Origin of the sequence: Streptomyces sp. KL116D (assembly GCF_030766975.1) — a bacterium.
Taxonomy (GTDB): Bacteria; Actinomycetota; Actinomycetes; order Streptomycetales; family Streptomycetaceae; genus Streptomyces; species Streptomyces longispororuber_A.
Window position 1 is genome coordinate 1 of sequence record NZ_JASERH010000079.1, and the last position, 48,049, is coordinate 48,049.

25 protein-coding genes and 35 pseudogenes are annotated in these 48,049 nt (G+C 71.0%); 27 read left to right on the forward strand and 33 right to left on the reverse strand.

Annotated elements, in window-relative coordinates:
- Nucleotides 1-129: 129 nt before the first annotated feature.
- Nucleotides 130-570: pseudogene (locus RBJ77_RS30555) on the forward strand (YbhB/YbcL family Raf kinase inhibitor-like protein).
- A 157-nt stretch (nt 571-727) separates the two neighbouring features.
- A pseudogene (locus tag RBJ77_RS30560) lies at nt 728-1,200 on the forward strand (HNH endonuclease).
- 149 nt (nt 1,201-1,349) lie between these two features.
- Here RBJ77_RS30560 and RBJ77_RS30565 read toward each other — a convergent pair.
- From RBJ77_RS30565 to RBJ77_RS30580, 4 genes and pseudogenes are all read right to left on the reverse strand, one after another.
- A pseudogene (locus tag RBJ77_RS30565) lies at nt 1,350-2,051 on the reverse strand (SPFH domain-containing protein).
- Nucleotides 2,052-2,097: 46 nt separating this feature from the next.
- A pseudogene (locus RBJ77_RS30570) lies at nt 2,098-2,256 on the reverse strand (SPFH/Band 7/PHB domain protein); the annotation flags it as partial.
- A 64-nt stretch (nt 2,257-2,320) separates the two neighbouring features.
- Nucleotides 2,321-2,659 (reverse strand): NfeD family protein, encoded by a 339-nt coding sequence (locus RBJ77_RS30575; RefSeq protein ID WP_372347959.1) that lies wholly within the window; start codon nt 2,657-2,659, stop codon nt 2,321-2,323.
- A gap of 239 nt (nt 2,660-2,898) precedes the next feature.
- A pseudogene (locus RBJ77_RS30580) lies at nt 2,899-3,668 on the reverse strand (ABC transporter ATP-binding protein); the annotation flags it as partial.
- Nucleotides 3,669-3,840: 172 nt separating this feature from the next.
- Here RBJ77_RS30580 and RBJ77_RS30585 point away from each other — a divergent pair.
- Nucleotides 3,841-4,651, forward strand: a pseudogene (locus tag RBJ77_RS30585) (hypothetical protein); the annotation flags it as partial.
- A 132-nt stretch (nt 4,652-4,783) separates the two neighbouring features.
- Here the strand turns inward: RBJ77_RS30585 and RBJ77_RS30590 are convergent.
- The 5 genes and pseudogenes from RBJ77_RS30590 to RBJ77_RS30610 all read right to left on the reverse strand — a co-directional run.
- Nucleotides 4,784-5,062, reverse strand: a pseudogene (locus tag RBJ77_RS30590) (chaplin family protein); the annotation flags it as partial.
- Between the two features lie 269 nt (nt 5,063-5,331).
- Nucleotides 5,332-5,573 (reverse strand): annotated as a pseudogene (locus RBJ77_RS30595) (chaplin).
- 268 nt (nt 5,574-5,841) lie between these two features.
- Nucleotides 5,842-6,057, reverse strand: coding sequence for a hypothetical protein (locus tag RBJ77_RS30600; protein ID WP_372347983.1), 216 nt, complete (start codon nt 6,055-6,057; stop codon nt 5,842-5,844).
- 62 nt (nt 6,058-6,119) lie between these two features.
- Nucleotides 6,120-6,419, reverse strand: a pseudogene (locus RBJ77_RS30605) (response regulator); the annotation flags it as partial.
- Nucleotides 6,412-7,568, reverse strand: a pseudogene (locus tag RBJ77_RS30610) (GAF domain-containing sensor histidine kinase). The pseudogenes RBJ77_RS30605 and RBJ77_RS30610, both read right to left, overlap by 8 nt.
- Before the next feature lie 181 nt (nt 7,569-7,749).
- Between RBJ77_RS30610 and RBJ77_RS30615 the strand changes: the two are divergent.
- The 3 pseudogenes from RBJ77_RS30615 to RBJ77_RS30625 all read left to right on the forward strand — a co-directional run.
- Nucleotides 7,750-8,449: pseudogene (locus RBJ77_RS30615) on the forward strand (SDR family NAD(P)-dependent oxidoreductase).
- A 7-nt stretch (nt 8,450-8,456) separates the two neighbouring features.
- Nucleotides 8,457-9,516 (forward strand): annotated as a pseudogene (locus RBJ77_RS30620) (S-adenosylmethionine:tRNA ribosyltransferase-isomerase).
- 750 nt (nt 9,517-10,266) lie between these two features.
- A pseudogene (locus RBJ77_RS30625) lies at nt 10,267-10,592 on the forward strand (transglycosylase SLT domain-containing protein); the annotation flags it as partial.
- A gap of 118 nt (nt 10,593-10,710) precedes the next feature.
- On the opposite strand, the pseudogene RBJ77_RS30630 reads toward RBJ77_RS30625, so the two are convergent.
- Nucleotides 10,711-13,248 (reverse strand): annotated as a pseudogene (locus RBJ77_RS30630) (FHA domain-containing protein); the annotation flags it as partial.
- Between the two features lie 2,112 nt (nt 13,249-15,360).
- Here RBJ77_RS30630 and serB point away from each other — a divergent pair.
- Nucleotides 15,361-16,667 (forward strand): annotated as a pseudogene (gene serB / locus RBJ77_RS30635) (phosphoserine phosphatase SerB).
- On the opposite strand, the pseudogene RBJ77_RS30640 reads toward serB, so the two are convergent.
- A pseudogene (locus RBJ77_RS30640) lies at nt 16,647-17,174 on the reverse strand (histidine phosphatase family protein). The pseudogenes serB and RBJ77_RS30640 sit on opposite strands and share 21 nt — an antisense overlap.
- A gap of 2,127 nt (nt 17,175-19,301) precedes the next feature.
- Here RBJ77_RS30640 and RBJ77_RS30645 point away from each other — a divergent pair.
- Nucleotides 19,302-19,925, forward strand: a pseudogene (locus tag RBJ77_RS30645) (FadR/GntR family transcriptional regulator); the annotation flags it as partial.
- Between the two features lie 522 nt (nt 19,926-20,447).
- Here RBJ77_RS30645 and fabI read toward each other — a convergent pair.
- Both fabI and RBJ77_RS30655 read right to left on the reverse strand, forming a co-directional pair.
- Nucleotides 20,448-21,230: pseudogene (fabI, locus tag RBJ77_RS30650) on the reverse strand (enoyl-ACP reductase FabI).
- Nucleotides 21,231-21,369: 139 nt separating this feature from the next.
- A pseudogene (locus tag RBJ77_RS30655) lies at nt 21,370-21,819 on the reverse strand (SDR family NAD(P)-dependent oxidoreductase); the annotation flags it as partial.
- A gap of 349 nt (nt 21,820-22,168) precedes the next feature.
- On the opposite strand from RBJ77_RS30655, the pseudogene RBJ77_RS30660 reads away from it, so the two are divergent.
- From RBJ77_RS30660 to RBJ77_RS30680, 5 genes and pseudogenes are all read left to right on the forward strand, one after another.
- Nucleotides 22,169-23,696, forward strand: a pseudogene (locus RBJ77_RS30660) (TldD/PmbA family protein).
- The gene (locus RBJ77_RS30665; protein WP_372347960.1) at nt 23,693-24,166 is read left to right on the forward strand and encodes a hypothetical protein; all 474 of its coding nucleotides are present in this window, start codon (nt 23,693-23,695) and stop codon (nt 24,164-24,166) included. The pseudogene RBJ77_RS30660 and the gene RBJ77_RS30665 overlap by 4 nt, the downstream one beginning before the upstream one ends.
- Nucleotides 24,167-24,269: 103 nt before the next feature.
- Entirely contained in the window at nt 24,270-24,425 is a 156-nt protein-coding gene (locus RBJ77_RS30670; RefSeq protein ID WP_372347961.1) for a hypothetical protein, read from the forward strand.
- A gap of 8 nt (nt 24,426-24,433) precedes the next feature.
- On the forward strand, nt 24,434-24,883 hold the full coding sequence (locus RBJ77_RS30675) for a metallopeptidase TldD-related protein (RefSeq protein ID WP_372347981.1): 450 nt from the start codon (nt 24,434-24,436) through the stop codon (nt 24,881-24,883).
- An 824-nt stretch (nt 24,884-25,707) separates the two neighbouring features.
- A pseudogene (locus tag RBJ77_RS30680) lies at nt 25,708-26,387 on the forward strand (tyrosine--tRNA ligase); the annotation flags it as partial.
- Between the two features lie 172 nt (nt 26,388-26,559).
- Here the strand turns inward: RBJ77_RS30680 and RBJ77_RS30685 are convergent.
- Nucleotides 26,560-26,804, reverse strand: a pseudogene (locus tag RBJ77_RS30685) (GlsB/YeaQ/YmgE family stress response membrane protein).
- Between the two features lie 230 nt (nt 26,805-27,034).
- Here RBJ77_RS30685 and RBJ77_RS30690 point away from each other — a divergent pair.
- Nucleotides 27,035-27,506: pseudogene (locus tag RBJ77_RS30690) on the forward strand (DUF3099 domain-containing protein).
- A gap of 102 nt (nt 27,507-27,608) precedes the next feature.
- Nucleotides 27,609-27,839: pseudogene (locus tag RBJ77_RS30695) on the forward strand (hypothetical protein); the annotation flags it as partial.
- Nucleotides 27,840-27,860: 21 nt separating this feature from the next.
- On the opposite strand, the pseudogene moaA reads toward RBJ77_RS30695, so the two are convergent.
- The 6 genes and pseudogenes from moaA to RBJ77_RS30725 all read right to left on the reverse strand — a co-directional run bounded on the left by moaA (nt 27,861) and on the right by RBJ77_RS30725 (nt 31,022).
- Nucleotides 27,861-28,856, reverse strand: a pseudogene (gene moaA, locus RBJ77_RS30700) (GTP 3',8-cyclase MoaA).
- Nucleotides 28,857-28,980: 124 nt separating this feature from the next.
- Nucleotides 28,981-29,112: a hypothetical protein gene (locus RBJ77_RS30705; RefSeq protein WP_372347962.1), complete on the reverse strand. Its 132-nt coding sequence runs from the start codon at nt 29,110-29,112 to the stop codon at nt 28,981-28,983.
- Between the two features lie 191 nt (nt 29,113-29,303).
- A pseudogene (locus RBJ77_RS30710) lies at nt 29,304-29,360 on the reverse strand (hypothetical protein); the annotation flags it as partial.
- A 96-nt stretch (nt 29,361-29,456) separates the two neighbouring features.
- Nucleotides 29,457-30,308: pseudogene (locus tag RBJ77_RS30715) on the reverse strand (hypothetical protein).
- A 64-nt stretch (nt 30,309-30,372) separates the two neighbouring features.
- Nucleotides 30,373-30,654 (reverse strand): annotated as a pseudogene (locus RBJ77_RS30720) (hypothetical protein); the annotation flags it as partial.
- Nucleotides 30,651-31,022, reverse strand: a pseudogene (locus tag RBJ77_RS30725) (DUF485 domain-containing protein). The pseudogenes RBJ77_RS30725 and RBJ77_RS30720, both read right to left, overlap by 4 nt.
- A 491-nt stretch (nt 31,023-31,513) precedes the next feature.
- On the opposite strand from RBJ77_RS30725, the gene RBJ77_RS30730 reads away from it, so the two are divergent.
- The 10 genes from RBJ77_RS30730 (at nt 31,514) to RBJ77_RS30775 (ending at nt 38,443) form a co-directional block, all read left to right on the forward strand.
- A complete protein-coding gene (locus tag RBJ77_RS30730; protein WP_372347963.1) occupies nt 31,514-31,861 on the forward strand; it encodes a hypothetical protein in 348 nt (115 codons plus the stop codon).
- Nucleotides 31,858-32,049, forward strand: a complete 192-nt coding sequence (locus RBJ77_RS30735) for a S8 family serine peptidase (protein ID WP_372347964.1) — start codon at nt 31,858-31,860, stop codon at nt 32,047-32,049. The genes RBJ77_RS30730 and RBJ77_RS30735 overlap by 4 nt, the downstream gene beginning before the upstream one ends.
- A gap of 442 nt (nt 32,050-32,491) precedes the next feature.
- Entirely contained in the window at nt 32,492-32,968 is a 477-nt protein-coding gene (locus RBJ77_RS30740; RefSeq protein ID WP_372347965.1) for a S8 family serine peptidase, read from the forward strand.
- A 744-nt stretch (nt 32,969-33,712) separates the two neighbouring features.
- Nucleotides 33,713-34,174, forward strand: coding sequence for a hypothetical protein (locus RBJ77_RS30745; RefSeq protein ID WP_372347966.1), 462 nt, complete (start codon nt 33,713-33,715; stop codon nt 34,172-34,174).
- Between the two features lie 560 nt (nt 34,175-34,734).
- A complete protein-coding gene (locus tag RBJ77_RS30750) occupies nt 34,735-34,923 on the forward strand; it encodes a hypothetical protein (protein WP_372347967.1) in 189 nt (62 codons plus the stop codon).
- A 6-nt stretch (nt 34,924-34,929) separates the two neighbouring features.
- The gene (locus RBJ77_RS30755) at nt 34,930-35,145 is read left to right on the forward strand and encodes a S8 family serine peptidase (RefSeq protein WP_372347968.1); all 216 of its coding nucleotides are present in this window, start codon (nt 34,930-34,932) and stop codon (nt 35,143-35,145) included.
- Nucleotides 35,146-36,049: 904 nt separating this feature from the next.
- Entirely contained in the window at nt 36,050-36,640 is a 591-nt protein-coding gene (locus RBJ77_RS30760) for a hypothetical protein (RefSeq protein WP_372347969.1), read from the forward strand.
- 300 nt (nt 36,641-36,940) lie between these two features.
- Nucleotides 36,941-37,189 carry a hypothetical protein gene (locus RBJ77_RS30765; RefSeq protein WP_372347970.1) on the forward strand — a complete coding sequence of 83 codons (249 nt, stop codon included), beginning with the start codon at nt 36,941-36,943 and terminating at the stop codon, nt 37,187-37,189.
- Nucleotides 37,190-37,643: 454 nt separating this feature from the next.
- Nucleotides 37,644-37,910: a hypothetical protein gene (locus tag RBJ77_RS30770; protein ID WP_372347971.1), complete on the forward strand. Its 267-nt coding sequence runs from the start codon at nt 37,644-37,646 to the stop codon at nt 37,908-37,910.
- Between the two features lie 167 nt (nt 37,911-38,077).
- Complete coding sequence (locus RBJ77_RS30775; RefSeq protein ID WP_372347972.1) at nt 38,078-38,443, forward strand: hypothetical protein; 366 nt, start codon at nt 38,078-38,080, stop codon at nt 38,441-38,443.
- A 37-nt stretch (nt 38,444-38,480) separates the two neighbouring features.
- On the opposite strand, the gene RBJ77_RS30780 is transcribed toward RBJ77_RS30775, so the two are convergent.
- The 13 genes and pseudogenes from RBJ77_RS30780 to RBJ77_RS30840 all read right to left on the reverse strand — a co-directional run bounded on the left by RBJ77_RS30780 (nt 38,481) and on the right by RBJ77_RS30840 (nt 46,140).
- Nucleotides 38,481-38,957: a zinc-binding dehydrogenase gene (locus RBJ77_RS30780; protein ID WP_372347973.1), complete on the reverse strand. Its 477-nt coding sequence runs from the start codon at nt 38,955-38,957 to the stop codon at nt 38,481-38,483.
- Nucleotides 38,958-38,960: 3 nt separating this feature from the next.
- Nucleotides 38,961-39,284 (reverse strand): hypothetical protein, encoded by a 324-nt coding sequence (locus RBJ77_RS30785; protein ID WP_372347974.1) that lies wholly within the window; start codon nt 39,282-39,284, stop codon nt 38,961-38,963.
- A 231-nt stretch (nt 39,285-39,515) separates the two neighbouring features.
- On the reverse strand, nt 39,516-40,178 hold the full coding sequence (locus RBJ77_RS30790) for a lysoplasmalogenase family protein (protein WP_372347975.1): 663 nt from the start codon (nt 40,176-40,178) through the stop codon (nt 39,516-39,518).
- Nucleotides 40,175-41,123 (reverse strand): annotated as a pseudogene (locus RBJ77_RS30795) (sterol desaturase family protein). Before RBJ77_RS30795 ends, RBJ77_RS30790 begins: the two are co-directional and overlap by 4 nt.
- Before the next feature lie 72 nt (nt 41,124-41,195).
- Nucleotides 41,196-41,918, reverse strand: a pseudogene (locus tag RBJ77_RS30800) (VIT family protein).
- A gap of 24 nt (nt 41,919-41,942) precedes the next feature.
- Complete coding sequence (locus tag RBJ77_RS30805; RefSeq protein ID WP_372347982.1) at nt 41,943-42,659, reverse strand: amidohydrolase family protein; 717 nt, start codon at nt 42,657-42,659, stop codon at nt 41,943-41,945.
- A gap of 25 nt (nt 42,660-42,684) precedes the next feature.
- On the reverse strand, nt 42,685-43,194 hold the full coding sequence (locus tag RBJ77_RS30810) for an amidohydrolase family protein (RefSeq protein ID WP_372347976.1): 510 nt from the start codon (nt 43,192-43,194) through the stop codon (nt 42,685-42,687).
- Nucleotides 43,191-43,409, reverse strand: coding sequence for a hypothetical protein (locus tag RBJ77_RS30815; protein WP_372347977.1), 219 nt, complete (start codon nt 43,407-43,409; stop codon nt 43,191-43,193). The genes RBJ77_RS30810 and RBJ77_RS30815 overlap by 4 nt, the downstream gene beginning before the upstream one ends.
- Before the next feature lie 443 nt (nt 43,410-43,852).
- Nucleotides 43,853-44,176 (reverse strand): hypothetical protein, encoded by a 324-nt coding sequence (locus tag RBJ77_RS30820; protein WP_372347978.1) that lies wholly within the window; start codon nt 44,174-44,176, stop codon nt 43,853-43,855.
- Nucleotides 44,177-44,494: 318 nt separating this feature from the next.
- Nucleotides 44,495-45,364: pseudogene (locus RBJ77_RS30825) on the reverse strand (SDR family NAD(P)-dependent oxidoreductase); the annotation flags it as partial.
- A 42-nt stretch (nt 45,365-45,406) separates the two neighbouring features.
- Nucleotides 45,407-45,646, reverse strand: a complete 240-nt coding sequence (locus tag RBJ77_RS30830) for a hypothetical protein (RefSeq protein ID WP_372347979.1) — start codon at nt 45,644-45,646, stop codon at nt 45,407-45,409.
- A gap of 89 nt (nt 45,647-45,735) precedes the next feature.
- Nucleotides 45,736-45,840 (reverse strand): annotated as a pseudogene (locus RBJ77_RS30835) (acetoacetate decarboxylase family protein); the annotation flags it as partial.
- Nucleotides 45,841-45,852: 12 nt separating this feature from the next.
- Nucleotides 45,853-46,140, reverse strand: coding sequence for a hypothetical protein (locus tag RBJ77_RS30840; RefSeq protein WP_372347980.1), 288 nt, complete (start codon nt 46,138-46,140; stop codon nt 45,853-45,855).
- 175 nt (nt 46,141-46,315) lie between these two features.
- On the opposite strand from RBJ77_RS30840, the pseudogene RBJ77_RS30845 reads away from it, so the two are divergent.
- A pseudogene (locus RBJ77_RS30845) lies at nt 46,316-46,910 on the forward strand (TetR/AcrR family transcriptional regulator).
- 67 nt (nt 46,911-46,977) lie between these two features.
- Nucleotides 46,978-48,049: pseudogene (locus RBJ77_RS30850) on the forward strand (DEDDh family exonuclease); the annotation flags it as partial.

The window sequence follows — 48,049 nt, forward strand, 5'->3', positions numbered from 1 at the left end:
GGTGCTTCGTTCGGTTCAAGATTTAGGTGTTTAACCGTTTCCGCATTTATCGTGAGGCTTACTTTCGCGTTCGTGCGCCACTTCACCCAGGAGGTTCCGTTGTGACCGAGCAGCGAGAGCAGGCTCCCGCTGCCGCATGCTTTGCCCCCAGGTGCCGTCGTTCACGGTCGTGAGCGATGACTTCGAAAGCGAATTGGGTGCTCAGGACGACCAGGTCTGCGGCCAGGGAGCCCGTCACCACACCTGCGGTGGGAGGGCTTCCCGCGCGGAGACCAAACTTCCGCCGTGTCGTGCTTCGATCGGACGCGCCGACCGGAGCGGATTCACAGCACTGGTCCGTGATCGACATCAGTCTCGGTGACCAGCCTCAAAGAACGACAGGAGCAAGGACTGGTGGGGCGCGCCGCCGCCGGGGACCACCCACCCGTTACGTCTTCACCGTGTACGCCGTGAACCGAAGGTGGGTCGGATTCAACAGTTCGCCCGCGTTCGTCGAACAATCGCTACACCGGTTCCCACGCGCTGGCGCGCGCAGGTCGTCGCGCCGAGTACGCGGCGCCGCGAAAGTAGCGTTCACCAAAGCGTTCACGGAACGTTACCCGCCTCTAGTCTTGGAAGTGGATCCCGGGAGGCGGGCGGTTTAATACGTTGTCCATCTCGGCGTGCACAGCCAGAGTTGACGCACGGACGCCGAGGGTGATCCGAGTTTGTGCGGGAGGTGGGCGGGATGCAGGACACGCTGGTGCTGAACACCGGGCTTCGGACCACTCTCGACGGTGACGTTAGACCGAGCGAGTCGTGCTGGTGCTGCAGGACAAGGCCGTCGTCGAGCAGGCCCACCCCGAGCTGCGGATGCGCGGTGCCGCCGCTCGGCAGCCTGGTGCCGCGGGTGATCAGGCTGTGCAAGGTACGTACAGGTGCCGTTCCGAACGCGCGCCGTGAATTCAGGCAGGGTGTGCTCGTGCGGGACCAGCACCGGAGTGCGCGTACTGCGGCCGGCGGAGCGACGACCGTGGACCCGTCGTGCCGCGGTCCCAAGGCAGTGCGGACTCCTGGCTGAACACGGTGGCGCGTCCTGCGCCAGGACAATCACCGCAGGCGGACCGGACGCCGGAGCAGGCCAGGATACCGCTGCTGCGGGAAGCCCTTCAGGCGACGCCGGCCGACGCCATGCTGCTGTCGCTGCACGGACGGACGTGAAGGCAGCCCCTGCCGGACTGGCTGGGGCGGGGGCGTCGCAGCGTAGGCGCCGCGTGCACGAAGGGGCCCGCCGACCTGATGGTCGGCAGGCTATCATAATCGTCATCCGTCATGTCCGTCAGTCGATCGGCGCTGTTCCCTGCGCTCCTTCAGGGCCGACAGGGGCCCGACCACCGCCCGCCATCGGGCCGAGAAGTTGCCGATCGCGCCGGACAGGCGCGGAGTGCGTCGCCGATCTCGCTGAGGACGATCCACAGCTTGTTGGCGTCGCCCTCGGCGATCTTCGAGCATCTGGAGGTACTGGTACGAGGCAGCTTCTGGTCCGGGTCGCTCCGCGTGGGATGGACTCGAAGACCGTGCGGATGGCCTGCGCCTCGCCCCTCGCGCGCAGGGCCGCGGCCTTCGCCTCGCCCTCCGCGCGGAGGATCGCCGACTGCTTCTCGCCCTCCGCCGTGGAGGATCTGGGACTGGCGGATGCCTTCGGCGGTGAGGATCGCGGCGCGCTTGTCACGGTCGGCGCGCATCTGCTTCTCCATCGAGTCCTGGATGGAGGTGGGCGGTTCGATCTTGAGCTCGACGCGGTTGACGCGGATGCCCCACTTGCCCGTCGCCTCGTCGAGGACGCCGCGCAGTGCCGCGTTGATCTCCTCGCGGGAGGTCAGGGTCCGCTCCAGGTCCATGCCACCGATGATGTTGCGGAGGGTGGTGACCGGTCAGCTGCTCGATGGCCTGGATGTAACTGGCCACCTCGTGGTCGCGGCGCGGGCGTCGGTCACCTGGTAGTAGATGACGGTGTCGATGTTGACGACCAGGTTGTCCTGGGTGATCACCGGCTGCGGCGGGAACGGCACGATCCCGCTCGCGCAGGTCGATGCGGTTGCGGATGGAGTCGATGAACGGGACGACGATGTTCAGGCCGGCGTTCAGCGTGCGGGTGTAGCGGCCGAAGCGTTCCACGATGGCGGCGCTGGCCTGCGGGATGACCTGGATGGTCTTGATCAGGGCGATGAAGACCAACACCACCAGAATGATCAGGACGATGATGATCGCTGACATCGCGTCTCCTGTGCCCTTCGTACCGTCGTCGTTCCGGCTTCGCCGTATTCGTCGTACCGGAAGATCATGCGATCTTGCTCGTCGAGTTTGTCAGAACCACCCTGGTGGCGTGCGAGTTCGGGTCAGATGACGATGGCGGTGGCCCCCTCGATGTCGACCACGTCGACCTGGCGGTCCCGGTTCGAACGTCGCGTCGGCGTCGAGGGCGCGGGGCGGACCAGATCTCACCGGCCAGTTTGATGCGGCCGCTGCCGCCGTCGACCTCAGCTCGACGACGACGGCCTGCTTGTCCTTCAGGGCGTCCACGCCCGTGGCCAGTTGGGGGCGGTTCCGTGCGCTGCCGCTTGGCGATGGGGCGTACGACGGCGATCAGCGCGCACGACACCGCGGCAGGGAAGACCACGACCCTGAGAACGGCACCCGCCGCCGAGTCCTGCTGTCACGGCGCCGGCGACCGCGCCGACGGACAGCATGCCCAACTCCGGGCATGGCGGTGATGACCAAAAGGGAATACCGAGCGCGGCCGTTCCGATCAGCCACCACACCCATGCGTCGATGTCTGCCATGGTCATGGTAGATCCGCTGGTGGCCGTTGCCGGACAGACGACGACCGGCGCACGGCCGCGCGGGGCCGTCAGCTCGGGGCAGACCCGTGGCGGTCCAGCGCTCGCCCTTCTGCCTCGACGACCAGGGGGAGGCCAGAAGCAACGTGGAGAGGTTGCGGGAGGTGAGTTCCAGCTCCAGCGGGCCGGCGGCCCAGGACCTTGGCCCTGACGGATCCTTGAGGACGTGCGCGTGAAGCCGGGGGCGAGTCTCCTCGGCGTGGTGCGTCCGCCGCGATCATCGACGGGGCGATCGGGGTCGCGGGCTTGAGGCGCGGCCGAGGCGGCGCACACGAGGTCCCGCGGCCCGCCGAGGTCGGGACCCGCGGCGGGCTCGTCGATGAGCAGCAGCTCGGGGTCGATTAAATCGAAAGGTGCCGAACACGGTCAGGTATAAACCATGCCGAGGCGGTCGAGGAAGCGCGGGCGCGCTGCTCGTCGACGTCCTCGGCTACTCCCTCCTGCCAGCCGGCCGTCCGTAGCGTACGCGCGGCCGTGAGCACGGTCTGGAAGCGGTCTGGCGCTTGGGCAGCTTCTCGGCGAGCGCGATGCCGGCGGCCGCCGATGCACGCAGGCTTACGCAGCGCTCAAAGACGTCCGTGCCCGGGCTTGCCGAGGGTCTCGCCGAGGATCGTGGCGGTGCCCTGGCTCGAGACACGTGGCTCGAGGCGACGTTGGAGGGTGGTCTTGCCGGCGCCATTCGGTCGGGGATGAGCTCCCCCTCGGCTTCACCGACCAGGGAGCCTGGTCCACCGAAACCGGGCCCTCACCGGACCACGGATACGTCCTCCAACTCAGTACATCGCTCATGAGCGCGTTGTCTCCATTGCAGTCTCAGCTGTCTCGGCTTTGCGTCCCGTGCACCGTGTTCAGTTTATTCGTAACCGGACACCGCCCCCAGGCAAACCACGCCACTGGCGGTGGTCCATTCCATCGGCCGGAGGCACGACCTCGCCCGGGAGCTTCGCGAGTGCCAGGGCGCATCGCTCTCGGACCACGCTCTGGACGTCTGGCCGCATGGGAAATGCCCTGTTGGGCGGTTTTGTCGCACCTGATGACGCGGTGCTCGCCATTTGTGAGGTGAGGACGCGGTGCACCATGTCGAAGGACTCCCAGAGTCCGCGGTCGGGCTGACGCTGGCGCTCGGGCGGCTGCGGGCGCTCGGGGGCGAGGCAGAGCTGCAGGTGGCGCTGCCCGCGCCAGGGACATCCCGCTGGGACTCAGCGGACCTCCCGAGGTCAACGCGCGGGCCCTGGACGCCGAGGAGGCCGTCGTCTGCCACGAGGGTGGCGCTCAGGCTGGTGCCCGAGAGTGGCGCTGAGGCCGGAGCCGGACGGCGGCGATCCGCGTCGAGGTCGTCTGGCACTGCCTGCCCCGTGCGGGAGGACTCCGCCCGGCGGACGTGCCGGAAATCCCTCGGCGAAGGCGGGCAGAGGCTGGCGGAGGCGCTGCGGGACGCCACGAGCGTGGTGCTGACGAAGCTGGACGTGGCCGGTTCCGGGAGCCCGGTGGCGGAAGGCCGCGATCGGCAGCGCACCGGGCCCGGGCCGACCGGGGCCGTGAGTGCTGGCTCCCGGGTATCCGGCGCGGAGCCGTGCAGGTGCTCGAGCTGGCGCAGCGATGGGAGCTGCTCGTCCTCCGTGGCGTACGAGAGCAGGCACGGCTGGGAGCGGTGAGCTTGGCTTCGGAGGTGAGGCTCGGGCCGTCGCGTTGCGGCCCGTCGAGCTGGACGGCGCGCAGCAGAGCTCAGGTGGCCGCGTACAACTCCCTTCGTGGAGGAGCGGGAGCGGGGGCTGAGGTTCGCGCGCGCTGCGGCACGCCCTCGTCGATGCGGCGAAGGCCCCTCGCGGACCTGGTCCGTGAGGGCCTTCTGCCGCACCTGTGTAGCGAGCGAGCGTCGGAGGTTCGACGCCATGTTGCCGAAAGGCGGGGTTCAGAGACGCCGGTCCACGTTGACCGGGTTGCCCGGGCGCGTTCACCGGGACGTGGACCGGGACCTGGGCCTGGTTGCCCGGAGAGCGGCGCTGCGAGGGACTTCGAGGTGGCCGCGCCCTCCCGCCTCGGAGTCGGCGGGAGGCGGCACCGGCGGACGCGCCGGCAGCGGCGGGCCCGCGACGGCGAGGGTCAGGGCGGCCTTCTTGGCGATGCTCGCCCAGGAAGTGTTCACTCCAGTAGCGCGGTGCGGCCCAGCCACGGGGTCGCACGCTGGCTGACTGCGTGGAGCCGGTCGGACGACTTTCGTGGGCGCGGCTTGCCCTCGATTCGGATCAATCGGCCGACGAACGGGTCAGGCGAGCGTTCCCCCTGCGGGAGTTGAGGTCGAACGGCCGTGAGGACGGCGGTGTCGCCCGGTCGGGGCGGAGACTGGACGGCGGGGAGTTACCCGGGGGCCGGTGGTCCGTGGACCCTGAGATTCGAAGTCAGCCGTGACCCGCGTCGCGATCAGCAGCGAGCCGGTCGTGATCGGCCGTGATCAGCCGTTGAAGCCGCCGTTGCCGAAGGCCGGGTTCAGCACGCCGATGACGTTGGCGGTGTTGCCCACGGCGTTGACCGGGATGTGGATCGGGGCCTGGATGAGGTTGCCCGAGCCCGACGCCCGGCGACTTCGAGCCTTGCCCGTCGGCGTGCGCACGCGAAATCAGTGGCGGAAGCGAGACCGGCACCGGCGGCGACCAGGCCGCCGGCGACGAGTGACAGCCGCGGCCGTCTGTGCAGGTTCTTCCACTTCTAGCTCACTCCTTGCGTTGCCGCGGCCAGCCGCCGCAGCATGCACTGGAGAACGCCGGAGGGCCCGGCGGGAGTGCGCTCGGACGGTGGACATCTACACGACAGTCTCTGAATCTCTGGCGGAGCGGAACCGTCCACGGCGCCGAGTGCAGTAGTGCGCCGGAGCACGGTCGCCCGGACGAGGGCGTGGGGTCAGCCGGTGACCCCGTGCCGGACGGCCACAGGGCGGCCTGGGTGCGGTCCGCCAGGTCGAGCTTCATGAGATGTTCGACACGTGGGTCTTCACCGTCTTCTCGGAGGGACGAGGGCGCGGGCGATCTCCCGGTTCGAGCGGCACGTCCGCGATCAGGCCGAGCACCTGCGCTCCCGCTCGGTGAGCGAACTGCCTCTCCCCCTGCCCGTTGTTCGCCTGCTCCTGGGAGAGCAGGGCGCCAGCCACCTCGGGCTGGAGCAGGATGTGGCCGGCGTGCACGGACCGGATGGCGCCGGGCCAGTGCGTCGGGGTCCACGTCCTTGTAGACGATACCCGGCGGCGCCGGCGCGCAGGGCCGGGACGACGGTGCGCTGCTCCGTGAAGCTGGTGACGATCAGCACCCGCGCCGGATTGTCCCGAGCTCGCGGGCTTGCGCAGTGCCTCGCGCCGTCCATGCCCGGCATCTTGACGTCCATCAGGACGACGTCGGCTTCAACTCCTCGGCGCGGTCGACCCCTTCGGCGCCGTCGGCCGCCTCGCCGACCACCTCGATGTCGTCCTGGATCTCGAGGAACGTGCGCAGATCCCCTGCGGACGACCTGGTGGTCGTCGACCAGCAGCACCTTGATTGCGTCAGCCACCGGGGACCTCCATCTCGATCGTGGTGCCCTTGCCGGGCTCCGATTCACTGCGAGCCGCCCGCCGACGCCGCTCGTCCGGTCGTGCATCGAGACCAGGCCGAGGTGGCGTCCCGCGCGGCGTATCGACTCCCCGGCTCGAAGCCCCTTGCCGTCGTCGCTGACGTGAGCACGGCGCCCGCGCCCCGCTTGTCGAGCGTCACGTCTCGACGCACGCCCCGGAGTGCCGCAGTGCGTTGTGCAGCGCCTCCTGGGCGACGCGGAGCATCGCCTCCTCCTGGGCCGCAGGGGAGGGCGCGGATGCCGTCGCAGCAGAACGTGACCCGTGCGCCGTGGGCCCGGTCGAGCACCTGGATCTGCGCGTACGGAGGGTGGCGACCAGAGCCGTCCTCGTCCAGTGCGGCGGGGCGCAACTCCACGACGGCGGCGCGCAGTTCGTCCGGTGGCCTCCGCGGCGAGCGCGGCCACGTGCTGCAACTCGTCGCTGGCGCGGGCCGGATCGCGGTCCACGAGCTGCGCCGCCGCCTGCGCGGTCAGGCGGAGCGAGAAGAGCTTCTGGCTGACGGCGTCGTCGCGGTTCGTGCGCGAGGCGGAGCGCTCCTCGGCGATGGTGAGCTCGCGGCTGCGCTCGTAGAGCCGGGCGTTCGTCAAGGGCGATCGCGGCGTGCTGGGCGAGGATCTGGAGCAGCTCCTCGTCCTCCTGCGTGAAGCCGCAACCGCCTTGCGGCTTAGGGCGCTTCTTGTTCGCGAGGGAAGAGCGCGCCGATCGTCTCGTCGCCGTCCTTGATGGGCAGGCCCAGAGTCGGACATGTCCGGGTGGGCGGACGGGCCAGCCCTCGAAGCGGGGGTCGCTTGCGGACGTCGGCGAGGCGCTCGGTCTTCGCCTCGCGCGGCATCGCGGCGAGGATGCCGTGCTGGCGCGGCAGCGGGCCGATGGCCTTCCACTGCTCGTCGCTGACGCCGTCGACGACGAGCTGGGCGAAGCCGCCGTGGTCGTCGGGGCACCCCGAGCGCCGCGTACTCGGCGTCGAGCAGCTTCGCGCTGCGGAGGCGACGATCGTCTTGAGGACGTCGCGCACCTCCAGGTGCCTGCTCATGGCCCAGCAGCGCGGCGCTGACCGCCGCAAGACCAGTCCGTGGACCTTGACTCATGAGCTCACCGTACCGGCGGGGTGTGACGGCGCGTATCGGTCAGGTGGCGGCGCCCGCCTAGGGCCCTGGGCTTAGGCCGAAGGGCCCGTGGGCGTCGCGACCCGCATACAGGTGCCCGGGCCCCCACCGTTCCTACGTTGAAGGCACACGCAGAGATGGCGGACCAAAGGGGACGGTTGTCATGACAGTAGCGATCATCACAGGGGCCTCACGGGGATTCGGGCGGGCGCTCGCCACGGCGCTGGCCGAGCGGGGCTGGGATCTGGTGCTCGACGCGCGGTCCCCGGGCCGCTGGAGGAGGTGGCGGCGGGGTTGCGCAGGCACGGCGGGGCGGTCGTGGCGGTGCCGGGTGACGTCTGGACGGCGGGCACCAGGTCAAGCTGATCGCGGCGGCCTGGGAGCTGGGCGGTCTCGATCTGCTGGTGAACAACGCGGGGGTGCTGGGCGCGGAGCCGCTGGTGACGCTCGGCGAGCACGGGCTCGACGCGTTCCGCAGGGCGCTGGAGGTCAATGTGGTGGCGCCGCTCGGACTGCCGCAGGAGGCGCTGCCGCTGCTGCGCGAGGCGCACGACGGGGCGGTGATCAACATGAGTTCGGACGCGGCGGCCGAGGCGTACCGCACGTGGGGCGGTTACGGGGCGACGAAGGCGGGCCCTCGACCAGCTGTCGGCCGTGCTCGGGGTGGAGGAGTCCGGCCTGCGGGTGTGGGCGGTGGATCCGGGCGGGATGCGGACGAAGATGCTGGCGGCGGCCGAGCCGGACGAGGATCTGAGCGGCGTGCCACGGCCCGAGGACGTCGTGCCCGGAGTTCCTGCGGCTGCTCGACGAGCGGCCGGGCCAGCGGGCGGTACGCGGCGCCTTCTCTGCTGGAGGCGCGATGACGCTGCGCTGCGGGTGCCGGAGGAGCTGTCGGCGCGGGTGCCCGCCGAGCAGCGGGGTCCCGGCCGGGACAGATCGTCGGTGCGGCTGCTGGTGTCGCGCGGCACGGAGGTGGCGCACCACCGCTTCCCGAGCTGCCGGAGGTGCTGCGGGCCGGGGACCTGCTCGTGGTGAACACCTCCCCCACGCTGGCGGCCGCCGTGGACAGGACGGACGGGCACGCGCGCGTGGTCGTGCACTTCTCCACGCGGGGGCGACGACGGGCGGTGGGCGGTCGAGACTGCGGGTTCCGGACGGGCGGGGCACCACGCGCCCGCGCGCAGGCGGGCCCGCGGGTTCGGTGGTGTCGCTGCCCCGGCTGTGTGCACCTCGTCTTCGAGGAGCCGGTCGCGGCGGGGAACGAGCGGCTGTGGTGGGGTGCGGGCGACCGGACGTGCCCGCGCTGCTGCGGAGCGCACGGCGGCCGATCCGCTACGCGTACACGGAGCAGGACCAGCCGCTGTCCGCCTATCAGACGGTGTTCGCGCTGCCGTACGCCGACGGGGCGGAGCAGTGCGGAGATGCCGAGAGTGCGGCGCGGCCCTTCACGGAGCGGATCGTGGCGCAGCTGGTGAGCCGGGGTGTGCAGTTCGCGCCGATCACGCTGCACACGGGGGTCGCGTCGGCGGAGTCGCACGAGCCGCCCTATGGGAGACGGTTCGAGGTGCCCGGAGGCGTCGGCGCGGCTGATCCAACGCGGCCAGGGCCGAGGACGGCCGGGTGATCGCCGTGGGCACGACGGCGGTGCGGGCCGTCGAGTCGGCGGCCGGGGACGACGGGGTGGTGCGGGCGGCGCGCGGCTGGACGGAGCTGGTCGTGACGCCGGAGGCGCGGGGGTGCGGGTGGTGGACGGGCTGCTGACGCCGGGCTGCACGAGCCGGAGGCGTCCCATCTCGCTGATGACTGGAGAGCGGTGGCGGGGCGGGCGGCCGTGAGCCGTACGTGCGAAGGAGGCGCTGCGGGGCCTCTGCCTGTGCACGAGTTCGGCGACGTCCATCTCATCCTTCCGGAGCAGGCGCCCTCACGCTAGCGCGCTGCACCGGCAACACTGGTGAGATCGGCGGGTGCCCGCTGTGACGCCGCGCATAGGGCGCACATCACGTACGAAGGTGCCTGAGTGGATAAGTAAGGACCAAAGTCCCGAGGGCGGGGCGGGGGCCAGGAGTCGAGAGCCGACTCCTGGCCCGCTTTTCGCATGCCCCCGGTCCACTACCCGGCTTCGTACGTCACACCTTTGCCACGGAATTTTGCGCCCGCTCAGAATGGCCCTCGTCGCTGAGCGCCGAACGGTTGTACCCGCGGTGCTCGTGCCCCAAACACACTTCAGAGGTCCCCATCTCATGTCCAAGCACGCCCCTTCCGGCCATGAGTCGCCTGACCCGCACCCACAAGTTCTCGATGGCCGGTGTCGCCGCCCTCGGTGCCGCCGCCCTCGCGGTGACGCTGGTGCCGGGTCGCTGACACGCAGGCGTCTGGCCGAGACGGTCTCCGCCGCCCCCGTCGCCTCTCCCGACGGCTGCCGGTACGCAGCAGGTCAAGGACGTGCACGACAGCGTCACCGGCCAGCAGGCCGCGGCGTCCGAGAAGCGCGAGCAGGCCGCCGCCCAAGCTGAAGGCCCAGCAGGACGCCAAGGCGAAGGAAGAGGCGCAGAAGAAGTGCCGACGCCGAGGCCAGGGCGAAGGCCGATGCCGCGGCCAAGGCGAAGCCGAGCGGACGCCAAGGCGAAGCGCGAGCGCGAGGCCAGGGAGGCCGCCTCCGCGCCGCCGCCCGCAAGCCGGTCACGCCAACAACCTGGACGGCTGGATCAAGCAGTCGCTGGACATCATGAAGTCAAAGGGCATCCCGGGTACGTACAACGGGCTCTACATGCAACATCATGCGCGAGTCCACGGGCAACCCGAGCGCGCATGAACGGCTGGGACATCAACGCCCAGAACGGCACCCCGTCGATCGGCCTGCTCCAGGTCATCCAGCCGACGTTCAACGCGCTACCACGCCGACGGCACCTCGACGAACATCTACGACCCGGTCGCCAACATCGCGGCCGCCGCGAACTACGCACGGCCGACAAGTACGGCTCGATCGACAACGTGAACAGCGCGTACTGGGACTCTCTGCCGGGACCTCAGGGTCCTCAGCACGCCGACCACGACGGAGAAGGGCGGCACCCGCGCGGGTGCCGCCGCTTCTCCGTCGTGTGCTCTGTCGTGCGTGACGACTGCTGCGCATGACCTCGGGCTCATGGCGGCGCAGCAGGCGCGCGACCGCGAAGCCGCAGATGATGCCGAGGGCGAGCAGCACCGCGATGTTGATGCCCACTGGCCGACCGAGTGCTCCCACAGCGGGTCGAGGTCGTTCGGCTTCTTCGGGTCCCACGGCGGCATCAGGTGCGCCGGGTCCAGCGTGGCGCCGGCGGCACCGATCGCCCAGCGGGACGGCATCAGCCAGGCGAGACTGCTCCAGGCCGATCGAGACCGTAGATCTGGAAAGAGGACTCCGGTGAAGACGACCTGGACGATCGCGAACATCACCAGCAGCGGCATCGTCTTCTCGGAGGTCTTCACCAGCGAGGAGATGACCAGGCCGAACATCATCGACGTGAAGCCCGAGCGCGATGATCGAGATGCACAGCTCGACGGCCGGCGGCATCAGGAGACCTTCCTTCGGAAGGTCTCGCGGCGTCGAAGGCGATGGCGCAGATGATGACGCCCTGGATGGGCCGTGATGAAGCCGAGGACGATGACCTTGGACATCAGGGTACGCGGAGCGGGACAGGCCGGTGGCCCGTTCGCGCTCGTAGATGACCCGTTCATGATCAGTTCTCGGACCGAGTTGGCCGCGTCCCGAGAAGCACATAGCCGACCGCGACGATCAACATGATCGTGCCCGCGTCGCCGCTGAACGGGACGGCGAGCTGGCGGCGCCAGGCCGAAATCGGCCGGGATGACCGCGAGACGATGCCCGAGCACCCGCGGGCAGGATCACCATCAGGCCCATAAAGGGGAAGCCCTTGTCGGAGGCGATCACCGACACGTAGCGGCGGATCAGCGTGATCAGCTGCGCCCCAGGGCTGCGGCTTGGGCGGCTTGACCGCCGCGGGCGGCGGCACCTGCATCGGACTGCGGGGCGACGGCGTCGATGTCGGCCGCGCGTACGTCTGGTAGTGCTGCAGGCCCTTCCAGCGGCCCGCCCAGTCGTAGTCGCGGTAGTTCTCGAACGCCGAGAAGACGTCGGCCCAGGTCTCGTAGCCGAAGAAGTTGAGCGCTTCCTCCGGCGGGCCGAAGTACGCCACCGAGCCGCCCGGCGCCATCACGAGGAGCTTGTCGCAGATCGCGAGCTCGGCCACCGGGTGGGTGACGACGAGGACCGTGCGGCCGTCGTCGGACAGAGCCGCGCAGGAGCTGCATGACGTCGCGGTCCATGCCGGGTCGAGGCCGGAGGTCGGCTCGTCCAGGAAGATCAGCGACGGCTTGGTGAGCAGCTCAGAGGCCCGCGAGCACGCGCTTGCGCTGGCCACCGGAGAGGGAGGTGACCTTCTTCTCCTTGTGGATGTCCAGCTTGAGCTCGCGCAGCTCCTCGTCGATGCGCTGCTGGCGCTCCTGCTCGCTGGTGTCCGCCGGGAAGCGGAGCTTGGCCGCGTAGCCAGAGCGCCTTCTTGACGGTCAGTTCCTTGTGCAGGACTGTCGTCCTGCGGGACCAGGCCGATGCGCTGGCGCAGCTCGGCGAACTGCTTGTACAGGTTCCGGTTGTCGTAGAGGACGTCGCCCTGGTTGGCCGGCCGGTAGCCGGTCAGTGCCGTCGAGCAGCGTCGACTTGCCGGAGCCGCGACGGGCCGATGACGCGCGATCAGCGACTTCTCCGGGACGCCGAAGGAGACGTCGCTTGAAGGATCTGCTTGCCGCCGTCGACGGTGACGCGTCAGGTGGCGCGCGGAGAAAGGGCGTCACCGGTGTCGACGAACTCCTCGAGCCGGTCGCCGACGAGGCGGAACGTCGAGTGGCCGACGCCGACGATGTCGTTCGGGGCTGACAGCGCCGGTGCCGCCCTTGGCGATCGGCTGGCCGTTGACGTACGTGCCGTTGTGCGAACCCAGGTCGCGGATCTCGAAGCGGCCGTCGGGCGTCGCGTGGAACTCGGCGCGTGCAGGCGCGAGACCTGGAAGGTCGGAGACGACCAGCTCGTTCTCCAGCGCACGGCCGATGCGCATGACGCGGCCGAGGCCCGAGCTGAGGGTGGAAGGTCGTCGGGCTGCGGTCGCCGTAGACCGGCGGCGCCCCCACGCTCCACCGGGTCCCTGACAGTGCGGCATCTGCCTGCACCGGCGTGCTGCGCGCACTGCTGCTGTTGCTGCTGCGGCAGCTGCGCCTGCTGGGGCGCCTGCTGCGGCCAGCCGGGCGCACCGCCCTGCGGCTGCTGCTGCGGCGGTGGCTGCTGGGCGGGCCGGCGGCGCTGCTGCTGCGCCATGGTGCGGCGAGGCGACCACTGCGGCGCAAGCGCACTGCCCTGCACGCTCAAGCGCGGCCCGTCAGTTGAGTTGCCGGGTGGACGGCGCGCGGGCCCGATCTCATCTGGTGGATCCGCTGGCCCTGGACGAAGGTGCCGTTGGTCGAGCCGTGGTCCTCGATGACCCAACTGCGGCCGCCCCAGCTGATCGTGGCGTGACGCCAGGACACCCTGGCGTCGTCGAGCACGACGTCACCCCGGATCACGACCGAGGGTGTACGGCCTGGACGGATCGAGCGTCCAGGTCCTGCCATTCAATTCCAGTACGAGTTCCAGGCCTCCATGCCTGGAGTTGTCGAGTATTGCCCCCGCCGTGAGTCTAGGGATGTCGAACATCGTGAGGGAACTATTTCCAGGAAAGGCCCCATGACCGAAAGTCCGGGCCTTGCGTTCGGGGTTGTGAGAACTCCCCCGGCGGCCCCGGTGTGCGCCCCGTTGACGCGGCAGATTTGGCCCCGGAAGAGTGGTGGTGCCCACAACTCCCTACGGATCATGCGCAAATGGGAAAACAGGGCGATCGCGGTACAGATCGGGAGGTCCTGATGGGGGCCGGCCAGCACGCGACCCGGCGCGGCCCGGCGTGCCCTGGGCGATCTTGCTGTCCGCGATCGCCGCGGTGAGCTGGAGCGTTCATCGCCATGGCGGGCGTCGCGGCGCTCGGGCTTTCCATCTGCTCGAGGCGGACTCGGCAGGCTCGCTGGGCCCCACGCGGCGGCCGCAGTCGTGGCACTGGGGGTCGGCGGAGCGCGTGACGCCGTCCGGCGAGCGTCGACCACTCGGCCTGCAGGGCGCCCGCAGGCGGACGCACCGATCGGCGATCGCACCGCTCGGTGGGCCTGGTCGCGCGCGCTGCCGGTCAGCTGGTTCTTCCCTACGGTCCTTGCGCGGCGCGGGGTTGAGGTCTCGCCCGGCGAGCTGCTGCGCCGCGGGCCCGGCGCCGTGGTCGTGCTCTTCGTGGGGATGCTGAGGCGGGCTCGCCTGGGCGGGTCACGACATCATCACGATTGACGGTTCCGAAAGCTGGGGCTGGAACGCGACATTTCGGGCGCCGGGGACCTGCCGGGCCGACATCGGCGACAAGCTGCCGGAGGCGGCATCGGCGGGCGCTGCCGACCGACTCGGCGACCTCGCGGACGCCAAGGCATCGGTGGGGTTCACCGTGCAGACGGGGGCGACGCTGCTGGAGCGGCGCGGCGTTCAATCGTCGGCGTCCTGCTGATATCGCGCTACTCGCATCGCAGCGCACCCCGCCGCCGGCCCTGGGCGCCGTGCACCAGGTGGGCCGGCCGCGTCCGCGCTGGTGACCGTGAATTGCTGGTGGCGGTCCTCGCGGGAGCTCGCCACTGACATCTGTACGCGATGATCGGCGACGACCACGAAGCGGATCGCAGGCGCGGCGCTGCTCGGCGCCGGAACGGGTGTGGCTCGCCCTCCCGCTCGGCATGTTCGTGCCGTGGGACGGCAAGGCGACGGGGCGCTCGCCAGGTCTCCCGACCCGCTGGACGACCGGCTCTCGTCAGACCAGCCGGTGACCTGGGGCGACTGAAGCCCGAACTCGACGGCGGGGTCTGGCTGTTGGCCGTGGCGGTGGCCGTGATGATGCTCTTCGCAGAGGGTCCTCACGGCCGTGCGCACACCGCTGGACCAGGGAGCGCTCAGGTTCGCGGGGCGCTGCGCGCTGCGGCTGGGCGTGGTGACCGCGCTGGCGTGATGCCGCTCCTGGTGTGGCTGACGGACGTCTCGGCAGGCGCCTCGCTCTCGGTCCTCGGCTTCGACGCGTTCGGCCGCGGGCATCGAACTGCACGGAGCACCTCGGCATGGCGGATTGCTGCTCGGGGCGGCGTGGGGTGCGAGGGCCCGGGGCGCTCGGGGCGCTGCTGGCGTACGGGACCGGGGCGCGGGCGGGCGGGTCGCCGCACTGGCCGGGGCCGCGCCGCCCGCGCGGGCTTCGACGTACACGAGCAAACCGGGCCGTGAGCCAGGCCGCCCGTACCGACCGTCGAACCCGGACACCAACCCGTACCTCAAGAACCCACGACGAGCGGACCAACCTGACGGGCGCCCCACCCTCGCGAGGCCCATCCGTCCGGACCTGCCCGCGCCGCCGCGGCAAGAACACCAAGGGGAGTGGCCGGCGCCGCCTCCGCCGCCTCCGCCGCCCGAGGTGGGCAGGGGCGACGAGAGCAGGAGGGTGAACGCAGCCGGGCGGGTTTCTCGGCCCCACGAAGATCGTCCGGCACTCGGACCGGCGGAGCACCTTCGCACGCAGGCCCGATATCAGTAGCTCCATCATGAGCGCTTCGCAGCCCCAGCACCCCAGCTGATGTCCCGGCCGGCACAGAACTCGCCGCGGCCGATGTCCCGACCCTTCTGGTCAAGATCTTCGGGCAAGGACCGGCCCGGCATCACCGCCGGCCTCTTCGACACCCTCGCCGCTTCACTCCGTCGACGTCGTCACGGACATCGAGCGGGTCGTCACCCGTAGCATGGTCCTGTGCGCCCTGGTGACCGCGCCCCCGGCCGGGTCTCTCGAGGCGACCTGCGGTCCACCCGTGCACAGCTGGGCCGAGTCGATGAAGATGCGAGGCCGAGATCATCTCCGGCATCGGTGACAGCCGCGCGCGCGCGGCCGCGGGCCGCTCCCGGTCATCGTGCTCGGGCACCCGCTCACCGCCGAGCCGACCGCCGCGATCGCCGCGACGATCACCAGTACCGGCAGCGCATCGACCGCATCTTCCGGCTCGCCGCGTACCCCCGTCACCGCCGGTCGAGTTCGCGGTGTCCGGCACCGAGACGGAAGCGCTGCGCACCGCGCCCTCGCCACGAGGCCGCGAGCGCGGGGCGTGGACGTGGCGGTCGTCGCGGCCCGGCTGCACCGGCGGGCGCAGCGGCTAGCGCGCCTGTGATGGACGTCGACTCGACGCTCATCCAGGACGAGGTGATCGAGCTGTTCGCGGCGCACGCGGGCTGTGGAGGCCGAGGTCGCCGGAGGTGACGGCGGCGGCGATGCGCGGCGAGGCTGGACTTCGAGAGCAGTCGTTTGCACGCGCGCGTGGCGCTGCTCGCGGGGCTCGACGCGTCGGTGGTCGGCAAGGTGCAGGAAGCGGAGGTGCGGCTGACGCCCGGGCGCGCGCGCACGCCTGATCCCGGACGCTCGAGCGGCTCGGCCCCCAGGTGGGCGTGGTGTCCCGGGCGGGTTCGCGCAGGTCTGCGGACGACCTGTGAAAGCTGAGGCACCTCGGGCTCGACTTCGCGCAGGCGAACACGCTGGAGATCGACGGACGGCGAGCTGACGGGGCGAGGTGACCGGCGAGATCGTGGACCGGGCGGAGCGAGGCGCTGGCTGCTGCGCCGGTTTCGCCACGGAGGCCGGGTGTGCCGCTCGCCCAGACGGTGGCGATCGGCGACGGCGCGAACGACCTGGACATGCTGAACGCGGCCGGGCTCGGTGTCGCCTTCAACGCGAAGCCGGTGGTCCGGGAGGCCGCGCACCGCGGTGGGCGATGCCGTTCCTGGACACGCGTCACTCCTATCTGCTCGGGCATCACGCGCGAAGAGTCGAGACGGCGGACCTGCACGAGGAGCAGGGCGGCCGGTCGGAGCCGTGTGCCCCGGCACGACGATGCGGTGCCAGCCCACCACGTCCAGCGTGGAGGCTACTCGCTCGGCGCCCGTAGCCGACGAGGCGTGCGCGGTGCCCGGCTCCGGAGGCTCTTCCACAGGCCGGAGAAGCGGGACGGCGAACGCGGCGGTCGGGAATCCCGCGCCGTCCAGCCGCTCCCTCGCGTCTCCCTCGGACCGGGGCGAGGATCTCGGTGGTGAGGGCCGCTGACCTCCGTTGTGGCCGATCAGGACTGCGCTGGTGCAACACGTCGTCCTGGGTCTACTCGCACCAGGGAGGGCGATCACAGCTCGCCCGGTGACGCCTCGTAGATCCGCTCCTCGCAGAGCCGGCCTCGGTCGCTCGAAAGCCCGGCCACGGCGAGCCTCCAGCCTCGCGGGTGCGGGTGGCGGTCGAGCAGGGCCAGGTCGAACGGGACTCCGGAGTCGGCCAGCTTGCGGCCGGCGACGGGTGCGTCCCTGCGGCCCGCTCGGCGAGCGGCCGCTCGTGATCGTTCACCTGAGGCCAGTCCGCCTTGGCATGCCGGAAAAGGACAATCCTGCGGGGGTTCTGCGACGCTCATGGGTCCCAGCTTCGCATGAAACCGGAGCGCAGGGCGCAGATGACGCGTACTCCCGGCTTACAGGTGCAGTCAGCGGCGCTGAAAGGTGTCAGGGAAAGCACGAGTTCTGGCGCGCTCGAGTGATGTGGGCAGGCTCGGGTCACCCGCCGCGGCCTGCGCGTCGAGACGGGGTGAGGATCAGCAGGAGCAGGCGCCATCTAGCGCGACGGCTGGCAGCGCGACTGGGCCCACCAGGGCGCTGGCCGGATGTCGACGCCACCGGTGACCGCCCGGGCGGGGTCCGGGTGTGCGTGGGGGCCGACATCGGTGCCTCCGTGGTCCGTGGTCTTCTTCGTCCGTGTCGCCGACGGTCCCGGCGATCACTCTCCAGAAGGTGGACGCGCGCGCCTCCGACCCATCCGGTGATCTCCACCACGCTGCCTGACGCTGGCTAGGGGGATGGTGGAGCTACGCCCTGGGGCCGCGTGCTCAGGTCACGGCGATGCGATGGTCGCGATGATGCCGACTTGATCACGGCGACGGCCAGCATCGCGCCGAAGCACCAGAAGAAGCTCTCTTCTGGCGCGTTCACAAGGGATTGGCTCGAGCACAGGCGACCATGCGGCAGAGTGTCGCACGCCCGTCCCCGCCGTCAGGACGCCGGGGCGCCCTCGGGTGCGACCCTCCCGCGTCGCCTCGTCCTCGACCAAAGTGCGGTTGCGGCCGGTGCGAGGACCGCGAGTCACGATCTGCGGCACCATCAGCGTCGCCCATCAGGGCGACTCAGCACGCAGCCGTCGGTGGCCTCACTGCAGGACGCCGACGAGCAGCGGGCCGGGGATCGAGATCAGATAGCCGGTGGACTGGGCGAACGCGCCAGCTTGACGCGACTCCTGCGCCGGTGCGGGCGCGCATGCCGACCATCGTGAGGGCCAGCGGGAAGGCGCAGTTGGAGATGCCGAGCAGGATCGCCACGCCCAGGCCCCCGGACGCCGGGGCGAGGTGGTCCCGCGTAGTCCGGCCAGACCGCACACGCCGAGCGCGATCACCATCGGGCCGCTGCGCCAGCCGGGCGGCGATGCGCGCGGATGGCCGAAGCCGGGCGGCGCCCCATCACCATGGTGACGGCGAGCAGCAGGCCCGCGGTCGGCTGGAGACGCCGGAGGTCCCGGAAGGTCTGCGCCATCCGGCCCATCGGCGCGACGCGGCGGTGGCCTGGAGGAAGGCCGTGAAGACGAGCGAGCGCCCACGCAGTGCGGCTGCGGGTGACGCGCAGCCCGTCGCCGTCGGCGTCGGCTTGGTCGCGGAGCGCGTGACAGCGGGTGCGAAGAAGCGAGGGCCGGGCCCTTCTCCCCGGACGAGCGGGACCAGGCGCGCAGCGGCGGCGGCGCGAGCGCGGCCTCACACGGCGAGTGCCGGTCTGCCAGCTGCCGCCGAGGGCGTCGGTCGCGGCACGGTCGCGGCGGCGGCGAGGGAGGTGCCGGCCGCGAGGGCCATCGAGTAGATCACCGGTCATGGAGCCGACGCGGTCGGGGAAACCCAGCGCTGCGGCCGATCACCGGCATCGTGGACGCCGCGGACCGCGATGCCCATGAGGGCGAGGGCGCTGGCGCGCGGGAAGCCGACCGTGTTTGCCCGTGTACGGGCGGATGATCCAGGCCCGCGGTGATCGCGGCCATGCCGGCGCAGACGGCGGCGCGCCGCAGCGCTTCGAGCGAGCCGGGGCGCCATCACGCCGAAGACCGCGAAGCAGGGCGGCGGCACGGGTGAGCGGTCGGCGACGTGCCGCCGCTCATGCCGAAGGCCGTCCCGGACCTCTTCGAGGAGGGCGCGGAGGCGCTGGTGATGGCCGGTCGCGGTTCAGCGCGGCGAGGACGATGCCGACGGTGACCAGCTTCTTCTGCACCGCCCACGCGCGCGGGGGCGGTTCTCCTCCGCGTGCAGTCTCGGCGGTCGGTGGTGATTGCCATCGTCGGGGTTTCCTCACTCAGCCATGAGACCCATCTTTAGAATCATGCAGGAAGATGATTGGTTGTCCAGTCCGTTTGCGTCACTCGCAGGCCACCTCCAGACTGTGCCACAGCGAAGTGAACGTCATACGCTGACCTCCGGCGCTCGGCCCCGTCCGAGGCAGGTCATCTTCCCAGCCTGCGCACCCAGATCTCCTCGGGCGAGGCGCGCCGGTGGGCTTCCCGCATCCCGACGGGCCGGAGCTCGTCGGGCAGCTGGGCGTCGCCCGGAACACGGTGCGCGAGGCGGTGCGCGCCCTCGCGCACAACGGCCTCCTGGACATCCGGCAGGGCTCGGGCACGTACGTCGTGGCGACCAGTGAGCTGGCGGGCGTGATGCAGCGGCGGTTCGCGGGGCCGACCCCGGCACATCGCCGAGCTGCGTTCCACGCGCGAGAGTCGAGCGCGGCGAAAGCTGGCCGCCGTGCGGCGCACGGAGCGCGATCTGAAGCAGCTGGACGCCCCTGCTCGTGCGGCGCGAGGAGGCGTGGGAGTCGCGGGACACGGAGGCGTTCGTGACAGCGGACGCGACGTTCCACATGGCCGTGGTGGCGGCGTCCCACAACGACGTGATGACGGCGACGTCGCGGACCTGGGCGAGGTGCTGCGGGACTGGCGCGACGCGAGACGTGGGCGAGCGGCTGACCGCCGAACCATGGACCCGACCACGCGCCTGGTCGACGCGATCCGGGTCGGCGACGCGGAGGCGGCCGCCCTGGAGGCGGCGGGCTACGCGTTCCAGTGCCGGCAGGCCCGGCTCACACGGCGCCGTCCGGTGACGGCCAGGGCGCCGCGCACGTTCTTCCAGCACCGCCCGTCGAGGCGGACGGTCTGGGCGAGATCGACGGCCCGCGGCCGTGAGTCGGTGTCGATGTCCCACCACTGGTCGCACTCGATGTGCAGGGCGCATCCCGGTCGACGCCCAGGTACGGGTTGTGACAGGTGGCGCTCACCCGTGACCGGTCGACCCGATGCGGCACTGGGCGCCGAAGAGTTCGCGCTTCTTCCCGGCGGACCGGTCGTCGGGCACCGCGTGGGACGGCACCGCGACGATCAGGGCCAGGGCGGCGGTATGGCGGCTATCCGGTGGGCCAGACGCACGAGGGACCTCCTCGCACCCAGAGTGCGGTGAGGCCTTCGGTCCGCCCGGCCGGTGAGCCGAACGGGTGGTGCGCCCTTCAGGGGCGCGGGGAACTGCGCGAGCAACCACATACGGACCTGTGGCCAGATGCAGGGACATCAGGCCCGACGGCGCGCAGCCGAGCGGCTGAACCCAGCGGAGCGCTCAGGCGCCGATGGCGTGCAGGCCGCCGTCGACGTGGATGATCTCGCCCGTCGTCTTCGGGAACCAGTCCGAGAGCAGCGCGACGATGCCGCGGCGCGGCCGGCCTCCGGGTCCCTCAGGTCCCACTCCGGCGAGAGCGCGTGTGCCACGGAGGCCAGCTCACCGGAAGCCCGGGATGGACTTGGCGCCATGGAGCCGAGGCGGGCCCGCCGAGATCAGGGTTGCAGCGGATGTTCTGCTTGCGAGGTCGCGCGCCATGTAGCGGCTGGTGGCCTCCAGCGCGGCGCTCGCAGCCCATCCGAGTCGTACTGCGGCCAGGCGAATGCGCAGCGTCGAAGGTCAGGCCGACGACGGAGCCGCTCGGACATCAGCGGCAGCGCCATCGTCAGCGACTTCAGGGAGAAAGGCGGAGACGTGCATGGCAGTGGCCACGGACTCGAACGGCGTGTTCAGGGAAGTTGCCGCCGAGCGCGTCCGCGGCGCAGAAGCCGATGGGTGCGCGACGCCGTCGATGCGGTCGCCGAGGTGCTCGCGGACCTGGCCCTCCAGGCGGGCGAGGTGCTCGTCGTTCGAGACGTCGAGCTCCAGCACCTTCACCTTGTCGGTGGGGCAGCTTCTTGGCGATGCGCTCGGTCAGCGTCGGCCGCGGCCAGGCGCGGTGAGGATGATCTCCGCGCCCTGCTCCTGGGCCAGCTTCGCGGTGTGGAAGGCGATGGAGGACTCCATCAGCACACCGGTGATGAGGATCTTCTTGCCCTCGAGGATTCCAGTCGTGTTCGTCATCGTGCTCAGTGACCCATTCCCAGTCCGCCGTCAACCGGGATGACGGCTCCCAGTGATGTACGAAGCGTCGTCGAGGTCGGAACCTCACCACACCGGCGATCTCCTCGACCTGCGCGATACCGCCCGAGCGGCAACGCGACACGATGCCCGCGCGCTGCTCGTCGGTGAGCGCCTGCGTCATGTCGGTGTCGACGAAGCCGGGGGCGACGACGTTGAAGGTGATGTTGCGCGACCCGAGCTCTACGGGCGAGGGAACGCGCGAAAGCCTAAGACCCGCCTTCAGGCGGCGTGTTCGCCTGCCCCGCCGAGCCGAGCAGCCCGACGACGGAGGAGATCAGCACGACGCGGCGTTCTTGGCGCGCAGCATGCCGCGGTTGGCACGCTTCACGACCCGGAAGGTGCCGGTGAGGTTGGTGTCGAGGACGGACGTGAAGTCCTCCTCGGACATGCGCATGAGGAGCTGGTCCTCAGTGACGCCGGCGTTGGCGACCAGGACCTCGACGTTGCCGTGCTTCTCCTCGATCTCCTTGCAGGCCTGCTCCCACCTGCTCGGCGTCGGTGATGTCGCACTGACGGCGAGGAAGCCCAGCTTTTCGAGCTCCGCGGTGGGCCACCTGAGCGGTACGTGATCGCGACCTGTCGCCCGCCTCGGCGGCGAATGCGCGGGCGATGGCGCGAGTGCCGATGCGGTTTCCTCCGGTGACGAGAACCGAGCGGCTCAACGGGATCACCCTTTCGATAGCGGTGGTGGTCCTCGAAACCCATCGGTACGACCCGCCCAAGGTACGGAGACCGACCACCGACAGTGGCGTACACGACCTCACTGTCGGGTCCCCACAGAAAGGTCTACCAGCGCACCCCGCCGCGCAGCATGATCCCATCGGGCTCGCCGGTGGCGAATTTCGAGCCAGGGAGACACTCGTGCCTCATACGATCGGATAGAAGCCTTCACGGCGCTCCCGCTGCGGGCCCTCGCCGACGCCGCGCTCGCGCCGGGCCCGCGCGCTGGGCGCCGAGCACGCACGGACCTCCGGTTTCGCGCGGGTGCGCAGCGCGGCGGGTTGCGGCTGCGGGACGCGAAGCCGTCGGGCTCGTCCGACACCACGGACCTGGGCTATGCGGTGCGGGTCGTCCCACGGCGGTACGTGGGGTTCGCCTCGGGCGTCGATCTCGACGATGGACGCGGCGGCGAAGCGAGTGGCGCCGCAGGCCGTAGGCGATGGCGAAGCTGAGTGCGCAGGTCACTCGCGGCGGCGGGCTCGGACGAGGAGCGGGTGGAGCTGGCCGCCGAAGCTCGGCGCGCGAGAAGACCGGTCTCCTCGCACGAGATCGACTTCTCCGTGCCGAGGAGGAGGGTCCAGGCTGCTCGCCGACTGGAGCGCAGGGCTGCTGCGGGCCGACTGGGTGTCCCACGTGGACGCCTCGCTGCTGTCGGTCCACGAGAACAAAAGTTCTACGCGGACACGGCCGAGCACGAGTCGCAGTGCAACGGCGCGTGCGGCTGCACCCCGCAGCTCACGGCCGTCGCCGTGGACGAGGTCGAGGCAACGAGTTCCGACTCCATGCGCACGATCGCGCCGCCGGTCGGGCGCGGGCTGGAAAGTACCCGACCGGCACCGGCTGGGACTGGGCGGAGCGAGCTCGCGCGGGATTCCCCGAGCTGCTGGCCGAGAAGATGCGGGCGCCGAGCGTGCGGGCGGGCTCCTACGACCTGGTCGTCGACCCGTCGAACCTGTGGCTGACCATCCACGAGTCGATCGGGCACGCCACCGAGCTGGACCGCGCGCTGGGCTACGAGGCGGCCTACGCGGGCACCTCCTTCGCCACGTTCGACCAGCTCGGCAAGCTCAAGTACGGCTCCCGAGATCATGAACGTGACCGGTGACCGCACCGCCGAGCACGGGGCTCGCCACCATCGGCTACGACGACGAGGGCGTGGCCGGGCAGTCTGGGACCTGGTGAAGGACGGGACCCTGGTGGGCTATCAACTCGACCGCCGGATCGCGAGGTTGACCGGGTTCGACCGGTCCAACGGATGCGCGTACGCCGACTCCCCGGGCACGTCCCGGTGCAGCGGATGGCCAACGTGTCGCTGCAGCCGGACCCCGGCGGACTGTCCACGGAGGACCTGATCGCGGGCGTCGACCGCGGGATCTACGTCGTGGGCGACCGGTCGTGGTCCATCGACATGCAGCGCTACAACTTCCAGTTCACCGGACAGCGCTTCTTCAAGATCGAGAACGGGCGGCTGGCCGGTCAGCTGCGGGACGTGGCGTACCAGGCGACGACCACCGACTTCTGGGGTTCGATGGCCGCGGTCGGCGGCCCGCAGACGTACGTCCTCGGTGGCGCCTTCAACTGCGGCAAGGCCCAGCCGGGCAGGTCGCGGCGGTCTCGCACGGCTGCCCGAGCGCCCTCTTCACGGGTGTCAACATCCTCAACACCACTCAGGAGGCGGGCCGATGAGCCCCCGTACGCCCGGGAACAAGCCGTACGAGATCGTCGAGCGCGCCCTGGAGCTGTCGCGGGCCGACGGCTGTGTCGTCATCGCCGACGAGACGTCCACCGCGAACCTGCGCTGGGCGGGCAACGCGCTGACGACGAACGGGGTCACGCGGGAGCCGCACCCTCACCGTGATCGCGACCGTCGACGGCAAGGAGGGGACGGCGACCGGTGTCGTGTCCCGGTCGGCGGTGACCGCCGACGACCTGGAGGCGCTGGTCAGGTCCGCCGAGGAGGCCGCCGCCAAGGCCGGGCCCGCGGAGGACGCGCAGCCGCTCGTCTCCGGCGTGCCGCACTCCGCCGACTCACGGACGCGCCCGCGGAGACGTCGTCGGCCGTCTTCAAGGACTTCGCGCCCGCGCTCGGCGAGGCGTTCGCGCGGGCCGGGGCGGGCGGGCGCGAGCTGTGCACGGGTTCGCCAACCACGAGCTGACGTCGAGCTACCTCGGCACGTCGGCGGGGCTGCGGCTGCGCCACGACCAGCCCAACGGGACGCTGGAGCTGAACGCCAAGTCGCCGGACCGCAGGCGCTCGGCGTGGGGCGGGGCGCTCGACGAGGACTCACGGACGTCGATCCGGCGGCGATGGACGCGGAGCTGGCGACGCGGCTCGGCTGGGCCGAGCGGCGGATCGAGCTGCCCGCCGGCCGGTACGAACGCTGCTGCCGCCGACCGCCGTCGCCGACCTGCTGATCTACCAGCTGTGGTCGGCGGGGGCGCGGGACGCCGCCGAGGGCCGGACCGTCTTCACGCAAGCCGGGCGGCGGCACCCGCGTCGGCGAGCGGCTGACCGGGCTGCCGCTGTCGCTGCGCAGCGATCCGCACGCGCCGGGCCTGGAGTCGGCGCGCCGTTCGTGCTCGCGCACGCCTCCGGGGACGACGCGTCCGTCGTCGACAACGGGCCGCCGCTCGGCGCGACCGAGTGGATCTCCGGCGGGGAGCTCCGGCACCTGACGACGACGCGGCACAGCGCGGGGCTGACCGGTCTCCCGGTCGCGCCCGCGGGCGACAACCTGATCCTGGACGGCGGCTCGGACACGTCGCTCGACGAGATGGTCGCCGCGACGGACCGCGGGCTGCTGCTGACCTGCCTCTGGTACATCCGCGAGGTCGATCCGGCGACGCTGCTGCTGACCGGTCTGACCCGATAATTTAAGAATCAGCCAGCGTCTGCCCGCCAGAACACAACAACTGCTCAACTGAGTCGTGCTCAACTAAACAAAACAGCAGTCGTCATCGCTAACATGCGAATGAAGACGCCGGCCCAGAGTAAGATCTGAATCATTATAAATGCGATGCGAACTGCACAAGCCCGATCTCCCATACCGAACATCATAATGTGTTATTCACCATCCGGTCGTCTGATAATCACAGTATCTCAACATTCGTTCAGAGAACAGAACTGGAATAACGATCGATCGCCCATTCATCCCGCATTGATCGCCCTGGTCACCTATTGAGATCGCTGATAATCTTCCAGATTTGTCCGTCGCAAATCATATTGGTATTTCAATCTGATCGTGCCGATATCCACAGTCAGTTTGTCTGAAAGCAGCACAGATCTCATGCTGGTCTGACCAACATGGTCAAACACCATGAGTCCTATTTAACACACGCTCACCAACTGATCCACAAAGAACCAGTGCTGACGGTGAATGCATCTAAACTCGCTGGAGAACTATCGCGTTAGCGCACAATGAACATCTGATCAAGCGTAGTTCCGACTTGAGAAACGCAACTAAGCTGACGATTGTTAACAACTGATTCAGAATCACTGGTATATAACCGTGTTGAAAATACGAGTTCAAAGACGGCGGCAATCTTCCGGTCGATGATTGTTACAGTATGAGATGTCCCCCAAGGCTCATCTGACGGTAAAGATCGAAGGCTCAGCATTGAGTTCACTGGTCAGATCCCCACAGTGGGTTCATCCAGTCCAGCAAATAGAGCACACGGTCAAATCCGCCGTCCACTTGGTGGTCGAACCCAGTGGGGCAACCTGACCTCGGGCACCGACCTGTCCACCAGTGCACCCGGAGGCCGGTGCACGCGATCGGCACGCCGCTGCTCACCAAGGCGGACGGCACCAGTTCGAGCAGGGCCGAGTCCGGCACCGTCCCGGCTGGACGGAGATGTGTCTCGCCGTACGCCTTCTACCAGTTCTGGCTGAACGCGGACGACCGGGACACTTCCAGTTCCTGCGCACCTTCTCCTTCGCGTCCGTGAGGAGATCGAGGGGCTGGAGCGGCAGACCGAGAACGACCGCCGTGGCCCGCCGCCCAGCGGGCGCTCGCCGAGGAGCTGACGACGCTGGTGCACGGCGCCGACCAGACGGCGGCCGTGATCGCGGCGTCGAAGGCGCTGTTCGGTCAGGGCGACGGGAACCTGGCGGACCTGGACGAGGCGATCGCTGGCCGCCGCCCCGTCCGAGCTGCCGAAGGTCGAGGTCGCCGAGCTCGGTCCGGTCGTCGACCTGTTCGCCGAGGTCGGTCTCGTCGCCAGCAAAGTCAGCCGCCCGGCGCACCATGAAGAGGCGGCGCCTACGTGAACAACGTCAAGGTCGCCGCCGAGGACGCCGTCCCGGCCGCGGACGACCTGCTGCACGGCCGCTGGCTGGTGCTGCGGCGCGGCAAGAAGAACCTGGCCGCGGTCGAGGCTCAGAGAGCGCCCAGCCGGGCCCGTCGCACCACGTCACGGTTCCCTCGCGCGCCCTTCCGGGTGCGGGAATCGGCCCGTCCGGGAGCCTGTCCGGGCCTGTCCGGGGCCTGTCCGGCGGATCGAGGCCGCGTCCGCCCTAGGCCTTCTTCTTGTTGCCGCGCAGCGCCGCTCACGCCATGTCGCCCACCCCGACCACGACCACGGCTCCGATCAGCTGGAGCAGATGGCGGGTCCAGTCGATGCCCCCGGTGTCGTTGACGCCGAGGCCGGTGTGCCGCCCAGTTGCCCAGGACGCTGCCGATGATGCCGAAGACGGTCGTCAGCCACAGCGGGATCTGCTGCCGCTCGGCAGGATCGCCTTCGCGATCAGGCCCAGTACGAAGCCTCCACGATGATCGCCCACAACCAAGTCATGACGTCGCCTCCTCATGCGGCGCGGAGGTGCGCGAAGTGCGACGCGCACGTGCGATCAGTCTCGGGCCGTACCCCGTACGGCGCATGTCGGGCACCCCGTACGCGGTACGGCGCAGGCCGTACGCCCGGGTCAGGCGCGCCCCGGTCTCGTAGTCGGCGCACCCCGGGCGTAACGTGGATGCCGGTCCGGGCCGGGGAGAGTCCGGCGAGCTGGCGGGTGGTGGAATGTGATGCGGAAGCAGAGCGACAACGGTGCGGCGCAGGTTTTCCGGATCACTGGAGCCCGGCAGGGCCCTGGCCGAGGACGTGCGGGGCAGGCAGCGCCGGTACGTCATCTCGATGGTGATCCGCACGCTCGCGGTGATCCTCACGGCCGTGCTGTGGAACGTGGAGCGGCACGTCGCCATCGTGACCCTGGTGTTCGGCGCCTTCCTCCCCCTATGTCGCGGTCGTGATCGCGAACGCCGGCCGGAGAACGCCGGGGCTGCCCTCGACCTTCGTGCCGGCCCCTCGCGACCCATGATCTCGCCCGCGCCGACGGCCGGTCCGGCGGAATCCGTCCCGGAGGACCCGGAGCTAGTCCGCGGGCCGCGCGGACACCGTCGGGGGCCGTCCGACCGCGCTCCGCGACCGGTACACAAAGCTCAAGAAAAGCTCAGATCAATCATGTTGTTCCGGTGCCGGGCGGCGGGTCCCGCGTGACATACTGCGTACGCGCTCCGCATCCCCGTCGGAGCGACGGACCGACGCCGGGCAGCTCGTGGCTGCTCGGCGTCGCCATTTCCGGGCGTCTAAGGTTGACGCGTGAATCTCGCGAACCTCTCCGAACCGTCCCCCGCCACCCGCAGTGCCCGCCAGGGCTGCCGTGCCGACGCGGTGTGGGTGCTCGCGTGGAACAGCGAAGCTGCACACGCCGGAGCGGCGCAAGACCTGGCTGGCCTGCGAGGAGCATCGCGAGCACCCGTCCAGTTCCTCGGCGTCCGCGGGTTCCTGAAGGACACCGTGCCGCTGGCGGAGTGGGACGCCCGCGAGAGCGGGACGCCGAGGAGTGGGGCGTCAGCCGCCGATCGCCGACATCGGGCGGTCGGGCTGCAGGAACGACGGGTCGTCCAGACCGGAGCCCGCCTTCTTGCCCCACATGGCGAGCTTCCAGATGCGGGCGATGTTCTCGTCGGTGCCGTCCGGGCCCTCGTCCTCAGCGCCGCCCGCAGGTCCGTCTCCTCGGTGGCGAACAGGCAGGTGCGGACCTGGCCGTCGGCGGTGAGGCGGGTGCGGTCGCAGGCCGAGCAGAACGGGCGGGTGACCGAGGCGATGACGCCGACGCGGTGCGGCCCGCCGTCCACGACCCAGCGCTCGGCCGGGGCGAGCCGCGCTCGTCGGAACCCTCGGGCGTGAGCTCGAAGCGCGTACGGAGCGAGGTCAGGATGTCGCCCGCGGTGATCATGCCGTCGCGCTTCCAGCCGTGCTGGGCGTCGAGGGGCATCTGCTCGATGAAGCGGAGCTCGTAGTCGTGGTCGACGGCCCAGGCGAGGAGGTCAGGGGGCCTCGTCCTCGTTCAGCCCCGGCATCAGGACCGAGTTGATCTTCACCGGGTGAGGCCCGCCTCGTGGGCGGCGGCCAGGGCCCTCGATGACGTCCTTGTGGCGGTCGCGGCGGGTCAGGGTCTTGAAGACGTCGGGGCGGAGCGTGTCCAGTGACACGTTCACCCGGTCGAGGCCCGCCGTCCTGAGCGCCTGTGCCGTGCGCTTGGAGCCCGATGCCGTTCGTCGTCAGGGATATCCTGGGGCGCGGCTCCAGGGCCGCGACGCGCTCGACGATGCGACCAGGCCGGGGCGCAGCAGGGGCTCGCCGCCGGTGAAGCGGATCTCGGTGATGCCGAGGTGGGTGACGGCGATGCGGACGAGGCGGACGATCTCGTCGTCCGTCAGCAGGTCCGGCTTGGCCAGCCACTGGAGCCCTCTTCGGGCATGCAGTAGGTGCAGCGGAGATTGCGCGGTCGGTGAGCGAGACCCGAAGGTCGGTGGCCACTCGGCCGTAGGTGTCGATGAGCACGTGGGCCCCCTCCCATTGCCTGTCTGCTTGTCTCTGTCGCCTCGTGGTCCGAGCCTACGTGACGCGTCTGACAGCGCGGCAGGCCTGTGATCCACGATGCGTGCCGCGCCCCCGTCGTAGAGAGCTACCAGCGGTCTACGGCGGGGCGCAGCAGCGAGTCCGACGTGGGCTCGGTGCCCGTGAGGGAGCGCACTTCCAGCTCCGCGTACTTGCCCTTGTCGGCCTTCTCCCTTGGCCATGTAGGTGCCGATGACACCCAGCAGGAAGCCGATCGGGATCGAGCATGATGCCCGGGTTCTCCAGCGGGAACCAGTGGAAGTCGACGCCCTTGAGACATCGACGTCTTCGGGTTGCCGGAGACGACGGGCAAAAGAGGACGAGGAAGACGGCCGAGAAGAGGCCGCCGTAGATCGACCACAGCGCTCCGTTGGTGTTGAAGCGCTTCCAGAAGAGGCTGTACAGGACCGTCGGCAGGTTGGCGGAGGCGGCGACCGCGAAGGCCAGTGGGCGACCAGGCCGGCGACGCTTTCAGGTGCGGGCGAGCGCGCCGAGGTCGATCGAGACGATGCCGATGAAGAGCGGTGGCCCAGCGGGCGGCCTTCATCTCCTGCTTCTCGTCCGCCTTCCCCCTTCTTGATGACGTTCGCGTAGATGTCGTGCGCGAAGGGAGGAGGACGAGAAGTGAGGGATCAGGCCCGTGATCGACGGCGAGGATCGTCGCGAAGGCGACCGCCGAGATCGAGGCGAGCAGGACTCGCGCCCCAGTTGGAGTCGGTGCCGCCGAGGTGGAGGGCGAGCAGCGGTGCGGCCGTGTTGCCCGCCGGGTTCGACGCGATGATCTCGGCCGGCTTGATGAGGGGCGGCGGCGCCGAAGCCGAGCGCGATCGTCATCAGGTAGAAGGCGCCGATGATGCCGATGGCCCAGTTGACCGACTTACGGGCGCCTTGGCGGTCGGCACCGTGTAAGCGGATCAGGATGTGCGGCAGTCCGGCGGTGCCGAGGACGAGCGCGATGCCCAGCGAGATGAAGTCGATCTTCGACGTGGACGTGGCGCCGTACTTGAGCCCGGCCCAGGAACGCCGCGCCCTTGCCGCTGTTCTCCGCGGCCGTGCCGAGCAGGTCGGAGACGTTGAAGTCGAACTTCAGCGAGGACCAGGAAGGTAGAGCAGGATGGCGCCGGCGATCAGCAGGACGGCCTTGACCATCTGCACCCAGGTGGTGCCCTTCATGCCGCCGATCGTGACGTACACGATCATCAGGACGCCGACGAGCGCGACGATGAGGATCTTGCCCGCGTCCGAGGGTGATGCCGAGCAGCAGCGAGACCAGGGACACCGGCGCCCGCCATCTGCGCGAGCAGGTAGAAGATCGAGACGACGATCGTCGAGGGTGCCGGCTGCGCGGTGCGGACCGGGCGCTGGCGCATGCGGTAGCGCGAGCACGTCGCCCATCGTGTAGGCGGCCGGAGTTGCGCAGCGGCTCGGCGACCAGGAGGAGCGCCACCAGCCAGGCGACCAGGAAGCCGATCGAGTAGAGGAAGCCGTCGTACCCGAAGAGGGCGATGGCGCCGGCGATGCCGAGGAACGACGGCGGACATGTAGTCGCCGGAGACCGCGAGGCCGTTCTGGAAGGCGGTGAACTGGCGGCCGCCCGCGTAGAAGTCGGAGGCGCTCTTGGTCTGGCGGCCGGCCCAGACCGTGATGACGAGCGCTCGCGAGGACGAAGACCGCGAACAGACTGATGATCAGCGGCCGGTGCCGCTGGCCTCGCCGGCGGCGAGGGTGATGCGGGGCTCATGCGCCGCCCTCCATACGGGACTTGATGGCCTCGGCCTTGGGGTCGAGCTTCGCGGCGGAGTACCGCGAGTACCACCAGGCGATGAGGAACGTGGTGAGGAACTGGGCGAGGCCGAGGATCAGGGCGACGTTGATGTTGCCGAAGACCTTGGTGCCCATGAAGTCGCCCGCGTAGTTCGACAGCAGGACGTAGACCAGGTACCAGGCGATGAACGCGATGGTGAGCGGGAAGGCGAACGAGCGGTGCGCGTGGCGCAGCTCGCCGAACTCCCTCGCTCTGCTGCACCTCGATGAACTCCTCGGTGGAGGGGCAGCGCCAGACGGTCGTCGGGGCTGCCCCTGGGGTGGTGGTGGTGCGTCGGTGGCCACGGAGTCTCCTCGTGATGCGGGTGCTGTCGGGGACGGGGTGCCGGTCATTGGGCGAACCTCTCACAGTGACGTGGATCACGTGGGCCGGGTCGCGATGGTAGGGAGCTCTCCGGCGTGATCCAACAGGTCGGATCGTGCGCGTACCCCCTGCACAACGTCACGGGGACACGCGCGCGGCGGTTCAACTCCCTGCTTTCTTTCGGAACTCGTTGATGACCTGCAGGGGACTAGAGATACGTTCACACCGCACCACGCGTCATGTACCTGCCCGAGCACCATTCGTGTTCGGGCTTTTCCGTATTCGCCCCATACGACGGATGATGTGGAGATCCCATGGCTCATCTGCCTGCCAGACGCCGCATGGCCCCTCGCCCTGCCGATCGGCATCGCGCTGACGGCCTCCTTCGGCTTCCTGCCGTCCGCGAGCGCCACCGCCCCTGCCGACTCCCCCCGCCGCCACGGCCGGTTCGGCGTCCTCGCTCGCGTACGTCGTGAACACGCGCAGCACCGACGCCCGCACCATCGCCTCCGTGAGCAGGGCGATATCCGCGGCGGGCGGCTCCATAGTCGAGACGTACGCGAAGATCGGCGTCTTCGTCGTCCACTCGTCGAACGCCGACTTCGGCAAGCAGATCCGCGCGACGAAGGGCGTGGCTACCGCGGGCGCCACCCGTACCGCGCCGCTCAGCCTGGCCGGCACCACCGACGAGGGTGCCGTCCAGAAGCTCTCAGGCCGACGCGAAGGCCGTCGCCGCGCAGGCGACGCCCGGCCAGGGAGCCGCTCGAGGCCGACCAGTGGGACCTGCGGGCGATCGGCGCTGACAAGGCCGCGACGGTGAACCCGGGCAGCAAGAAGGTCACCGTCGGCGTCATCGACACCGGTGTGGACGACACCCACCCCGACCTCGCGCCGAACTTCTCCGCCTCCCAGTCGGCCAGCTGCGTCGGCGGCAAGGCGGACACCTCGCCGGGCGCCCTGGCGGCCCGCGAACCCCGAGCACTACCACGGCACGCACGTCGCCGGTGAGATCGCGGCCGCGCGCAACGGCGTCGGCGTCGCGGCGTCGCCCCGGGCGTGAAGCGTCGCGGGCATCAAGGTGGCCGACCCGGTCAGCGAGCTGTTCTACCCGGAGAGCGTCGTGTGCGCCTTCGTGTTCGCCGCCGACCACGGGCATCGAGGTCACGAACAACAGCTATTACGTGGACCCGTGGATGGACAAACCGTGCATGGACGACCCCGACCAGCGGGCCATCGTCGACGCGGTGAACCGGGCCCAGCTGTACGCCCAGAAGAAGGGCACCCTGAGCTTCGCCTCCGCGGGCAACTCCAACCACGACCTGGACCCGACGCGATCCTCGACGACTCCAGCCCGGACGACTCGACCGCGGTGGAGCGCACCATCAACCCGCACATTCTGCTTCGACGTGCCGACCCAGCTCCCCGGGCGTCGTCACGGTCAGCTCGACCGGTGTCACCAAGTCCAAGGCGTACTACTCCAGTTACGGGCAACGGCGTTATCGACATCGCGGCGCCGGGCGGCGACAAGCTGCAGATCCCGGCCGACACCCCGTCGAAGAACGGCCGCATCCTGTCGACCATGCCGGGCGGCGAGTACGGCTGGCTGCAGGGCACGTCGATGGCGTCGCCGCACGCCGCCGGTGTCGCCGCGCCCTCAAGTCGACGCACCCGAAGGCCACGCCGGGCCCAGCTGCAGGCGCTGATGAAGGCGCAGGCCGACGAGGAGTCCGCCCGGCCTGCGTACGACGGTGACGGCGACGGCGTCGTGGACGCCACCTGCGAGGGCGGCAAGCGCAACGGCTTCTACGGCTACGGCATCGTCGACGCGCTCAAGGCCGTCAAGAAGCGAGTCCCCGGCAGAAGTCCCGTCCGCTGGACCGCGCCGCCGCCGCGTCCGGCTCGCCGCTGGCGTCCGCGCTCGCGGTGATGCCGAACGCGGTGGCCGCCGACGCGCCCGTCGCGGCCGACGGTCCGCCGCTCAGCTATGCCGCCAACGTCCGTGCGGGTACGGACGTCGGCGGCCGTGCAGGAGATCGGCCGGGCGGGCGAGCGTCGTCATCGCCTCACGACCGGATCGGCGTCATCGTCGCCCACTCGAAGAACCGGACTTCTGGGAAGACCATCCGCGCGGGTGCGCGGTGCGCGGTGAGCGCGGGCGCGACCTGCAGCCGTGCGTACACTGCCGCGTCCGCGACGGACTTTAGATCGGGACGACGCAGGCGCTGAGCGCCGCCCAGGTCGCCCGGGCGTCGGGCCCGCCGCCGCGGGTCAGAGCTTCGCTGGGAGCCCAACCAGTAGTGGACTGATGCGGCATGATCGGCGCTTCTGACCGCGCCAACGCGATCGAGGACGCGGCCGGTTTAGCGACGGTCGGTGTCACCGCGTACCGACCGGCGCGTCGATCGACGCACCCGACCCTGGCGCCGAACTTTCCGCCGGCGCAGTCCGCGAACTGCGTGGGCGGGCAAGCCGGACGCGTCGTGCTGCCTGGCGCCCGCTGTCCGAGCCGCCAGCCGCCGACTTCACGGCACGCACGTGGGAGCGGGCACGATCGCCGCCGCCCGCAACGGCATCGGTGGCTTGCAGTCGCGCCGGGCGTGCTAGCTCGCCGCGATCAAGCACGACCCGGGCGATCCAGATCTTCACACGGAGTCCGTCGTCTGCGGCTTTCGTGTGGGCGGCCGACCACGGCATCGACGTCACCAACAACAGCTACTACTCCGACCCCTGGTACATGAACTGCGTGACCGACGCCGACCAGAAGGCCCTGGTCGACTCGATCAGCCGGGCCATCCGGTACGCGCGGGACAAGGGTGTCACTGAGCGTGGCGAGCGCCCACAACTTTCAACGACGACCTGCATGTCGGACTCGGTGGTCGACACCTCGCCCGTCCTGACAACCAGCACGCCCGTGAGCACACGTCAGATCCGTCCGAGTGCCCGATCGCGCCGGGAGATGCTGCCGGGGATCGCGATGGGTGTCGTCGGTGGGCGTCACCCAGCAGAGGCCTACTACTCCAACTGCGGCAACGGCGTCATCGACGTGCAGGCCCCCGGCGGCGACAGCCGCACCCGCCGACACCCTGGACAAGAACGGGGCGGGTCCGACGTTCTGGCGGCGGCTGGGAGCTAGCAGGGCACTTCGATGCCGCCCCGCACGTGACGGGGCGTCATCGCGCTGCTCAAGTCCGGGCATCCGAAAGCGACTCCGGGTCAGCTGGAGGCGCTGCTGAAGAAGCAGGCCGACGAGCAGACGTGCCCGGCCTCGTACGACGGTGACGGCGACGGGGTCGTCGACGCGGTCTGCGAGGGCGGCCGGCAAAGCACAACGGCTTCTACGGAAACGGCATCGTCAACGCGCTCCAGGCCGTGACGAAGTAAGGGATTCACCTATGAAAATCGCGTCTCATACGGGCCCTTCACCCGGCGGGATCTCGCCATGGCGTCGGCGCTCGCGGTGATGGCGAACGCGGTGGCGCCGCCGACGCGTCGTCGCCACGGACGCGCGCGCAGCTCAGCTACGCCGTCAACGTCCGTTCCGGGCAGGGGCAATTCGGCCGGGATCCGGCAGGCGATCGGCAAGGCCGGCGGCTCCGTCGTCATCGCGGCAAACGACAAGATCAGCGTCCTCGTCGTCCACTCGAGAACGGACTTCGCACGACGATCTGACCGCGCACGGCGTCGAGTCGGCCGGTGCCACGCGCGACCGGCGCCGCTGGCGCGCAGTCCAGCGACGACATCGCCACGGAGAAGGTGCTGACCGCCGCCGAGGCGGAGAGGCGCCGCCGCGGCGGCGAGCGGCGCAGGACCCGCTGGAGCCGTTGCGGTGGGACCGCCCGCCATCAAAGGCGGACCGGGCCCACCGAGAAGTCGCTGCGGTAGCTCGGCGTGACTGTCGGCGTTGGACTCGGCGTCGACGACACCCACCCGGACATCGCGCCGAACTCGACCGGCAGGCGTCGGCCAGCTGTCTGGGCGGCGTGCCGGTGCAAGGACGACGCGTGGCGTCCGGTGGCGGGCGAGTCCGACCACGGCATGCACGCGGCGGGCACCATCGCCGCCGCGAAAAGAACGGCGTCGGCGTCGGTGTCGCGCCGGGCGTGAAGGTGGCGAGCCTGAAGGTACGAGCCGGCCACCCAGCATGTGCGAGCCACGGAGGCCGTGGTCTGGTGGCTTCATGTGGGCGGCCGACCACGGCGTGGACGTCACCAACTCCAGCTACCACACCGACCCGTGGGCTGTTCAACTGCAAGACGGACGCCGACCAGAAGGCGCTGTCACGGCCGTCACCCGGGCCACGCAGTACGCCGAGCGCAAAGGGCGCGGTGAACGTGGCGGCGGCCGGCAACGCCGAGACGGACCTCGCGCAGGACCAGATCGTCGACGACTCGTCGCCGGACGACACGAACCCGGTCACGCGGACGATCAACACCAAGGACTGCTTCGACATCCCGTCGCAGCTGCCGGGTGTGGTGACCAGTCTCTGGCGACCGGCGCCAGCGGGCATCAAGGCGTCGTACTCTCGAACTGGGGCAAGAAAGCGTCGTCGACATCGCGGCGCCGGGCGGCGACAGCACCGCGTACAGACGCCCGCCCCGCCGGCCACCAGCGGACTGGATCTCTGTCGACGCTGCCGCGGCGCAGTACGGCCACGCGCGACGCCGATGGCGCCGCCGCACGTCGCGGGTGTCGCCGCGCTCATCAAGTCGACGCACCTGCACGCCTCGGCCGCCCAGGTCCGAGGCGCTGCCGGTACGGGGAGGCTGACGCGACGCCGTGCACCGACCCGTACGACATCGACGGCGACGGCACCGTCGACGCGGTGTGCGTGGGCAGCAAGAACAAGAACAGCTTTACGGTTCCGGTACGGCCGACGCGCTGGACGCGACGACCAGTAGTGGGTTCCCTGACGGGGTCGAGTGGCGCACGCCACTCGGCCCCGTCTCCGTGCGCGGCCCCGTGCTGGGCGATAGTGCCCGCATGACACACGCACCCGACACCGCTCCGTGTGGCAGGCGCTCGGCGGCGACCCCGCCCTCTGCGCATCGCGTACCGCACGCGCGCGGACGCGCTGCCCGCCCGGCTTCCTGTCGTCGAACTGGCCCGCGCCTGTGTGGGCGCCTGCGCGCTGGCCGGCGCGGGAGTGGACCGCCGCGCGCACCGGGCGGCCGGTTCCCGCGGTAACCGTCGACGACGCCGCCCTCGACACCCGCGTTCACCAGTGAGCGGCACCTCATCGACGGGCGCGCCCCGGTCAACTTCGCGCCCCCTGTCCCGCTTCTGGCGCACCGCGGACGGCTGGCTGCGCACCCTACGCGAACTATCCGCACCACCGCGCGCGCGGCTGCGCACGGCGCTCGGCGTCGGCGACGACGCGACGGTGGACGAGGTGTGGCGGCGCTGCTCGCCGGGCGGTCGGCGTACGAGGTCGAGGGAGACGGTGCACGCGGCCGGCGGGCTGGCCGTGGCGCTGCGCACGCCCGCGCAGTGGGCGGCGCATCCGCAGGGCGCGGCGGTCGCGCAACGGCCGCTGCTGACCCGGGAGTCGGTGGGCGATGGCGACCCGCGCGCTCGGTGGCGCGGCCGGTGCGGGTCCTGACCTGACCGCGGGTCGCGGGTCCGGTCGCCACGCGGACGCTCGCGCTGCTCGGCGCGGACGTGCTGCGGTGGACGCGCCGCAGTTGCCGGAGGACGGACGCGCACGCCATGGGCGCGGTCTGGGGCGGTCGACGCGAGCGTCGATCCGACGGACGGCGTCGACCGGCGCACCTTCAGGGAACTGCTCTGCCGGGGCCGACGTGGTGGTCACGGGCTACCGGCCGGGCGCCCTCGACCGGTACCCGCTGGGCCCTGCGCCGAGAGCGCTCGTGGGAGCGGCGTCCAGGGTCGTGGTGGCGCAGTGGTCGGCGTGGGGCGCGTACGGCCGGGCGGGCAGCGGCGCGGCTTCGACAGTCCGGTGCAGGTGGCGTCGGGCATCGCCGCGATCGAGGGGTCGCCGGCCGCGCCGGGCGCGCTGCCCGCGCAGGCCCTCGACCACGGCACGCTGGTACCTGATCGCGGCGGCGGTGCTGCGCTCGCTCACCGAGCAGGCGACGCGGGGCGGTTCGCGTGCTGCGGTTCGCGCTGGCGCAGACGGCCGGGTGGCTGACGGCCGGGTGAGCGAGCGGCGACCTCGCGGCGGGCGGGCGCTCTAGTCGACAGCCGACGTGTGGGCGCTGCGGCACGCCGCTGCCGGTGTCGTTCGACGGCGGCCACCACCGGCTGCAGCCGCCGGGGGTGTGGGGGCACGGACGAGGCGGCGTGGCGCTGAGCACCGAGCGATCGGACGGCTTTGCGCCAGTTGTTCCTCTGCACTGCCACCGGCCTGCGCCCACTGGTGAAGATCCAGTGGTGAGCTCGATACCACCCACCACCGACATGCCCGCGGCGCCGGCGCGACGCCGCGCGCTGGCCGCAGACCCTGTCGGCGCCGGGCGCGCCGTCGCCGCCGTCGTGCTCGTCGCCGCCGCGACCTTCGTCCCGATGTTCGCCGCTGGGCGGCGCTCGACGGCACGCGAGGCCGCGGCGCCCATGCGTCAGCGGATCGGGCGCTGCTGCGGACGGTGCGTTCGCGGCGCTGCGTGCAGCTGGGCGAGGCGTTCGCCGGGTTCCTCGCCCGCCGGGTGGCCGGCTCAGGCGGTGCGCGCACCTGGTCGCCGTACGCGCACGGGTGGGTTTCGTGGCGGCCCTCGGCCTGGCCTCCGTGGTGGCGCGGGGAACCTGATCCCGCACGGCGTCGGCGACCTCGACATCGGCGGCCTCTCTACGGGACGCGCGACGGCACCCTCGCCCTCCTGGAGGTCAACGCCTTCCTGGTGGCGGCCCTGTAGCGCCCGCTCGCGCCGCCCGGACACCGCCCTGCGCCGCTGGCGGCCGTGGTCGTCGCGGAGGCGCTGCGCGCCCATCCGCCGGCCGAGGACACCGCGCTCGTCGGGTCGGGGCTCACCCTCGTCCATATCTGACGTGCGCCGCGCCGGGGCGGGCGGATCTGCTGTACGTGCTGCGCGCCCTGCGCCAGTGGCGGCGGACCGCGCTCGAGGCGGGCACGGCGCTGCTCGGCCGCTACGCGCGCGTGGCTCGCGGTGCTGCTCGCCGCGATCACCGCGACGGGGTGTGCAGCACGCTGCGCCGGATGCCGCCGGGCACGGTCCTCGACCAGCTGACGACGACCGCCTGCGGGCGCACGCTGCTGGCGAAGGTGCCTCGTGGCGGTCGTCGCAGCGCTCGCCCTCGCCGCCAGGTTCCGGCTGCGCGGCCCGGGACCGTACGGCCGCACGCGCCTCGCGCGCGGAGGTCGTGGTCCCGCGTCGTGGTGGCGGTGTCGGCGGTGCTGACGGCGCTGCCGCTGCCGATCCGCCGGTGATGTGGCCCGGGCCCGCCGTCGCTGGTGACGAGGACCTTCAGGGCGGTGCGCTCGTCCATCGCCTTGTGCCGCCGGGCACGCCCTCGATGCCGACCGTCAGTCGTCGAAGACGGGCGAGCGGGTCGATGGTGCCGTCCAGGACGTCGGGCAGCAGCTCGGGATGTAGGTGCGCATCGGGGCGACGCCGCCGCGCAGCGCGATGTTCCGGTCGAACATGACGCCCAGGTCGAGGCCGGTGCCAGCTGCCGTGCGGGACGCCGACGAAGCCGATGGCGCCGCCGTCCCGGGTGATGTCGACCGCGGTCTTCATGGACTGCTCGGTGCCGACGGCCTCGATCAGGGCGTGCGCGCCCTGGCCTTTGGTGAGGGCGCGGATCGCCTGTACGGCCGCGTCGCCGCGCTCGGCGACGACGTCCGTGGCGCCGAAGCGGCGGGCGATGTCGGTACGGGCCTGCGGCGGCCGAGCGCGATGATCCGCTCGGCGCCGAGCCGCTTGGCCGCGAGGACGCCGCACAGCTCACCCGCGCCGTCGCCCACGACGGCGACGGTCGAGCCCGGGCGCACGCCCGCGCCGAGGGCCGCGTGGTGGCCGCGTGCCCATGACGTCGGAGAGCGTCAGCAGGGCGGACAGCAGGTCGTCGGACGCGGCGTCGGCCGGCAGCTGCACGAGCGTGCCGTCGGCGTGCTGGACGCGCACGGCCTCGCCCCCTGCCCCGCCGTCGTAGCCGACCGAGCCCCAGAAGCCGCCGTGCTCGCAGGACGTGGTGAGGCCCGCGGCAGTAGTCGCACACGCCGTCCGACCACGAGCGACCACCAGGTCGCCGCGCCGGACGCCGGTCACCTCGGAGCCGGTCTCCTCGACGAGCCGAGGAACCGTGCCCGATGCGCTGGCTGGGCTCGCGCTTGGCTCGCCCCGGTAGGGCTCACAGGTCGCTGCCGCAGACGCACGCGCAGGACGCGCACGACGGCGTCCGTGGGCAGGACGACGAGCGGGTCGGGACGATCCTCCACCCGCGTGTCGAATCGGGCGTGGATGGTGGTGGCGCGCATGCGGGTGTTTCTCAGGTGTTGCTCAGAGAGGGCTTGCGCCGGGTTTCGGCGCGCATGTCACGGCACGCCGCCCAGGGCGCCCCGCTCGAGGGCGCGCCCGCACCAGCAGGAACCGCGCCGCCACGTAGGTGAGCATCACCCAGAAGTCGGACTGCGGCAGCGCTGGCCAGTCGGCGACGCCCATGGCGATGAGCGAGCCGGAGACAGGAAAGAGCGCGCCGCCGACGCTCGCCACCGGGCCGAGCCGGGCCGCCCCGAACGCCATGCAGGTCAGCAGCATCGCCAGACGGCGACCGGCACCGCATGCGCGGCCGGCAGGTCCGGCCAGAGCGAGGCGACGGTCGAGCGAGCACCACGGCACGACGCCGAGCATCGAGCCGCGCGGGAGCGGCGTCCCCTGACGTCGGAAGAGGACCAGATAGCAGACGTACCCGGCGGCGAAGTGCCCATTCCGGGCGAGGAAACGCGGCGTCCTGGTCGAAGAGGGAGCAGGACGTCGCCGCCCCCACCTGGAACAGCAGGGCGCCGCACAGAGCTGGTCCGCCGCCGCGACGGCGTACGCGAGGAGGGCGGGCATCAGCAGCGGCTTGAGGACGGTGTGCGCGACGTCGACGCCGGCCAGCAGCGACAAGGTCGGCGGCGCACAGGGCGAGGAAGGCGGTGCGCAGGACGCGGGGAGGTTCACGCGGCGCCCCCGGCAACCTTCGCCGGGCCGTTCCGCGGCACCCGTCTCGCCGGCCGTCTCGTCCGCCTTCTCGCGGCCTTCTGCTCGTCCTGCGGCGCGCCTCCCGGGCCGGGCTGCCGCCAGCCAGGGCCCTGGAAGACTCGTCCGGCCCGCTCGCCCCAACTGTCGGCCGTCTTCAGGTCCCCTAGCGGCGCGCACCTGTGGTGGCCACGCGCAGCGGGTTGTAGGTGGTGATGTTCTTGGTGAGTCCGAAGACGCGCTGCTCGACCTCGGCCGCCCACGAGCCGAAGAGCCGGGTCCCACACGATCAGGATCCCCGCCGGAGTTCTGGTCCAGGTAGCCGCCCTGGAGGCGTGGCAAGACCCAGGTGGTGGAGGGCGTGTTGAAGACGAACTCCAGCGGCCTGGGCAGCTTTGTCGATGCGCTCGGTGTGGATCCAGAACCGGTACACGAGGTTGACCTGACGAGCAGAACGCGAGCGCCGCCGGGTGCACGCCGCACGCGATCAGCGGGGCAGGTAGAACGGCCACGAGGTGAGGCTCGTCCAGGGCTGGCGCAGCGCGGTGGAGAGGTTGAACTTACGGCTGGAGTGGTGCACCACGTGGCAGGCCCACAGGATGTGGATGACGTGGCACGCGGTGCGACCAGTAGTAGAAGAAGTCCTGGCCGAGCAGCATCAGCGGGATCGTCCACCACAGCACGGGCACGCGCAGCGGCGTCAGTTCGTAGACCGCCGTGTAGATCGCGACGATCGGGATCTTCCACAGGAAGTCGAAGAAGAGGCTCCCGAGCCCCATGGTGATGCTGGTCGTCGCGTCCCTTGGCCTCGTACCCGGCATCGTCCTCGTCGGGATGGATGCGTACGGACACGATCTCGATGACCGTGAGCAGCACGAAGGCGGGTATCGACCACAGCACGACATCGGGCAGGTTCGGCGACGACATGCGAGCACGGTAAGGGCAGGTGACGGGCGTCGGCTAGGGGTTGTTACCGACAAGTATTACCGGCGGTAGGCGTCAGACACCCGCAGCCCCCAGCAACGACCCCGCCGCGTACGTGACGGCCATCGCCAGTGCTCCCCCGCCCACGTTCCGGAGCATCGCGGGGCGGACGGCGGAGCTGCCCGTGCGGGCGCTGGCCCAGCCCGTGAACGCGAGCGCCACCAGGACCGAGCCGACCGTGACCGGGAGGCGCAGGCCGGTGGGCGGCAGGACGATGGCGAGCAGCGGCAGCAGGGCGCCCGCCGTGAAGGCGAGGAAGCTGGCCCACGCCGCGTGCCAGGGGGTTGGTAGAGGGCGTCGGGGTCGATCCCGAGCTCCACGCGCGCGTGGGCGCGCAGGGCGTCGCGCGCGGTGAGCTGCTCGGCGGCCTCCTGGCGACCTCGCGGCTGAGGCCGCGCTGCTCCAACAGGCCGGTGAGTTCCCGGAGTTCGGCCTCGGGATCCGCTGCAAGCTCCCGGCGCTCGGCGGCGAGCGCGGCCTTCTCGGAGTCGCGCTGCGTGGACACGGACACGTACTCGCCCGCGGCCATGGACATCGATCCGGCGAGCAGCCGCCAGTCCGGCCGTCAGCAGGGCGGAGCGGTCGTCGGTGGCCCCCGGCGACACCGACGACGAGGCCCGCGGTGGAGACCACGCCGTCGTTGGCGCCGAGGACGGCGGCGCGCAGCCAGTTCAGCCGCGCGCCGAGCCCGCCGCCGTGGGCCTCGTCGTGGGTGTTCTCACGGGTGGGTTCGGTCACGGGGCGAGCATGGCAGCCGTCGCGTCACCAGACCCGTACCGACCCTCCCGTCGCGAACACCGGACTGGTCGCGTCCGCGGGCGGCTCCTTGAGCGGCTCGTCGAGTTCGGCGACGGTCGGGCCGACGCGGGCCGCGATCGGGTCGAGGAGGTCGAGGTCGAAGCCGTAGACCCGGGCGGTGTTGCCGCCGACCATCGCGGCGATCTCCTCGCGCGGCAGCCCCGCGTACGCGATGCGCAGGCCCTCGCGCGTGTACGGGTAGGTGCCTTCGTCGTGCGGGTAGTCGCTGCCCCACATGATCTTGTCGAGGCCGATCCGGTCACGCAGCGGCACTTCGTGCGGGCGCATGAAGCTCGCGCCCACGTAGCAGTTCTCGCGCCACACGGTGGAGGGGCCCTTGCCCATCGACTCGGCGAGCCCCGCGCCGAACTTGGACTCGGCGGTCTGCGCCGTCGAGGCCGTCGCCTTCGTCGCGGCGGCCACCAGGCGCCCGTGGTAGTAGTCCAGCATGTCCAGGACGCCGGGGATCCAGCCCGAGCCCTGCTCGGTGAGGACCAGCTTCAGGTCCGGGTGCTGCGGAAGGCGCCGCCGAAGACGAGGTGCCACAGGGCGCGGTGCGAGAACCACGTCGTCTCGACCATGAAGACGGCGCGGGCCGCCGGTTCGTCGCCGAGCGGCGGGGACGCCGAGCCCGCGTGGTGGTTGACCGGCACGCCGGAGTTCGGCGCAGACCCGCCAGATCGGGTCGTACGCGGCGGAGTAGAGCTCAGGGGAGGCCGGAGCCGGGCGGGGTGCCGGGGAGCAGCAGGCCGCCCTTCAGGCCCGCCCCGGCCGCCCAGCGGATCTCCTTGACCGCCTCGTCGACGTCGTTGAGGAGGATCTGGAACACGCCCGCCCTGCGTCCCGGGGCGGCGGCGCAGAAGTCCGCGAGCCACCGGTTGTGGGCCCGCAGCCCGGCCCAGCGCTGCTCGAACTCCTCGCGGCTGGGCGCGGGAGCCATCAGCGAGGCCGACGGGAAGAACGGCGGGATGGTGTTGGGGAAGACGACCTCGGCGACGATGCCGTCCCGCTCCAGCTCGGCGATGCGCCGGTCGGAGTTCCAGTTGCGGTCGGCGGTGTCGGCGAGGAGGTCCTCGTACGGGTTCACGTACGTGGCCGCCCACGCGTCAGAACGCGTCGTGGTGCCCGGACCCAAGTAGGGCTTGTAGTCGAGGAGGTCGGCGCCCGCGTGGCAGTCCGCGGAGATGACCGTGTAGCGCTCTTCAGGTGCGGTCATGGAGTCACCCAAGCGTCGGGAAGTCGGTCGGTCAGCCAGTGCCGGCCCACCTCGCGCGAGCGCGCCCAGGACGCTTCCACGGCGCTCTGGTCGGCGTCCTGGCCGAGGTCGGCCGGGGTCGGACCGACGCGCTGCGCGAGCGGGCGAGTTTCCCGGTGTCGAAGCCGAACACCCTCGGCCGCGGCCAGGCCCAGCATGCGGCGGGTCTCCGCCACCGGGATGTCGTGGGAAGGTCTTCTTCAGCCAGCGCGCGCGTGTCGGGCCACGTCCCCTCGGGGTGCAGGAAGTCGCTGCCCCACAGGATGTTGTCGACGCCGATCTCGTAGCGCTGGGCGAGTTCGCGGCGCTTGGTGTTGGTGGCGCAGACGAAGATCTGCCGGTCGAGGTACCGTGCGGCGGGCGCTTCAGCTCGGCGAACGGGGAGAGCTTCTTGCCGCCGTGGGCGCCCAGGTAGAAGACGGTCCGCCCGGACCACAGCAGGTTGGGCAGCCACCCAGCAGCCCGGCTCGGCGACGCCGAACTCAGCCCCGGATGCGCTCGAAGACGCCCCGACCACAACATGAACCACAAAGGGGCGGGCGGGCCACCAGGTCGCTTCACTTACGTAGATGCCGAGGTGGTCGCCGTACTCGTGGCGCAGCGCCGCCCCCGGAATGCGTCACCACAGGCATCGCATCGGCGGCCGCCGCCCGTCAGGGTCGTAACGACGTGCGTGGTACGGGTCCTTGTCGACCCACATCGACGGGGCATCATCAGGGCGCCGAGCCCCGACTCCTTGGCGCGCGTGCACTTCGGCGACGACCTTGTCCGGATCGGCCGTGATCGGCAACAGGGCGACACCACAGTGCCGTTCGGGGTTCTGCACGAACTCGGCGAGCCAGCGGTTGTGCGCCTGGGCGCCGGCCATGCCGAGCTCGGGGTCCTGGTCACCGGAGAGGCCGAGCCTCGACACCGAACGGCGCCGCCGCCCTGACTCGTCCACGGCGTCCGCGCCGGGAAGACGACCTCGGCGGCCACGCCGTCGCCGTCGAGCCTTGAGGCGCTGCGCGGCGTCCCAGCCGCCGCGCAGTCCCTCCTCGTTGTCGGCGAACCACTTCGCGGCGAAGGCGCCGTTGCGGATGCCGAGCCGCGTCGCCTCTCACGGCGCTTGTCGCTCTGCCGAGGAACTGGTCGAAGGCGCGATGGAAACGGCTGTCCAGATAGGGCCGGTACTCCTCGGTGGGCAGTCCGGCGTGGCAGTCGAGGAGATGATCAGGTACGGGTCCTGGTTGCTCATCGTGCGTACCCCCTCGGGGAGTCGGTCGAGAATGAAGCTCTCCAGGTAGGCCGGGTTCGCCCGGTCCAGCATCGACTGCGAGCGCGCCCTGATCTGCCGGTCGCTATGCTCGCTCTCCGGGAAGCGCCAGAACCGGTCGGCCGCGATGCCGTCGGCGACGAGCTCGGCCACCTGCTCCACGGGCGTAACTCGACCTCCGCCCGCCGCCTTCATGGCGGCCTCCACTGGTCGAGGCTGCGGTACGGCGTCCTGCGGGGCGCCCTTGGCGAACCGGTCGGGCCGGTTGCGGTGCGACCCCACAGGCCGGTGCGCAGCATGTGGGGGCCCGAAGAGGACTGAGGCGTCACGCGCGTGCTCCCGCCTTCAGATGGGCGTCACAGCGACTCCGTCATCGCGACCACGGCCGCCTGCGCAGCGCAGCGGAGGCCGTCGGCAGCGGGCGATGCCGCCGTCCCCGGAGGACGTGTTGACGACGTGGCCGGCCTCGCCGCCCGCGATCATGCGCGGTACGAACGCTCTGGACGCCGTGGAAGACGCCCCACACGTTGACGTCGAACGCCCACTTCAGTCGTTGATGCAGCTCCCACATGCGGCCCTCGGCGCCGGAGCCGACGCCCGCGTTAGCTGCACAGCACGTGGCACGCGCCGAACGTGGCGTAGCGTGTCCCTCGGCGAGCGCCATGACCTGCCGCGCTCGCCGACGTCGACTCACGCGCGCGTGCACGGTCGCCCCGATCCGCCCGCAGCCGCGGCCGCGGCCTCCAGGGGCGCCCTTCTCGACGTCGGCGAGGACCACCTTGAGGCCACCGGCGGCGAACCGCCGGGCCACTCGCGAGCCCGATGCCGCTCGCCGCGCCCGTGACGACGCGCGACCTGTCCCTCCGTCAGCTCCATGTCACACGCTCTCGGGCGGCCGTCGAGGATCTGCTGGGGTCGTCAGCGCTGGTGGATGTACGGGAGAGGGCCTGGGCGCTGACCCGCCGGCGACCCGGCCCTTCTGGTCGGTGGTCTTCTCGCCGATGGTGATCTCGACCAGGTGCGCACGGGCAGGGTCGGCGACGGGTCGTACATCGACTCGCGCAGGACGACGTCGCCGGTGACCGCCTCCAGCTTCCTGACCTTCTCGTTGCGCAGGTGCACGAGGACCGGGTCCGCGTCGAAGCCCGACCCGTCCACGGCCGGCAGGAACTTAGGCGAAGTCCGTCTTCTGCGTCGGTTCGCAGCGGCAGGCTGCCGCCGACCGCGCCGCGCACCTCCACGAACGCGATGCCGTGCCGGGCGAGCGCGGCCCGCACCACGAGCCCGTCGCGCTCGACGGTGACCTCGCCGAGCTTCTTGGGCTCGCCGAAGACCTCACGGCCGCCGATCAGCCCGCTCGTGCGTCATCGGCATGACGAGCGGATACCAGCCGGCCACTCCCCGTGCTCGGCGGCGACGGCCACGGACCCGGCACCCAGCAGCAGCCCGGCAGGTCGACCTTGCTGATGTTGGCCCGCACCAGGGGCGGGCGGTGGGCATGAGCGGCGGCGGGAGCGCCGCGGCCACCGCGTCGGGTCGGACTCCCACACGGCGACCACGCCGGTGGACCAGATGTCGGGGAGCTTGCTGCTCGCTGTGCGCGCGGCGGTGATCTCCGCCTCGGTGCGCGCTCCGTACCGTACGCGTGCCATGTCGTGCCGCCCTTCTCGAAACCGGTGATGGCTTTCCAGGAGGTCGTTCGCGAGGCGCCTGTAACACAGTTACACCGACGTCGATGAAGGGTAGAAAGACACGTGCACGTACGGAGTCGGCGACCGGTCGTCGAGGGGCGAGGAAGATGGCACGCGACCGCTCACCCGGGACGAGGTGCTCGCGACCGCCGCGGAGCTGGTCAAGCAGCACGGCCCCGAGGCGCCGACCAGGCGCATAGCTCGCCGCCGAGCTGGGCACGGCGGTCACCTCGATCTACTGGCACGTCGGCAATCGCGAGTCCCTGCTCGACGCCTCGTGGAGCGCACCGTCGCCGACCTCGGCGCGATCCGTGCGCGCGGCGCCGGCCCGGCCGAGCGGATCGTCTCCGTCGCGCGGGCGCTGCGCCGGCAGCTGCGCGCCCATCCGCATCTGGTGGCGATGGTGCACGAGCGCGGCCTGACCGAGCGGATGTTCCCTGCCCGCGCAGCGCACGCTGGTGCACGAGGTGCACGCGGCCGGACTGCAGGGCGCCCCGCGCCGCCGAGGCCGTCCGGGCGGTGCAGTTCCAGGTCGTCGGATTTGTCCTGATCGAGGCGGAATCATGAGCAGGGCTCACGGTAGCGGCCGGGCGAGGAGGAGCTGTGGGACGCCGCGACCGCCGAGGACGACGCGGCGCTGGCCCGCGCTCGCCGGACCGGTCGATCCCGACCGGCTCTTCACCCTGTCCGTGCGCGCGCTGGTCAAGTCACTCCTGGAACCGGGCACTTGACCCGGACGGGCGGTCGAGGGCGGGCGGCGACCGAGAGTGTCAGTGACGGCCCGTATCCTCAGGGACCATGCTCGAAGACCGCCCGACGCCAGCGTCCGCAGCCCCCTGGCCGATCGCGTACCCGCAGGGATACGCGGTCGTCGACGTGGAGACCACCGGCCTCTCCAGGGACGACCGGATAATCTCCGCTGCCGTCTACCGGCTCGACGCGCAGGGGCGAGGTCCAGGACCACTGGTACACGCTGGTCAGCGGAGCGCGATCCCGGCCCGGTGTGGATCCACGGCCTGGCGACGGACGTGCTCGAAGGGGCGCCGCTGTTCCCGGAGATCGCCGAGGAGTTCGCCGCGCGTCCTCGACGGCCGCGTCCCTGGTCGCGCACAACGCGGTCTTCGACTGGTCGATGATCGCCCGTGAGTACGCCCGCGCGCAGCGCATCGCCCCGGTCCGCCAGCGGCTGTGCACCATCGCACTCTCCAAGGAGCTGGGCCTGCCGCTGCCCAACCACAAGCTGGAGTCGCTCGCGCGCACTTCGGGGTCGTGCAGGAGCGCGCGCACCACGCGCTGGACGACGCACGCGTGCTCGCGGAGGCGTTCCGCCCGAGCCTGCGCGCGGCCGCGGCGGCGTAATGTGCGGCTGCCGCTCCTGGAGTGCAGGCCGCTCACCGAGTGGACCGACGGCGCATCAGGGGCGGTGCCGCGCCAGCCGCAGTCGTCGTACCGGCGGCGGGGCCGGGTCCCTGGCGCCCCTCGCGCAAGCGGCCCGCCTGCCCGTACCCGAACCCCGGCCGTTACAGACCGGGCAAACCGCTCAAGCAGGGCATGCGGGTCGCCTTCTCCGGCGACACGTCCGTGGAGCAGGGAGTTGCTGGAGGACCAGGGCCGTCGAGGCGGGGCTGCACGTGGCGACGCAGCCTGTCGCGGCTGACGAGCCTGCTCGTGACCCAACGACCCCGACTCGTGCACGTCGAGCGGCGTGAAGGCAGAAGCAGTTCAGGACGCCGGTGGTGGACGAGGCGGCGTTCGGGCAGCTGTTGCGGGACGTGGCGCCCGCGGGAGAGGGCCTGAGCGCGGACGATCCGGACGGACGGCCGGTACGGACGACCGGTACGGACGACCGAGTACGGACGACCGAGGGCCG

Excerpts from the sequence above, each read along its gene's own strand:
- RBJ77_RS30840 (WP_372347980.1), bottom strand. The coding sequence starts at position 46,140 with ATGGCACGCGTACGGTACGGAGCGCGCACCGAGGCGGAGATCACCGCC.
- RBJ77_RS30665 (WP_372347960.1), top strand. The coding sequence starts at position 23,693 with ATGAGCCCCCGTACGCCCGGGAACAAGCCGTACGAGATCGTCGAGCGC.
- RBJ77_RS30810 (WP_372347976.1), bottom strand. The coding sequence starts at position 43,194 with ATGACCGCACCTGAAGAGCGCTACACGGTCATCTCCGCGGACTGCCAC.